Origin of the sequence: Pseudoxanthomonas daejeonensis (assembly GCF_010093205.1) — a bacterium.
Taxonomy (GTDB): Bacteria; Pseudomonadota; Gammaproteobacteria; order Xanthomonadales; family Xanthomonadaceae; genus Pseudoxanthomonas; species Pseudoxanthomonas daejeonensis.
In genome coordinates this window covers 1-56824 of the sequence record NZ_PDWN01000007.1, presented here as the reverse complement: position 1 = coordinate 56824, position 56824 = coordinate 1, and the positions used below count along the sequence as shown (strand labels likewise).

Below are 56824 nucleotides of genomic sequence, written 5' to 3'. Positions count from 1 at the left end.
GGAGCAGTTCGCGGCCCGCCAGCTCGCCCTTGAGATAGTCGCGCAGGCCATCCTCGTAGTACCAGCGGTCACGCTCGCCGGTCGCCTCGTCGAGCAGGGTGACGCTCAGCCCGGGACACAGCACGGCCTTGGCGCGCAACAGGTGGCGCAGTGCGCGCAGGTTGAACTTGGGCGTATCGAAATACTTCGGGTCGGGCCAGAAGCGCACCCGCGTGCCGGTGTTCTTCTTGCCGACCGTGCCGACCACTTCCAGCGGCGTGGCGCGGTCGCCATTGCGGAAGGTGATGCGGTGCTCGCTGCCTTCGCGCTTGATGTGCACTTCCACCAGCGTGGACAGCGCGTTGACCACGCTCACGCCGACGCCGTGCAGGCCGCCGCTGAAGGTGTAGTTCTTGTTGTTGAACTTGCCGCCCGCGTGCAGGCGGGTAAGGATCAGTTCCACGCCCGGGATCTTCTCTTCGGGGTGGATGTCCACGGGCATGCCGCGGCCGTCGTCGGCCACCTCGCAGCTGCCATCCTTGAACAGGACGACCTCGATCTCGCGGGCATGGCCGGCCAGGGCTTCGTCGACCGCGTTGTCGATGACTTCCTGGGCCAGGTGGTTCGGCCGCGCGGTGTCGGTGTACATGCCCGGTCGACGCTTGACCGGGTCCAGGCCGGAGAGGACTTCGATGTCGGCGGCGTTGTAGCGGCTGCTCATGGAACCTTGCGCTGGAAGCGTTGCGATGCAGCGTCGAAGTGTGCGGCCTGGCCCCGGTTTTTGCACCCTGTTGCCTGTTCAGGGGGGCGCAGGCGGCGACGGCGTATAAGGAACCCGGGACGGAAAACAGGCAGTGGAACGCGGGGATCCCGCGTCGCCGCATCCAGTTTCCCGGACCGCAACAACGGGCGGGACCCCTTGTCCGACATCCCGCCCACGCAAAGGAGGAACGCATGAACCGACGTCTGTTCTGGGGTGCCGTGGTCGCCACCGTCGCCGTGGCCGCCGCCGCCCCGCTGCTGGCGCAGAACCGCCAGGCCGGCCAGGGGCAGGGCCAGCAGAACGCCGCGCTGGCCGAGCACAAGGCGCAGGAGCAGCGCGAGCGCGACCAGGCCGCCGAGCGCGCCAAGCGCCGCGAGGCCGCGCGCGCCGGCCAGGACGACCGGGACAAGTCCCGGCCGCAGAAGGAAGAGGAAGAAGAGCAGAAGCGCGATCCGCGCTGAGCCTTGCGGGACGGGGCCTGCCGGTGGATCCGGCAGGCCTGGACCCGGATCTCGGGAGCAGCGGAACGCTGCGTGCAGGGGCGCCCGGCTTGGGTGATGGCGGTCGAGCCGGTAGACTATGGCTTTCCGGAGCCCCGCTCATGACTCCCCTCATTTTCGTTACCGGCGGCGTCGTGTCCTCGCTTGGCAAGGGCATCGCCGCGGCTTCGCTTGCGTCCATCCTCGAGACCCGTGGCCTCAAGGTCACGATGATGAAGCTGGACCCCTACATAAACGTAGATCCCGGGACGATGAGCCCGTTCCAGCACGGCGAGGTGTACGTCACCGATGACGGCGCCGAGACCGACCTGGACCTCGGGCACTACGAGCGCTTCGTCCGCACCCGCCTGAGCCGCAAGAACTCGGTCACCACCGGCCGGATCTACGAGGCCGTGATCCGCAAGGAGCGCCGCGGCGACTATCTCGGCGCGACCGTGCAGGTGATCCCGCACATCACCGACGAAATCAGGCGCTGCATCGACGAGGCCACCGAAGGCTCGGACGTCGCCCTGGTCGAGATCGGCGGCACCGTGGGCGACATCGAGTCGCTGCCGTTCCTGGAGGCGATCCGCCAGATCCGCGCCGAGCGTGGCCCGGACAAAGCGCTGTTCATGCACCTGACCCTGGTGCCGTACATCGCCGCGGCAGGCGAGCTCAAGACCAAGCCGACCCAGCATTCGGTCAAGGAGCTGCGCTCGATCGGCATCCAGCCCGACGTACTCCTGTGCCGTTCCGAGCAGCCGCTGCCCGAAGGCGAGCGCCGCAAGATCGCGCTGTTCACCAACGTGCCCGAGCGCGCGGTGATCTCGGTCGAAGACGTGGACGTTCTGTACAAGCTGCCGATCGAACTGCACGCGCAGGGCCTGGACGCACTGGTTGCCGACCGCTTGCGCCTGCCGGTGACGCGCCCGGCCGACCTGTCCGAGTGGGAAGCGGCCGTCGATGCGACCGTGAATCCGGTCGACGAAGTCACGATTGCGGTCGTCGGCAAGTACGTGGACCACAAGGACGCGTACAAGTCGGTAAGTGAAGCGCTCAAGCACGGCGGCCTGCGCCAGCGCACGAAGGTCAACCTGAAGTGGCTGGAATCGCAGGACGTCGAGGAAGACGCGCAGGCGCTGCTCGGCGACGTCGACGGCATCCTGGTGCCCGGCGGCTTCGGCGACCGCGGCTTCGAGGGCAAGGTCCTGGCCGCGCAGTTCGCGCGCGAGCACGGCGTGCCGTATTTCGGCATCTGCTACGGCATGCAGGCGGCGGTGGTGGACTACGCGCGCCACGTGGGCGGGCTGGAAGGTGCCAACAGCACCGAGAACGACAAGCAGTGCCTGCATCCGGTGATCGGCCTGGTCACCGAATGGCGTACCGCCACCGGTGAGCTCGAGCGCCGCAGCGAGGGTTCGGACCTGGGCGGCACCATGCGCCTGGGCCTGCAGGAGCAGCGGCTCAAGCCGGGCACGCTGGCCCGCGAGCTGTACGGCAAGGACGTGGTCGCCGAGCGCCATCGCCACCGCTACGAGTTCAACAACCGCTATCGCACCCAGCTCGAGGACGCCGGCCTGGTGATTTCGGCCAAGTCGATGGACGACCTGCTGGTGGAAATGATCGAGCTTCCGCGCACGGCGCATCCGTGGTTCCTGGCCTGCCAGGCGCACCCGGAATTCCTGTCCACGCCGCGCGACGGGCATCCGCTGTTCGTCGGCTTCATCCGCGCCGCGCGCGAGAAAAAGGCCGGTGGCAAGCTGCTCAAGGAAGCGCGGGCGTAACGGCGTAAAGCGTCATGGCCTGATGATTGCCGAGGGGCGCCGTTGCGGCGCCCCTGGCATCCATGTCCCCCGGCGCCGGTGAAGCCGGCGCCTCCTCCTTTACTTCCTGCCAGGGGCACCGCAACGGCGCCCTGACCGGATGGCAGGCAGTTCTCGAAGGAGGAGGCCGGACGAGTCCGGCTCTACGCAACCGGAGTTGCCGGTGCATCCTTCCATCCGCGCGCCCGAATCGGCGGGTGTCTGCGTGGATGTGCGGCTGTTGCTGTTCCATGCGCGCGGGTCACCTCCGGACGTCGTGGTGAGGGGGTTCCCACCCGGAAGTAAAGGAGGAGGCACCGGCTTCACCGGTGCCGGGGGACATGCAGGGTGGGAACCCCCTCGCCGCGACGCCACCGCCAACCAGTCCGATGCTTTCCCTGGCAACGGACCGCCAGCTGCCTGCGACGGCCAAGTCACGGAAAACACGGGCAAACCGGCGCATGACCGGCGCCGCTCCGTTAAACTCCGGACCGACTCCACACACCTGACGCATGCCCAGCCCATGACCAGCATCGCCAAGATCCACGCCCGCGAAATCCTCGACAGCCGCGGCAACCCGACCCTCGAGGCCGAAGTCACCCTGGCCGACGGCTCCTTCGGCCGCGCCGCGGTGCCGTCCGGTGCCTCGACCGGCACCAAGGAAGCGGTGGAACTGCGCGACGGGGACAAGACCCGCTACCTGGGCAAGGGCGTGAAGAACGCCGTCGCCAACGTCAACGGCGCGATCGCCACCGCGCTGGCCGGCTTCGATGCGACCGACCAGCAGGGCCTGGACCGCCGCCTGATCGACCTGGACGGCACCGAGAACAAGGGCCGCCTGGGCGCCAACGCGCTGCTCGGCGTCTCGCTGGCCAATGCGCACGCAGTGGCCGCGTCGAAGAAGCAGCCGCTGTGGAAGTACCTGTCGACGATCACCGAGTCCGACGTGGCCCTGCCGGTGCCGATGATGAACATCATCAACGGCGGTGCGCATGCCGACAACAACGTCGATTTCCAGGAATTCATGGTGCTGCCGGTCGGCGCGTCGTCCTTCTCCGAAGCGCTGCGCACCGGCACCGAGATCTTCCATTCGCTCAAGTCGGTGCTCAAGGGCCATGGCCTGAGTACGGCGGTCGGCGACGAGGGCGGCTTCGCCCCGGACTTCCGCAGCAATGTCGAGGCGCTGGACACCATCCTCGAGGCGATCGGCAAGGCCGGCTACACCGCGGGAGAGGACGTGCTGCTGGGCCTGGACGTGGCTTCCAGCGAGTTCTACGACAACGGCAAGTACCACCTGGTCGGCGAGAACAAGCGCCTGACCAGCGAGCAGTTCGTCGACTTCCTCGCCGACTGGGCCGCGCAGTACCCGATCATCACCATCGAGGACGGCCTGGCCGAGGACGACTGGGCCGGCTGGAAGCTGATCACCGAGCGCATCGGCAAGAAGGTTCAGCTGGTGGGCGACGACCTGTTCGTGACCAACCCGAAGATCCTGCAGCAGGGCATCGATTCGGGCACCGCCAACGCGATCCTGATCAAGGTCAACCAGATCGGTACGCTGACCGAAACCCTGGACGCCATCGCGCTCGCGCACCGGGCCAACTACGCATCGATCGTCTCGCATCGCTCGGGCGAGACCGAGGACACGACGATCTCCGACATCGCCGTCGCCACCACCGCGACCCAGATCAAGACCGGCTCGCTGTGCCGCAGCGACCGCGTCGCCAAGTACAACCAGCTGCTGCGGATCGAGGAAGCACTGGGCGGCTCGGCCCGCTACGCCGGCCGCGACGCGTTCGTCTCGCTCAAGCGCTGACCGGAAGCGTTCGATGCGCACGTTGCGCTGGGTGCTGCTGGGGCTGGTGCTGCTGCTGGGATGGCTGCAGTACCGGCTCTGGTTCGGCATCGGCAGCGCCGGTGAGGTGTCCGCGCTCGAGGCGCAGGTCGCGCACCAGGACCGCGAGAACGGGGGGCTGAAGGAGCGCAACGCGGCGCTGGCCGCCGAGGTGCGCGACCTCAAGGAAGGCGTCGCCGCGGTCGAAGAGCGCGCCCGCAGCGAGCTGGGCATGGTCAAGCCGGGCGAAGTGTTCTATCGCGTGGTCGAGGATCCGGCGCAGCGCGCCGCGGCCGCGCAGGAAGAGGACGATCCGGCCGAAGCCGCCACGCCGGCGGAGATGGACTGATGGCGTCGATCTGGGCCGTGGTCCCGGCGGCCGGGCGGGGCAGCCGCTTCGGCGGCGAGCTGCCCAAGCAGTATCTCCACGTCCAGGGCAGGCTCCTGCTGGAGCACACCCTGGATGCGCTGTTGGCGCACCCGGCCGTGTCCGGCGTGGTGCTGGCGCTGGCCGATGGCGATGCGCTCTGGCCCGGCTGGACGGAATACGCGGGCCGGCCGTTGCTCGCCTGCACCGGGGGCGAAAGCCGCGCGGCTTCCGTGCTGGCGGCGCTGCAGGCGCTACCGGACTCGGTGCGCGCGGACGACTTCGTGCTGGTCCACGATGCGGCGCGGCCCAACCTCTCGCTGGCCGACCTGGACCAGCTGCTGGAACGGGGTCGTGCCGATCCGGTCGGCGCGATCCTGGCGGCGCCGGTTCGCGACACGCTCAAGCGTGCTGGTGACGATGGCGGCATCGACGCGACCGAGTCACGCGACCGCCTGTGGCGTGCGCTGACCCCGCAACTGTTCCGCCGCCTGCAGCTGACCCGTGCGCTGCAGGCCGCGTCGGAGGCCGGTATCGAGATCACCGACGAAGCCATGGCGCTGGAACGCCAGGGCCTGCGCCCGCTGCTGGTGGAGGGGCGCGAGGACAACTTCAAGGTCACCACCCCGGCGGACCTGGCACGCTTCGAATTCGAGCTGTCGCGGCGCTGAGTACGGGTCCCTGGAGGGCGCCCCTGCCTGAAGGAAATTCCTGCATCGCGTAGCTGGCCTCCCGCGAAAGGAGGCATGCGGAGGGCCTTCCTTCTCCACAGAGGTCGCCGCGGCGGCATTGCCGCACGCTCCGCAGAACCGGGGGGTATTCGTGCCCATCTCCGCTGCAGGGTGAGAGAATCGTTTCCGGCCCGTTTGCCGGGCGCCAGCAGCGAAGCAGGATCCACATGACCGAATCTTCCGCCACCGTTCCCTTCCGCATCGGCCAGGGCTTCGACGTGCATGCCTTCGGCGAGGGTGACCACGTCATGCTCGGCGGCGTGCGCGTGCCGCATGACCGCGGCATGGTCGCGCACAGCGACGGCGACGTCGCCCTGCATGCGCTGTGCGACGCGATCCTCGGCGCGCTCGCGCTGGGCGACATCGGCGTGCACTTCCCGCCATCGGACGAGCGCTGGCGCGGCGCGGACAGCTTGGGGCTGCTGCGCCACTGCGTTGCCCTGGCGGCGGAGCGCGGCTGGCGGCTGGGCAATGCCGACGTCACCGTGGTCTGCGAACGGCCGAAGGTCGGTCCGCATGCGTTGTCGATGCGGGAACGCATTGCCGAGGCGTGCGGCGTGGCGCTGGACGCGATCAGCGTCAAGGCCACCACCAGCGAGAAGCTGGGCTTCACCGGGCGAGGCGAGGGCATCGCCGCGCAGGCGGTGGCTTTGCTGGTGAAGGCGTGAGCGGTCCGGAGGCCCCCGCCGTCGCATTCGGCGCGCCGGTCCTGTCGGCGCGGATCCGGGTGCAGCCGGAGGACTTCAGGGTCGACGAGATCGATGCCTTCGAGGCCAGCGGCGAGGGCGAGCACCTGCTGCTGACCGTGGAGAAGCGCGGCATGAACACCGGGTTCGTCGCCGGCGCGGTCGCGCGCTGGGCGGGTGTTCCCGAGGTGGCCGTGGGTTTCGCCGGACTCAAGGACCGGCACGCGGTCACCGTCCAGCGTTTCAGCGTGCAGTTGCCCGGTCGCGATGCCCCGGATCTGGCCACGCTGGAGCAGGACGGTCTGCGCGTGCTGGCGCAGGCGCGGCACCGGCGCAAGCTGTCGCGTGGCGCGCTGGACGGAAACCGCTTCGCCATCGTGCTGCGCGGCGTTGTCGGCGAACGTGGGGACATCGAGGCGCGCCTGGCGCAAATCGCCGCGCGCGGCGTCCCCAATGCCTTCGGCGAGCAACGCTTCGGCCATGGCGGCGGCAACGTCGGCAAGGCGATCGCGATGTTCGCGCAGGGCCCGCGCGGCAAGCGGATGGGGCGCGAGCAGCGGTCCATGCTGCTGTCGGCGGCACGTTCGGCGCTGTTCAACCGGGTACTGGCGATGCGTGTGGCCGACGGCAGCTGGGACCACGGCATCGATGGCGAGGTGTGGGTGCTGGCGGGCAGTCGCAGCGTGTTCGGCCCGGAACCCTGGAGCGATGCACTCGCGCAGCGGCTGGCTGCGTTCGACATCCACCCCAGCGGTCCGCTCTGGGGGCGCGGTTCGCTGCGCAGCGAGGGTGCCTGTCATGCGCTGGAACAGGCGGCGCTCGACGACGACACCTCACTGTCCCTGCGGGACGGCCTGGAGCGTGCAGGCCTGGAGCAGGAGCGCCGCGCCTTGCGCGTGCAGGCGGGGGCTCTGTCCTGGGAGTGGCTGGATGCGACCAGCCTGCGCGTGTCGTTCTCGCTGCCACCCGGCAGCTACGCTACCGCCGTCCTCGACCAGCTTGGCCTGGTCGAGGACGCCGCCGGCTTCGCCGGCGCGGGTCGCTAGCAACACCTGCGCGCCTCGCGGACCGGCGCGGGTTTGGCCTGATGAAAAGCACTGCGGCCCCAGGTGGGGCCGCAGGCGTTGCTTTGCAGCGTGGGGTCCGGCGCCTGCGCGAGGCAGGCGCCAGCGACTCAGAAGCCGCCGCCGAAGGTGAACTGCAGGCGCTCGATCTCGTCGCCGTCCTTCTTCTTGAACGGGTAGGCGTAGCTGATCGAGATCGGGCCGACCGGCGCGCGCCACAGCAGGGCCACGCCCGCCGACGCACGCAGCTCGTTGGCGTCGAAGTTGTCCCAGCCGTCGTACACGTTGCCGAAGTCGACGAAGGCGGACACGCGTGCGGCCTTGCTGTCGAACAGGCGCGGGAACACCATTTCGATCTGGCCGACGGTCTTCAGCGAGCCGCCCAGCGGCTGGCCGCGGTAGCCACCGATCGGTTCGGAACGCGGACCCAGCGTGTTGTCGCGGAAACCGCGGACAGAACGCGTACCACCGGCGTAGAAGTTCTCGAAGAACGGCAGGCCGGTAGCGGTGACGGTCTTGTCGTAGTCCGGCGAGCTCGGCAGGCAGGGTTCGCTCGGTGGCGGGCCGGGGACGTAGGTGTCGATTACGCCATCGCCATTGCTGTCCACGTAGGAGCCCGGGGTGAAGCAGAGGGCTCGCACTTGGTCGTTCCCGTAGCTGTCGCCGTAGCCGAGGTCCAGGCCGGTGCGCAGCACGAACGCCGGATGCAGCATCCAGTACTTGGAGAACTCGTAGTTGAGCTTGTAGTACTCGACCGTCGAGCCCGGCAGCGTGGTTTCCAGGCCCACGCGCTGGTACATGCCCGCGGTGGGCATGAAGTAGTCGTTGCGCGTGTCGCGCGCCCAGCCCAGCTCGCTGCGCCAGGCGTGGAAGGTGTTCTGCCCGATCGCATTGACGTAGTCGACGATCGACTGCGGCGTGCTGCCCGGGTAGGTCTGGATCTGGTTGCTGTCGATGCCGAACAGCAGCGAGACCGAGCTGTTCTCGGTGATCGGCAGGCCCAGGACCGCCTGCGCCGCGGCGTTGGTGCTGTTGTACTGCGCGGTGTTGAAGTCCGAGTAGTCGAGCTCGCGCCACCACAGGTTGTAGCCCAGCGACACGCCTTCGTCGGTGAAGAACGGGTTGAGGTAGGAGAACGCGTAGCGCTGCATGTAGTCGCTGCGCTGCGCCTCCACCGACACGCGGTTGCCGCCGCCGAGGAAGTTGTTCTGCGACAGCTGGATCGAGGCGGTCATGCCGGCCAGCTGCGAGTAGCCCAGGCCGAACACGAAGCTGCCCGAGGTGGTTTCCTTGACGTTGAACACCACGTCGACCTGGTCGTTGGTGCCGGGCACGGCCGGGGTCTCGACCTCGACCGTCTCGAAGTAGCCCAGGCGCTGCAGGCGGATCTTCGAGCGGTCGATCGCCGCCTGCGAGAACCAGGCGTTCTCGAACTGGCGCATCTCGCGGCGCAGCACTTCGTCGGAGGTGCGCGTATTGCCCTTGAAGCTGACCCGGCGCACGTTGACGCGCGGGCCGGGGATGACCTGCAGGTTGATCGCGACGGTGCGGTCTTCGCGGTTGGTCGTCGGGATCGGGTTCACCTGGGCGAAGGCGTAGCCGATGTTGGCCAGGGTGTTGGTGATCGAATTGGCGGTCAGTTCCAGCAACACGCGCGAGAAGGTGTTGCCGGCCTTGGGGATGACCAGGCGCTCGATCTGGTCCTGCGGCAGGATCGTGTCGCCGGTGACCTTGATCTCCGAAATCGTGTAGACCTCGCCCTCGGTGACGCTCGCGGTCAGGTACATGTCGCGCTTGTCGGGGCTGATCGAGACCTGGGTCGAGTCGATGTTGAAATCGATGTAGCCGCGGTCCAGGTACCAGGAGTTGAGCTTTTCCATGTCGCCGGACAGCTTCTCGCGCGAGTACTGGTCGTCGCGCCGGTACCAGGACAGCCAGCTGCTCTCGCGCGATTCCCAGGCCGAGAGGATTTCCTCGTTCTGGTAGGTCTCGGTGCCGATCAGGTTGACGTGGCGGATCTTGGCCGCCTTGCCTTCCTTGACGTCGATGGTCACGTCGACGCGGTTGCGGTCGAGCTGGCTGACCGTCGGCGTGATCTGGACGTTGTACTTGCCGCGGTTGTTGTACTGGCGGGTCAGTTCCTGGAGGACGCGGTCCAGGCTCATGCGGTCGAAGGTCTCGCCCTCGGCCAGGCCGATGTCCTGCAGGCCCTTGAGCAGGTCCTCGGTCTTGATGTCCTTGTTGCCGGTCAGCGTGAGCTTGTTGATCGCCGGACGCTCGGTCACGGTGATCACCAGGATGTCGCCCTGGCGGTCCACGCGCACGTCCTCGAAGAAGCCGGTCTTGTACAGCGCGCGGATGGTATCGCCTGCGCCGGACTGATCCAGGGTCTCGCCACGCTCTACCGGCAGGTAGGTGAACACCGTGCCGGCCGCAATACGCTGCAGGCCGTCGATGCGGATGTCGCTGACGGTGAACGGTTCGACCGACTGCGCCATCGCCGGCAGGCCGTACGTGGTGGCCAGGGTCGAAACGAGGGCAAGGGCGAGCAGGCGGCGCACGGGGAATCGCGTCATGTCACATCCGGTGGGGAAACGTAGGGCTGGAACCACGGTGGAGGGGCGAGAGCCGGTATGGAGGTCGGTCATCGCGGCACCAGACCCAGAATGTCGTTGTAGAAGGCCAGGCCCATCAGGCCGGCCAGCAGGGCCAGGCCGACGTACTGCCCGGCAGCCATCGCGCGTTCGCTCAACGGGCTGCCTTTGACCAACTCGATAAGGTAATACAGCAGGTGACCGCCGTCCAAGATCGGGATCGGCAGCAGGTTGATGATCGCCAGGCTCAGCGACAGCAGGGCGAGGAAGAACAGGAACCAGTCGGCGCCGCGCTTGGCCGAGGCATTGGCCGCCCGGGCGATGGTGACCGGACCGGACAGGTTCTTCACCGAGGCCTCGCCGGTCAGCATCCGTCGCATCATGCCCAGCGAATCGCTGGCCAGGCGGCCGGTCTCGCGCAGGGCGGCGGGGATCGCGGCCAGCGGGCCGTAACGCTGCACGGCGTCGTAGGCGGGCACCTGCGGGGCGGCCAGGGCGATGCCCAGCTCCCAGTGCCCGGCGCGCTGCGGATCGGTGCTTGGGCGCGGGGTGAGCTCCAGGGCCAGGCGTTCCCCGTTGCGGTCGACTTCGACCATGCCCGTGCCGCCGCGTTCGCCCAATTCCTGCACCAGGGGCGAGATCTCGCCGGCCGAATCCACCCGGGCACCGTCGATGGCCAGGACCAGGTCGCCCGGCTGCAGGATGCCGGCGGCGGCGGAGTCGTCGCGGACCGTATCGATCCGCGCCGGTGCCAGCATGAATCGCCAGGTGAAGCCGGACTGCTCGGGTATGCGGCGTTCGTCGAGGTTGTCGGGGAGGTCGGACAGGCGCAGGGTGCGGACGGCCTCCTCGCCCCCGGCATCCTCGACCCGTACCTCGATGTCGCGACGGTCCAGGGCCGGCGTGGCCAGCGCCATGGCCGCCTCGGTCCAGGTGGCGACCTCGCGGCCCGCGACCTCGACCAGGCGATCCCCGGGCTGGAAGCCGGCCTGCGCGGCGACGCCGGTTGCATGGCCGACGATCGGCGCGTAATCCTGGCGCCCGACCATGAACATGGCCCAAAGCAGGGCCACGCACAGCAGCAGGTTGGCCGCGGGACCGGCGGCCACGATCGCGATGCGGCGCCAGACACCCTGCCGGTTGAAGGCATGCGCCTGGCGGTGCAGGGGTACGTCGCCCTCGCGCTCGTCGAGCATCTTCACGTAGCCGCCCAGCGGGATCGCGGCGATCGCGAACTCGGTGCCGGCGCGGTTGTAGCGCGACCACAGCGGTTTGCCGAAGCCGACCGAGAAGCGCAGCACGTCCACCCCGCAGCGGCGCGCGACCCAGTAGTGGCCGAATTCATGGAAGGTCACCAGCAGCCCAAGGCTGACCACCAGCCACCAGATGGAGCCGAAGAAGTCACCCATGGACGGGGCTCTGTCGCGAAACGCCGGGGCGTGCGGTGGCGCTCATGCGATGGAAGTCCGGGAGTCGATCCGTTGGCGGGTGAACCTGCGCGCGTCTGCGTCTGCGTCCAGCAGCGCCTGCAGCGAGCCGGCTGGTGCCGCGGGCAACGCGGCGAGGGCGTCCTCGACCAGCGCGGGGATGCCTAGGAAACCGATCCGGCCCTGAAGAAACGCTGAAACGGCTTCTTCGTTGGCGGCATTGAGCACCGCCGGGGCGGTGCCACCGGCGGACATCGCGTCGCTGGCCAGGCGCAGGCAGGGGAACGCGACCGGGTCCGGTGCCTCGAAATCGAGCCGGCCCTGGGCCAGGAGGTCCAGGCCCGATACGCCCGAGTCGATCCGCTCCGGCCAGCCCAGGCCCACCGCCAGCGCGGTGCGCATGTCCGGCATGCCCAGCTGGGCCAGGGTCGAGCCGTCGATGTACTCCACCAGCGCGTGGACCAGGCTCTGCGGGTGCACGAGCACGCCGATGCGGTCGGCCGGCAGGCCGAACAGATGGTGTGCCTCGATGACTTCCAGGCCCTTGTTCATCAGCGTGGCCGAATCGACGGAGATCTTCGGGCCCATCGACCACTTCGGATGCGCGATCGCCTGCGCCGGCGTCACCTGCGCCAGCCGGTCGCGGTCCCAGCCGCGGAACGGACCGCCCGAAGCGGTAAGCACGATCCGGCGCACGCCGCCGGCCTCGCACGAGCGCAGGCACTGGAACACCGCGCTGTGCTCGCTGTCGATCGGCACGATCTCCGCGCCGGAGCGCCTCGCGGCGGCGATCACCAGTTCGCCCGCGAGCACCAGCGATTCCTTGTTGGCCAGCAGCAGGCGCTTGCCGGCGCGCGCGGCGGCAAGCGTCGAGCCGAGACCTGCGGCACCGACGATCGCCGCGACCACCGTGTCGCAGGCCGGGCCGGCCACCAGCGCTTCGAGTGCTTCGGCGCCGGCATGGGCCCGGGTGTCCAGTCCGGCTTCGCGCAGGCCGTCGCGCAGGCGCGCGTAGGCAGCCGGTTCGGCGATCACCGCATGGTCGGGCTGGTGGGCCGCGCACAGCGCCAGCAGCGCCTCCACGTTACCGCCGGCGGCGAGCACGCTCGCCCGCATCCGCGCCGGATGGCGCGCGATCACGTCCAGCGCCGAGGTGCCGATCGAGCCGGTGGCGCCAAGCACGGCGACCTGGCGCATGTCCGCAGCGGATTGCATGGGCGAGTTTCCGGTCGTCCTCAGAAGCCCAGGATGTCCTTGCCGATCGCGAATACCGGCAACGCCGCCAGCACGCCGTCGATGCGGTCGAGGATGCCGCCGTGGCCCGGGATCAGGGCGCCTGAATCCTTCACCCCGGCCTGGCGCTTGAGCAGGCTTTCGACGAGATCGCCGACGATCGAGGCCACCACCGCGACCACGGCCACCAGGGCCAGCACGGGCAACTGCGAGGGCGTGGCGCCGGCGAAGGCACCGAAGGCCAGGGCTACGCCCACGCCCGCGACCAGGCCGCCGATGGCGCCCTCGACCGTCTTGTTCGGGCTGATCGTCGGGGCCAGCTTGCGGCGGCCGAATCGGCGGCCGGCGAAGTAGGCGCCGGAGTCCGCGGCCCAGACCAGGGCCAGCGCGGCCAGCAGCCAGCGGTGCCCGTTGGCCCCGGGTTCGGGCGAGGCCGACAGTGCGGAAAAACTGTCCGAGTGGATCAGGCACAGCGCGCACCAGGCCGGCACCACCGCCAGCGTGCCGGCGGCCAGCTTGAGTGCGCGCGTCCAGGGGCGGTGGTCGGCAGTGAAGCCCGGCCGCCACAGCCACAACAACGCCAGCACCCAGCCCAGCGTGCCGGCGAGGGTGACGATCTGGAACAGCACCGGGGAAAAGCCACCGTCGCCGCGCGAAGCCCAGACCAGCAGCACCATCAGCAGCAGGTTCAGCATCACCAGCACGGTGCGCGGCAGGCTGTCGTCGACCCCGGCCAGCTTCAGCCATTCCCACAGGCCGCCGAGCACGACCAGCGCGGCCAGCGCGGCCAGCCACTGGGTCGGCAACAGCAGGATGGCGGCGATCGCGGCCGGCGCCATGATCAGCGCGGCTATCACCCGGGTGCGGGTCATGGGGCGGCCTCTGCGCCGAGCTGGGCGCTGGTCAGTCCGAAGCGGCGTTCGCGCCCGGCGTATTCGTCCAGGGCCTGCTGCAGCACGTCGGCATCGACGTCCGGCCACAGGGTCTCGGTGAACCAAAGTTCGGTATAGGCGAGCTGCCAGAGCAGGAAGTTGCTCACGCGCTGGTCGCCGCCGGTGCGGATGAACAGGTCCGGCGCGGGCAGGTCGGCCAGGGCCATGCGCGCGGCGACCGCGGCCTCGTCGATGTCCTCCGGACGCAGCCGGCCCGCGGCCACCTCCGCGGCGAGGGCGCGCGCGGCGGCGGCGATGTCCTGGCGGCCGCCGTAGCTGGCGGCGATGGACAGGTGCAGGCGCTGGTGGCCCGCCGTCTGCTGCTCGGCGGCGACCATGCGATCGCGGATCGCGTCCGTGAACAGGGCGCGCTCGCCGATGAAGCGCACGCGCACGCCGCGGCGGTCGAGTTCATCGACTTCGCGTTCGAGTGCGTTGAGGAACAGCTTCATCAGTGCGCCGACTTCCTCGACCGGCCGGCCCCAGTTTTCGCTGGAGAAGGCGAACAGGGTCAGCGCGCCGATCCCGCGCTGCAGGCAGAAGTCGATGACCCGGTTGACCGCGCGCGCGCCGGCCCGATGGCCGATGGCACGCGGCCGGCGCCGGCGCTGGGCCCAGCGTCCATTGCCGTCCATGATGATCGCCAGGTGGCGGGGGACGGGTGCTTCCATGCTGGCGGGATCTGCAGTCATGCCCGATACGGATCGGTCAGACCGCTCAGACCGCCATCAGTTCCTGTTCCTTCGCCTTGACCACCTCGTCGACGTCCTTGATCGCCTTGTCGGTGATCTTCTGGATGTCCTCCTCGGCGCGGCGGACCTCGTCCTCGGTGACCTGCTTTTCCTTGAGCAGGTCCTTGACCTGCTGGTTGGCATCGCGGCGCACGTTGCGGATCGCGACCTTGGCATCCTCGCCTTCGCCATGCACGACCTTGGTCAGGTCGCGGCGTCGCTCCTCGGTCAGGGCCGGGAGGTTGAGGCGGATGGTGGTGCCGGCGGTGTTCGGGGTCAGGCCCAGGTCCGAGGCGAGGATCGCCTTCTCCACGGCGCCGACCATGCCCTTGTCCCACGGGGTGATCACCAGCGAGCGCGCATCGGAGACCGAAACGTTGGCGACCTGGGACAACGGCACGTCGCTGCCGTAGGCGTTGACCCGGATCGTGTCGACCAGGCCGGTGGACGCGCGGCCGGTGCGGACCTTGACCAGGGTGTGGCGCAGAGCATCGATGCTCTTCACCATGCGGGCCTGCGCGTCTTGCTTGATCTCGTTGAGCATCGCCGTATTCCGTCGAAAAAGCCGAATCGGCCGATTATACGGGCATCGCCGATCCGCGGCGCAGCCGGCGGGACGGGGCGGTAGGACTCAGCGGCGGGCGCGGACCAGGGGGCCGATGCTGTCGCCGCGCAGGATCCGCATCAGGTTGCCGGGCACGGAGATGTCGTAGACGCGCAGCGGGATGCCGTGGTCGCGGCACAGCGCGAAGGCGGCGGTATCCATCACCTGCAGGTCGCGGGCGATCACTTCGTCGTGGTCCAGCTCCTCGAAGCGGACCGCGTCGGCGTGCTTCTTCGGGTCGCGGTCGTAGACGCCGTCGACCTTGGTGGCCTTGAGCAGCAGGTCGGCGTTGATCTCGATCGCGCGCAGGGCGGCGGCCGAATCGGTGGTGAAGAACGGGTTGCCGGTGCCGGCGGCGAAGATGCCGATGCGGCCCTTCTCCAGGTGGCGCACCGCGCGGCGGCGGATGTAGTCCTCGCACACGTCGTTGATCTTGAGCGCGCTCATCACGCGGACCTTGCCGCCGAGCTTCTCCAGCGCGTCCTGCATGGCCAGCGCGTTGATCACCGTGGCGAGCATGCCCATCTGGTCGCCGGTGACCCGGTCCATGCCGGCGGCGGCCAGGCCGGCGCCGCGGAAGATGTTGCCGCCGCCGATCACCAGGCCGATCTCGGCACCGGCCTCGCGCACTTCCATGATCTCGCGGGCGATGCGGCCGATCACCACCGGATCGATGCCGTAGTCCTCGGCACCCATCAGCGCTTCCCCCGAAAGTTTCAGCAGGACGCGGCGGTAGGCGAGATCTGACATGGCGGCACCTGGGGGGGGAATGGCAAACGCGCGAATTCTAGCGGAAAGCCCCGGTGCGCGGCTCGCGCGTGGCGCGCGCGGACGCAGCGCCGTTCATTGCCCGTGCTGGCTGACCCGGTTGCGCCCTTCGCGCTTGGCGCCGTACAGGGCGTCGTCGGCGGCCTGCAGCAGGCTGCGGGCGTCGGCGAACTGGCGGCTCGTGCCGTGGGTGGCCAGGCCCGCGGAGAAGGTGACGTAGAGCGGTTTGCCGTCGACCTCGGCCATCGGCATGCGCGAGGTCTCCTCGAGGATCCTGCGCAGCACGCGCCCGGCCGCCGCTTCGTTGGAGTGGCTCAGCACCACCAGGAACTCCTCGCCGCCGTAGCGCGCGACCAGGTCGGTGCTGCGCAGCATGCGCTGCAGGGCCTGTGCGAACTGGTGCAGCACGCGGTCGCCGACCAGGTGGCCGTGGCGGTCGTTGATGTTCTTGAAGTCGTCCAGGTCGATGAATGCGATCGACAGGGGATGCTGCAGGGCGACCGCCGTGGCGAACTCGCGTTCCAGCACGTCTTCCATCTGCAGCCGGTTGTAGACCCCGGTCAACGGATCGCGGCGCGCCTGTTCTGTGAGCCGGCGCACCTGGTCCTCGGAAGCCTGGGCCTCGCTGCGCGCGCGGGCTGCGTCCTGGATCTCGCGCAGGTTGCGCACGATCAGCAGTTCCTTGGCGTCGTCGATGATCGCCGCCAGGTGCGCGGGATGGGCGATCTGCACCTCGAACAGGGTCGCGACCTCGGGCAGGGCCGTCTCGATCTGCACCAGCAGGCCGTCCAGCCGGGTGCTGTCGGTCACGCACGCTTCCACCCGCGCGCGCGCATGTTCGCCCAGTTGTTCGACCTGGCCGTTGGCCAGCCACAGGTCGGCGATCGTTCCGGACGCCACGACGCAGGCCTGGAAGGCATCGTCGCTGTCGGCTTCGCTGTCGGCTTCGCTGTCGGCTTCGCTGTCGGCGATCGCGTCGACCAGGTAGGACGGCAGTCGCCAGTGGCGGGCCAGCCATGCACCGACTTGGGCATGGTCGGCACCGAATGCCGTGCGCTCGCGCTGCAGCAGGTCGGCGTTGTCGACGGCCTGCGCGCGCAGGGTCGAGTACTCCTCGGGCATGGCCTGGAGCAGCGCCAGCGCGCCGATGTCCTGGAGCAGGCCGGCCAGCAGCAGGTCCTCCAGGCGCCTCACGCCGGCATGATGGCCAAGCAGTCGGGCCACCAGGGCCGCCAGCGCGCTGCGACGCCAGATGCGATCCTGCTCGGCCGCCGTGCCGTTGGTTCCGCGCAAGCCCTGCGCGAGCGAGAAACCCAGTGCCAGACTCAGCGTCGCGTTGACGCCGAGCAGGGTGAGTGCCTGGCCCAGGTTGTCCACCCGGCGCCGGCCCGCGTAGAGCGGCGAGTTGGCCACGCGCAGCATGCGCGCGCTCAACGCGGCGTCCATGCCGATCAGGCGCGCGGTCGCCGCCAGGTCGGCCCCCGGATCCTGCGCCAGTTCGATGATCCGCAGCGCCACGGCAGGCGGCGACGGAAGGTTGCGGCAGTGCAGGAGTTGGGTTTCGAGTTCCGGACGCATCACTACGCGGTCATGGCGGTTTGCCCGACGAGTATGCGGCCAAAACCGTGTCGCAGTCAGCACTTTCGCTGCATGAAGTGATCACGATGGGCGACGTGCGCGCTGGAAACGAAGAAGGCCGCGGAAATCCGCGGCCTTCGATGCAGCCCGTTACCGGTGGTGCAGGATCAGACCTGCATCGCCTTGGCGACTTCGGCGGCGTAGTCCTCGACCACCTTCTCGATGCCTTCGCCGACAACCAGGCGCTGGAAGCCGATCACGTCGGCACCGGCGGCCTTGACCACCTGCTCGACGGTCTTGTCGCTGTCCAGCACGTACGGCTGGCCGTACAGGGTCACCTCGTTGACGATCTTGTTGATCTTGCCGGAGATGATCTTCTCGAGGATCTCGGCCGGCTTGGCCTTGTCCTTCTCGGACATCTTGGCCAGCTCGATCTCCTTTTCCTTGGCGACGAACTCGGCCGGCACGTCGGCGGCCTTGTTGTGCGGCGGGTTCATGGCGGCCACGTGCATGGCGATGCCACGGGCCAGCTCGGCGTCGCCGCCGCTGATCTCGACCAGCACGCCGATCTTGCCGCCGTGGACGTAGGCGGCCACGTTGTGCGCGCTGTCGATGGCGACCACGCGGCGGACCTGCATGTTCTCGCCCAGCTTGGAGATGGCGGCGGCACGGGCTTCCTCGACGGTCTCGCCGGAAGGCAGCTTGGCCGACTTCAGCGACTCGATGTCGGTGGCGCCGGCGGCCAGTGCGGCAGCGGCGACGGCATCGGTGAAGGCGATGAAGTTGACGTCCTTGGCGACGAAGTCGGTCTCGGAGTTGATTTCGGCCAGCACGGCCTTGCCACCGTTCTGGGCGACCGCGATGCGGCCTTCGGCGGTGACGCGATCAGCCTTCTTGTCGGCCTTGGCCAGGCCGGACTTGCGCAGCCACTCGCCGGCGGCGTCGATGTTGCCGCCGTTCTCGGCGAGTGCCTTCTTGCACTCCATCATGCCGGCGCCGGTGCGCTCGCGCAGTTCCTTGACCAGGGAAGCAGTGATTTCCACGGGATTACCTCTTTATGGGATGAATGTGGCTCCGCGGGGCGGAGCAGGGCGGACGGTCGATCGCGCCTGCGGCGCACGCGGTCGTCCGGCCCGGACCGCGGACGGCGCGCGTGGCGCTACCGTCCGGCGGGTTGGCGGCCGCACGAGGCGGCCGCCGGATGGATCACTCGGCAGCGGCAGGAGCAGCGGCTTCGCCGCCCTCAGCCTTGTCCTTGCGCGGCGGGCCCTTGCGGGCCGGGGCGCGACGGCCCGGCTTGTCGCCATCGGACTCGGCGAAGTCGTTCTCGCTGACGGTGGCGGCGTGCGGCGCAGCGGCCTTGCCTTCCAGCACGGCATCGGCGGCGGCACGGGCGTACAGCTGCACGGCGCGGATGGCGTCGTCGTTGCCCGGGATCGGGTAGTCGACCAGGGCCGGGTCGTAGTTGGTGTCGACGACCGCGATCACCGGGATGCCGAGCTTCTTGGCTTCCTTGATGGCGATGTCTTCATGGCCGATGTCGATGACGAACAGCGCGTCCGGCAGGCGGTTCATGTCCTTGATGCCGCCCAGCGAGGCTTCCAGCTTGTCGCGCTCGCGGCGCAGGCCCAGCACTTCGTGCTTGACCAGCTTTTCGAAGGTGCCGTCGGTCTCGGCCGATTCCAGTTCCTTCAGGCGGGCGACCGACTGCTTCACGGTGCGGAAGTTGGTCAGGGTGCCGCCCAGCCAGCGCTGGGTCATGTACGGCTGGCCGCAACGCTCGGCTTCTTCCTTCATGGACTCGCGCGCGCTGCGCTTGGTGCCCAGGAACAGGATGGTGCCGCGCTTCTGGGCGATGGCCGAGATGAAGTTCATCGCGTCGGAGAAGAGCGGAACGGTCTTCTCGAGGTTGATGATGTGGATCTTGCCGCGGGCGCCGAAGATGTACGGAGCCATCTTCGGGTTCCAGTAACGGGTCTGGTGGCCGAAATGGACGCCGGCTTCCAGCATCTGGCGCATGGTGACCTGGGGCATTGCATTTAACTCCTGGCAGTGGAATCGCGTCGCACGTGCGGCTGTTCTTGGTAGACCGCGCATGGATCGGCGGGCCCTTGCGAAGGGCTCGCAGCGACGATTCCGGGGTTGGGCCTCCCTGGCGCTTCCGTGTCCGAACCGGCTTCCGTGGAAGCAGGCACCCCGGCACGGGGCATGGCGTCAGGTGTGGATTCGCCGGGGCCGGACAGGGCCGGCGCCTTCCCGCCCGGCGTGGGCGGCCCCCGGATGGAATCAGGAGGGCGCAGGAAAGCCGCGGAAGTATAGCCGCAGGGATGCGGCCCGGGCAAATCGCCTCAGCGCCCGCTGATCAGGACCTGTTCCGGGACCAGGACCACCGGTTCCCCGTTCACGTCGGCCTCGAAGCGGCCGTAGGGTGGCTGGCCGGCCTCCTCGGGCAGCGGCCAGAGCTTGTAGCGCCCGGCCAGCACGTATCCGGCGAGGTTCGGGGCCAGCACGTGGCGGCGCCCGCCGGTACCGACGAAGGCCAGCCCCGCGATGCGGGCGTGGCGTCCACCACTGTTGTCCAGCCGCAGCAGGCGGCGTCCGGACGCATCTTCCTCGATCCTGGCGCTGAGCCTGGAGGCGGCCGCCGGCGCCGAGGGCTGCACGAAGACCGGGATCGAGTAACGGAGCAGCGAAGCTTCGCTCCCGGCGCCTGCCGCGGAGGCAGCGACGGTGGAGGGCAATTCGTCCACGACCAGGCGGTAGGCGGTCTCGGTCGCGGGAGAGCCGCTCCCGAGCCGGACCAGCCGGACCCGCTGGCGACCCAGCGGCGGGACTTCCATCAGCGGCGGACTCACCGCCAGATCGCGGGTCGGGGCCAGCACCTCGCCGCCCCCGTCCTGGGTCCAGGAGAACAGCCGCACCTGTGCCTGCAGCGGCTGCCGGCCCGTGTTGCTCAGCCACAGGCTGGTCGAGTCCTCCGACGGATGCATGACCAGCGACACCGGTTCCAGGCGCAGGTCGCCCGTGTGGGCGGGAATGGCGGCGCCAAGCCAGGCGGCGAGCGCCAGCGCCAGCGACGTGGCCTTGGCGCGTGGCATCAGAAGACGATCGTGGTGACCCGCGATCCGTCCACGGGACCGCTATGCGGAACGGGGAGGTGCGAGAAATGGTCGCCGTCGGCGATCCGGTATGGGGCGGCTGCCGGGGCGCCCGGTGCGGCCATCGTCCAGGGCACGCCGATCGAACAGTCGACGCTGGGGCTGGTGGTGCCGTCGCGGACGTCGCATCGGTCGACGACGGTCATCGAGATCCGCAGGGTGCTCTGCCTGCTGGATGCCTGCACGGCCCCTGCCGAAAGGGCCAGAGCTGCCAGGGCCAGGATTGCTTTGCGGGTACGCATCGGCGGCTCCTTGCCAGTCGGGGAGACCGGCCTTCAGCCACGCTTTCGGCGGGTGACGCGGAAAGTTGAGCCCACCGTGGACCCGGGGGTGTTGCGTCGGCGTGATCTGTGCAATGGATCACGCAAATGGCGCGAAGCGCCGGCCGGCCCTGCAAGCCGGCGGGCAATCGCCGCCGGGGGCGCCTGCCCCGGATCAATAAGTCAGCGTAATGGTGATCGTGTCTGAGTAAGTGCCCGCGGAGTTGATCGCCTGCGCGGGGACCTGGCCATAGACGGTCAGCGTTTGCGTGGCGTTGTTCCCGGTACCGGCTACGTCGGTCGAGGTGGTGTTGCCCCACGGGATGCTTCGCGCCGAATCCTGGAACAGGTGATAGGTGACGTAATTGCTGGCGGGTCCGATCATGCGCCGGGTCGTTCCCGTCGGATTGTTCCCGTAGCTCAGTGCAACCTGCCAGGCCGTGTTGTTCGGGCAACGCAGGCTGATGGTCGACGTCTGGTTGCGCGCCGTGGCCAAGTTGACCACCGAGTTGAAATCCATGTCGGTGGCCGCGCTGATGTAGCAGGTGTTGGCGAAACTCGCGTAGACCTCGAAGTAATCGCTGGCTTGCGGTCCGGACGCGCACAGCGATGTCGCGGGCGCGGTCGTGCCGCCCTGCGACGGGGCCCGCAGCACGAAGTTGTTCTGGGCGATGTACGAGTCGGCCGACATTGTCTGGCCGGCCGGGATTCGCGCGTAGAAGGGAATCGAGCCGGTGGTCTGGCCCGTGGAGCTGGTGGTTCGCACCACGCTCTGGACGGCATGGCCGCTGGTTTCCGAGCCGATGAGTTGGGTCATCGCCGGGTCAGAATAGAGGTCGTAGTTCATGTATTCGACCGGCCACCACTGCCGGATCAGCCGGCGTGGCGCGACGCCGGTGGGCAACGACGGATTCACGTACAGGCAGATCCGGAAGGTACGTTGGGCCGGGCTATCGTTCTGGCAGATGTAGTTGAGCGTGCCCGACGAGGTGCCGCCACCGCTGCCCACGGTTCCGAACGACACATTGCTCAGGGAACTGAACCAGCAAGAGTTGGCCGCCATCGCCTTGCCTGGCATCAGCCACACGCAGGCCAACATCGCGACGACTGGGAGGGTGCGAAGCCAGCGGCGGGCACGGTCCGGGGTCGGGAAGAGGTTGTTCATCGGCATACCACTCCATCCAGTTCGACGAATCCCGACGGCTTGGGCAGCTCGGGCAGGACGACGTCGCAATAGGCGCCATTCTGGCGGATCTTCAGGCCGGCACCGGGCGGCAGCTCCTGCAGGTAGATCAGGCCGTCGTAGCCGACCACCGTCAAGGCAGGCGAGGTGTCAGGGTCGGCGTCCTGCAGCCAGACCGGGCTGCCGGCGGCGATGGGCGGGCCGTCCGGGGCGGTCACGGTCGCCTGGATCGACAGCACGCTGCGCATCGGGAACCTGGCGAGCATGCCGCTTCGGCTTTCCGGGACCGCATACATTTCCGTCCGGTCCATGCGCACGTCGGTCGGCGTCTTCAGCGGATCGATCGAAAGCCGGTTGTTCTGCCACGAGTTGAGTCGATTCACCAGCAGCAGGCCGTCCTCGTTGGTGTAACCGATCAGGCGGTTTTCCTGGAGGATCGGGACGTTGGCGATGCCGTCCGTGGTCACCAGCGCGAACGCGTCTTCGACCCGGCGCATGGCGAACAGGTGCTTCTCCATGAACAGCACGCTGCCGGTTGCGCCAGCGAAGCCGCTGGTGGTGTCGGGCGCGCCGCCATCTCCACGCATGTAGAGCAGGCCCGCATTCCAGCCACCAAAGCGACCGAGTCCGGAAATCTGCCCCTGGGCGCCGGGTCGCTCACCCAGCGTGGTCTGCGCGCGCCAGCCCAGGCCACCCAGGTCGCTGTCGACGGGGCGGTTGGCCTCGAGGGTGAGATTGTCCGAATCGCGGCTGTGACGGAGCGAGGCGGACACCGACACCCGGCGATCCAGGGGCATCGACCAGTACAGGAAGGCGCTGTCCGAGTCGCGGTTCTCGAGGTCGCGATTGACGCTCAGGCTGAGGTAGCCGTTGTGGGGCAATTGCCTCGACCAGTGAAGACTGGCGTAGCGCGCGGGAGTCTGCCCGGCCATCTCCTGGCGCACGTAGCTGGCGCCAATCTGGGCGACGCCCCAGTTCACGCCCATGAAGACGCTGTCCATCCGGCGGGGCAGGATCGCATCTTCCAGGGTGGCCACGTCGGCGAACTCGTCACTGCGACGGAGCGTGGACATGCCCACGTTGAAAATGGACGAGTTCCACTGGTAGCCCGCGCCATACTGGTGGCCCGACTGGCCGTCGTACTGGCTGCCGGCCACGTTCAGGTCGAGCACGCCACCGCGGTCGCCGAGCAACCACGCCCCCCCGGCGCCGGCCATCTGCAGATCGGCAGTGCCTTCGGCATGGAATTCAAGCGTGGCGCTGTCGCTCAGGCCATGGCGGACCGTGGCGCTGCCCATCGGGTCGTCGGCATAGGAGAACGAACGCAGGCCATAGTCGCGTCGCACCTTGCCAGCCTCGACCGACCAGTCGGTCAGGCCTTGCTGCAGCAGGTATGGCGTGTTGTACAGGGCGAAACTGACGACCCGGCTCTGGCCGTTGATGTCGGTGATGACCATCTGTGCCTGCCCGGCGCCGGTGATGGTCGGGATGCTGTCGATCTGGAACTGGCCAGGCCGCACTTCCTGGCTGGACTGGCGCACGCCGTTGATGAACAGGTCGACCGTCGATGGGAGCACCGCTTCGCCGGCGAACGAGGCCAGCGGCGTGGTCACCCGATACGGCTGCAGGGCGAAATTGGTCGATGCGCGCACGCCGCCGATGCGCGTGGTGCGGGTCCAGCCCAGCCCCCCGCTGTAGGTATCGCCCACGACCACCGAGACCATGCTGTCCTGCAGGTCGAGCTGCCAGGACGTGTCCAGGCGCGTGGTGTCGTGGATGTCGCGCTCGCCTGGGAGGGAGTCCACCCGGCTGACCAGGCTGGTGCTCCAGACGCCCGGGCCGACGCCGAACAGGCGCAGCTCGTTCCAGCTGCTGATCGAGCGGTAGTCGCTGTCGCCCTGGGCATAGACGTCGTAGTTGAACAGCAGGCCAGGGGCGCGGGTCAGCGGATCGATCTTCGGCGCCGTCCGGTCGGCGATGCCGAAGTGCTCCCGGTCGCCCGACAGGGCTTCCAGCGGAGCGGACAGGGCGAGAATCTGGTTGCTCGCGTCGTAGCGCGCCTGCAAACCCGGGATATCGTCGAGCGCCACCACGTCGCCCGCCGTCTCGCTGCCCGGCCATTGCAGGCCCAGTTCGCGCAACGTCGAAGCGCTTGCATGCAGGCGCCCGTCGATCATGACGAAACGGGCCAGTCGCCCCGTTGCGAACTCGTTGAGCGAGACTTCGAGATAGAGCTCCTGCGAACCAGCCGCTGCTTCCGCGTCCGGTCCGCCGGTTTCGATCAGGTCCAGCGCACCCGGCGCGAAGAATGGGGCGGGCGAGGGATTGGGGGCAGGGGCGGCCAGCAGCGCACAGGGCGCGCAGGCCGCGGCGACGCTAGCTGCCAGGATTTTCCAGCGGCAATGTCTGGTCGTTCGGATCGTCATTGAACCTGACCTTCAGGCTGCCTCCATTGGCGCGCTGCTGCGGCGACAGCGGAATCGTCCACTGCATCCGTTGCCCGGCCAGCACATAACCGAACAGGCCCGGTGCGAGCTCGGTGCGATGTCCGCCGGTATCCACCCAGACCAGGTTGCTCAACCTCACCCGCTGCCGTTCGGGGTTGGTGATGCTGAGCAGGCTGGCATCCCCGCGTGCTTCCAGACGGGCAGACAGCGTGGTGGGTGTGCCGGTGGACGGTGGGGTACTGGCGGTCCGTCGCGAGGGACTCAGCGGTTCGGTTCCCTCGGCCAGGACAAACACCGGCACCGAATAACGCAACAGGAACTGGAGGCCCGAGCGCTGCGGTTCCGAACCATCGGCAGGCAACTCGTCGATGGTCAGCCGGTAGGCGGCTTCGGTCTGCAGCGGTTCGCTCCGTGGACGGATGATCCGCACCAGCTGCTGCTGCCCGGCCGCGACCTCCAGGATCGCCGGACTGGCCACGAGGTCCCGGCTGGGTTCGGTCTGGTCCGTGCCCCCGGCCTGGCTCCAGGCCGATACCCTGACCTGGGCCTTGAGCGGCTCGGTTCCCGTGTTGCTGAGCCACACCGCCTGCGACTGCTCGCCGGGTGCGAACTCGAGCATGATCGGGTTGACCTGCAGGTTGGCGGCCAGCGCGGCCGGTCCGGCAAGCGCCAACGCTGCAAGCAGCAGCCACCCCCGGATGCGGGAACCACGCCCCTTGGGGGGGCGCGGCCTGTCCTGATCAAGCGTCATCGGGGCCATAACCCGACCTCATCGAGTCGATCAGTAGTTGATCGTCGCGGTGATGGTATCGGCATACGTGCCGGCCGGCACATTGGTGTCGGCGCTCAGCACGCGGCCGTAGACCGAGACGTTCTGCGCGTTGCCGTTGCCGGTGCCGGCAACCGTGTCGGTACCGGCCGTGTTGCCCCAGTTCTGGGTGCGGCCGGTATTGCGGTACAGGGTGTACGGAACCGAGACGCCGACGCCCGTGCCGTTGTGCATGCGACGCGTGGTCACGGTGGCGCCGCCGTAGCTGCCAGCATTCAGGGCGATGGTGTAGGGGGTGCCGCTGGTGCAGGTGACCACCAGGGTACCGGTGGCATCGACGTCGCCGGCGGAGGAGCGGGCCTTGGAGAGGAAGTCGACATCGGAGGCTCCGGCGGTGCTGAAGGTGCACGACTCGGTGATGACGATCTTCGCCTGGAAGTTGCCGGTGGCGGTGGCGGCATTGGCAGTGCCCGCGAAACCGGCGGCGACCAGGGCGGTGGCGATCAGGGTGCTCTTGAACAGCTTCATCGAAAACTCCAGGGGTGGTTGAAATCGGGATGTGATGCTTGCCGGAGGGGTGGAGCAGGAACCGTGCCAACTCTCCGGCGCTGTGTTTCTCCAGTCCCTGGAGCGGGATGTGACGCCTATACCGGTTCCTGAATAGGCATTATTGTGACACAGGCCGCGCAATGACTTGGGCGTATTCAGCAAAAAGTGACCCGCCGCGTCAGTGTTCTGGCGTTAACGGTTCAGGAAAAAGCGGGGGAGGGGTTGCGCGGCCGACTGGCGGTGCCGGTGGGAGTCAAATTTCCGCGCGGGCCTGAATGCGGCGGTCGCGCGCGTTCAGGAATCCGCCGGATCGGCGATAATCCCCGCATGAGCCTGCACCTGAAGACCCCCGACGAAATCGAGCAGATGCGCATCGCCGGCCGCCTGGCCGCCGAGGTGCTGGAGATGATTGCCCCGCATGTAAAGCCGGGCGTGACCACCGAAGAGCTGGACCAGCTGTGCCATGACCATATCGTCAAGGTGCAGGGCGCGATCCCGGCAAACGTCGGTTACCGGGGCTACCCCAAGACGGTCTGCACCTCGGTCAACAACGTGATCTGCCACGGCATCCCGAGCCCGGGCAAGGTCCTGAAGGACGGCGACATCGTCAATATCGACGTCACCGTCATCAAGGACGGCTGGCACGGCGACACCAGCCGCATGTATTACGTCGGCACGCCGTCGGTGATGGCCAGGCGCCTGGTGGAAGTCACCTTCGAGGCGATGTGGCGCGGTATCCGCGCAGTGAAGCCCGGCGCCACGCTGGGCGACGTGGGCCATGCGATCCAGAGCTATGCCGAGGCCGAGCGTTTCACCGTCGTGCGCGAGTACTGCGGCCATGGCATCGGCAAGGTCTACCACGACGAGCCGCAGGTGCTGCATTACGGCCGGCCCGGCGACGGCCTGGTGCTCAAGCCGGGCATGACCTTCACCATCGAGCCGATGATCAACGAGGGCACCCGCTATACCAAGGTGCTGCCGGATGGCTGGACCGTGGTGACCAAGGACCGCAAGCTCTCGGCGCAGTGGGAGCACATGATCGCGGTGACCGAGGACGGCGTGGACGTGCTGACGCTGGCCGCCGGCCAGCAACCCCCGGCGTGAGTACCGGCATGGGCGTCGGACCGCTGGTCGCCGAAGCCCATGGCGGAAAGGAGCCGGCGGACGATGCCGGCTGGGCCGCGCATGCGCGGGAACTGCTGGCGCACGGCGATGCGCGCCTGCTCAAGCGCTACGGCCGCGAGGTCGACATCGGTCGCTTGCTTGCCCTGCGCGCGCGCCTGGTCGATGACCTGCTGCGACGCGCCTGGCACCACTGCATTCCCGACGACGCGGCCCTGTCGCTGATCGCGGTGGGTGGCTACGGCCGCGGCGAGCTGTTCCCGCGTTCCGACATCGACCTGCTGGTCCTGGCCGAGCCGGAGGCGCAACAGGCGCAGCAGGCCGGCCTTTCGCGCTTCTTCGCGCTGCTGTGGGATTTCGGCTTGCCGGTCGGCCATGCGGTGCGCTCGGCGGCCGAATGCACTGCAGCGGCGGCCGACCAGACGGTGATGACCGCGCTGCTCGAGGCGCGCCCGGTGGCCGCCGAACCGGAGGCAATGGCGGCGCTGGCCGCAGCGATCGCGCCGGAGAAAATCTGGCCACCGCGCGACTTCTTCATGGCCAAGCGCGAGGAGCTGCTGCTGCGCCATCGTCGCCATGGCGATACCTCCGACAACCTGGAACCGAACATCAAGGACGGCCCCGGCGGCCTGCGCGACCTGCACACGCTGGGCTGGATGGCGCAGCGCGCGTTCGGCGTGAGCGACCTGGAGGCCGTGGTCGGCCTGGGCCACCTCGGCCCGGACGAAGCGGCGGCGCTGGCGCGCGAGCGGCGTTCGCTGGGGCGGCTGCGCTTTGGCCTGCACCTGGTGGCCGGCCGGCCCGAGGAGCGCCTGCGTTTCGACTACCAGAAGGCGCTTGCCCAGCGGCTGGGCTACGACGACGACGAGCACAGCCTCGGCGTCGAGAAGATGATGCAGGGCTTCTACCGCAGCGCAGCGATCGTGCGCCGGATCAGCGACCGCCTGCTGCAGCGTTTCGAGGAAACCTTCGACGGCGAAGCCACGCCCGAGGTCCTCAATCCCGATTTCGTCCTGCGGCGCGGTTACCTGGCCGCCGCCGCGAACTATTGGCCGGAGGCCGACCTGCGCGAGGTGCTTGCGCTGTTCGCGACCTGGGCAGCCCACCCGGAGGTGCGGGGCCTGCACTCGCAGACCGCACGCGCGCTGGCGGAGTCGCTGCCTCGCCTGCCGGCCTACACGGTGGCCGGACCGGCCGCGCGCGCGCGCTTCATGGCGCTGCTGCGCGGACCACGCCCGGTCGAGACCCTGACCCGGATGGCGCGGCTGGGCGTCCTCGGCCAGTACGTGCCGGCATTCGCGCAGGTATCCGGGCGAATGCAGTTCGACCTGTTCCACGTCTATACCGTCGACCAGCACACCCTGATGGTCCTGCGCAACATCGCCGGTTTCGCCAGCGGTGCAGGCGACGAGCGCTTTTCGATCGCGCACGAGGTCTGGCCGCGCCTGCGCAAGCCGGAGCTGCTGCTGCTGGCAGGCTTGTTCCATGACATCGCCAAGGGCCGCGGCGGCGACCACTCCGAACTGGGCGCGGTGGACGCGCGCGAGTTCTGCTCGGCCCACGGGCTGAGCGATGCCGATACCGGCCTGGTCGTGTGGCTGGTGGAGCAGCACCTGCGCATGTCGGTCACCGCGCAGAAGCAGGACATCTCCGACCCTGACGTGGTCCGCGCCTTCGCCACGCTCGTGGGCGATCGCGAACGCGTGGACTACCTGTACCTGCTCACCTGCGCGGACATCGCCGGCACCAGTCCCAAGTTGTGGAACGCGTGGAAGGACCGGTTGCTCGCCGACCTGTACCTGTCCACGCGGCGGGTGCTCCGCGAGGGGCTGGAGACGCCGGTCGATGCGGAGGCGCGCGTCGCCGAGGCCCGCGAGGCCACCCGCGAAACGATGCGGGTGCAAGGCCACGACGATGCCACCATCGATCGGCAGTTCGCGGAGATGCCCGACGAGAGCTTCCTGCGCTTCCGGCCCGAGCAGCTGGCCTGGCAGGCGGGGGCGCTGGTCCAGGTGCGGATGGGCGACACCCGGGTGGCGGTTCGCCGTATCGGCGGGCAGGGCGGTGAACAGGGGGGGGCGCTCGAAGTGTTCGTGCACTCGCCCGATCGCGACGGCCTGTTCGCCGCGATCGTTGCCACGCTCGACCGCCACGGTTACGGCGTGCACCAGGCGCGCATCCTGATGGGCCCGCATGGCACGGTCTTCGATACCTTCGAAATCCTGCCGGCCGACAGTTTCGCCAGCGGCGATCCGCTCCAGCTGGAACAGGCACTGCAGCAGGCGCTTTCCGGCGCGCTGGAGAACGTGCGCGCGCCGCGCCGCGCGGCGCCGCGGCAGCTGCGCCATTTCAGGTTCCCGCCGCAGGTGGAGTTCAGTGCGGCCGCCGATGGCCGCCGCAGCCTGCTCCGCCTGGTCTGCCCCGATCGCCCCGGACTGCTGGCCGACCTGGCCCAGGCCCTGCGCGCCTGCCGCCTGCGCGTGCATGACGCGCGCATCGCCACCTTTGGCGAGCGCGCCGAAGATATTTTCCAGATCACAGACGAACACGACCAGCCGCTGGACGCCGCCGCGCAGGAATTGCTGCGCGACGAACTGCGTGCGCGACTGGAACCCGAAAGCCTGACTCCCGGAGCCCCAAGCTGATGGCCACCAGCCCGAAGAAGACCGCCACACGCAAGACCGCGCGCAAGCGCCCCGCGGTGCCCGCCGGCCCCGGGCTGGAAGAGCTGAAGTTTTCGATCGACAGCGCGTTCGCGCGCCGCGCCGCGCTGACCCTGGACGAGATCGACGGATCCACCCGCCCGCTGGTCGAGCGCGTGATCGGCGGCCTGGAGTCCGGCGAATTCCGCGTCGCCGCGCCGGACGGGAAGGGCGGCTGGCAGGTCAACGAATGGCTGAAGAAGGCGGTTCTGCTGTACTTCCGGGTCAACGACATGACCGTGATGGAGGGCGCGCCCGCGCCGTTCTGGGACAAGGTCGCGACCCGCTTCGAAGGCTACGGCGAGGCCGAGTTCCGCAAGCTCGGCGTGCGCGTGGTGCCCGGCACGGTGGCGCGCCGCGGTGCCCATTTCGGCAAGGACGTGGTGCTGATGCCGAGTTTCATCAACATCGGCGCGCATGTCGGCGAAGGCACGATGGTCGATACCTGGGCCACGGTCGGGTCGTGCGCGCAGGTCGGCAAGCACTGCCATATTTCAGGCGGCGCCGGCATCGGTGGCGTGCTCGAGCCGCTGCAGGCCAGCCCGACCATCGTCGAGGACCACTGCTTCATCGGCGCGCGCTCGGAAGTGGTCGAGGGCGTCGTCGTCGGCCACCACAGCGTGATCGGCATGGGCGTGTTCATCGGCCAGTCCACCCGCATCTACAACCGCGCCACCGGCGAGGTGTCCTACGGCTACGTGCCGCCGGGCAGCGTGGTGGTGTCCGGCTCCCTGCCGGCCGCCGACGGCAGTCACTCGCTGTACTGCGCGGTGATCGTCAAGCAGGTCGATGCCAAGACCCGGGCCAAGACCAGCATCAACGAGCTGCTGCGTGGGTGAGATGACGACCCTGTACGGCTTGAAGAACTGCGATACCTGCAAGAAGGCGACGAAGTGGCTGGAGCGCTTCGGCGTGCCGTATGCCTTCGTCGACTACCGCGACAGCAAGCCTTCGCCGGAAGTGCTGGTGGAGTGGGCCGGCAAGGCTGGTGGCTTCGATGCGCTGGTCAACAAGTCCTCGACCACGTGGCGCCAGCTGCCCGACAACCGCAAGGCGCCGGGCAGCGAGGCCGAGTGGAAGCTGCTGCTGCGCGAGCATCCGCAGCTGGTGCGCAGGCCGGTGGTGGTGAAGGACGACGGCGCCTTCAGCCAGGGATTCTCCGACAACGGATTCAAGAAGCTGTTCGGCGTCGGCTGACGGTCCGTCACGCGGGATCCGGTCGCGGTGATCCCATCGCAGGCGGCAGCGGCGCCGGAGCCGGCCCCGGGATCGGTTCGCGGGCGGCTGGCGTATCCTCCGCTGCGGCAATCGACAACGAGCAGACACATGAGCGAAGTGCTGGACCTGGCGCGTGACCTGATCGCGCGTCCCTCGGTGACGCCGGACGATGCCGGTTGCCAGGACCTTGTGGCCACGCGCCTGCAGCGCGCCGGCTTCGCCTGCGAGTCGTTGCGCTTCGGCCAGGTCGACAACCTGTGGGCCACGCACGGCAGCGGCGCACCCGTGCTGGTCCTGCTCGGCCATACCGACGTGGTGCCACCGGGGCCGCGCGAGGCCTGGAGCAGCGACCCATTCGTGCCCGTGGTGCGCGGGGGGGCGCTCCATGGCCGCGGTGCCGCGGACATGAAGGGCAGCGTCGCCGCGTTCGTGGTCGCCGCCGAACAGTTCGTGGCCGCGCATCCGGGTCATGCCGGTACCCTGGCGGTCCTGCTGACTTCGGACGAAGAAGGCGATGCCATCGAGGGCGTGCGCCGCGTCGCCGCGGTGTTCCGCGAGCGCGGCCAGCGCATCGACTGGTGCATCACCGGGGAACCGTCTTCGACCGAGAGACTGGGAGACCTGCTGCGCGTGGGCCGGCGAGGCAGCCTGTCCGGCACCCTGCGGGTACACGGCGTGCAGGGCCATGTCGCCTATCCGCACAAGGCGCGCAATCCCATCCACCAGGCCGCCCCCGCGCTGGCCGAGCTCGCAGCGCGGGAGTGGGACGACGGCTATGAGAGTTTCCCGCCGACGTCGTTCCAGGTCAGCAACATCCAGGCCGGCACCGGGGCCAGCAACGTCATTCCCGGTGAGCTGCAGGTGCTGTTCAACCTGCGCTACAACCCGCACTGGGATGCGCCGGCGCTGGAAGCGGAGATTGCCGCGCTCCTGGATCGCCACGGCCTGCAGTACGACCTGCGCTGGCACCGCAGCGGCGAACCTTTCTACACGCCCGAGGGTCGCCTGCGCTCGGTCGCGCGCGAGGTGCTGGGTGAATTCGCGGGCGCACCGCCGCAGGAAAGCACGGGTGGCGGCACGTCCGATGCGCGTTTCATCGCGCCGCTGGGCGCGCAGTGCATCGAAGTCGGACCGGTCAACGCCAGCATCCACCAGGTCGACGAGCATGTATCGGTCGCCGATCTCGAAGCGCTGCCGGATCTCTACCGGCGCCTGGTGGAGCGCCTGCTCCTGTAGCGGCCGTCGCGGTCGGTATCCGGCCGCCGCCGCCCCGCGCCTTGCCTAGTGCGGTCCGTGCTGCTCGTTCGGACGCGCCTTGCGGTCGTAAAGCAAGGCGCTCACAGCGATCGTCAGGCCCAGCGCTACCGCGATCAGAAACAGCACCACGGCCAGCGCCGGATAGCCGAACAGGCGAGCCGGCGTTTCGATCCGCATCAGCATCGCCGAGGACATCAGCAGCGCCGCGGTGACCACCGAGGCAGCGATGCGGTTGGCGATCTTCTGCATGTTCTCCATCAGCCGCGAGTTCTCCAGGCCATCCAGCCGCACCTGCAGGCGGTTCTCCGCCAGCAGCGACAGCGTGTCGGAAATCTTGCGCGGAGCGTCGCGCAGCAGGCCCTGCACCTCGAGCAGTTCGCTGGCGAGGTTCGCGCTGGAGAAGGAGCCGCGCAGCTGCGCGCGCATGATCGATTCCAGGTGCGATTCGACCAGGCGACGGACATCCATCTCCGGGTCCAGCGCATTGGCGACCCGCTCGAGGTTGAGCAGGGTCTTGCCGAGCAGGCTGATCTCGGCAGGCACGCGCAGGCCGTGTTCGGCAGCGGTGCCGACCAGCTCCAGCAGCAGCCGGCCCTCGGAGGTGCGCCGCCCGCCGGTGGCGTAGCGCGCGACCAGCTGGCCGGTGTCGCGGTTGAAGGCGGCATCGTCGAACTGCTCCAGGCGCGTACCGATCGCTACCAGTTCGCGCGCCACGTCTTCGCCGCGCGCGTCCACCGCGGCGAACAGCAACTTGAGCAGGCGTTCGCGCATGCGCGGCGGGACCTGGGCGACCATGCCCAGGTCGATGAGCGCCAGCCGTCCGTCGTCGCACAGCATCACGTTGCCCGGGTGCGGATCGGCATGGATGTCGCCGTGCACGAACACCTGGTCCAGGTAGGCGCGCATCAGCTCGGCGGCCGGCGTGGCCAGGTCCAGTTCGGTACGGCGCAGCCCCGAGACCGCGGTGACCTTGCTGCCGTGGACCAGTTCCATGGTCAGCACGCGCGCGGTGCTCAGTCCCCACACCGGCGCAGGTACGTACAGCTGCGGGTAGGCCGACAGCCGCTCGCGGAAGCGATCCAGGTTTTCGGCCTCGCGGCGGTAGTCCAGCTCCAGCAGGAGGATCTTGCGGAACTCGGCGATCCAGCCGGCGAAGTGCAGGCGGCGCCCGGTCTCGGTGAGCGCATCGGCGGTACCGGCCAGTCCCGACAGGACCTCCAGGTCCAGGCGGATCGCCGCGTCCATGCCCGGCCGCTGCACTTTCACCGCGACCTCGCGACCGTCGCGCAGCACCGCGCGATGGACCTGCGCGAGCGAAGCGGCTGCCAGCGGAACCGGATCGAACGAAGCGAACAGCCGGCTGAGTTTCGCGCCAAGCTCTTCCTCGATGATCTTCTCGACCACTGCGGTATCGATCGGTGCGACTTCATCCTGGATGCGGTCCAGCGCGTCGATGTAGGCCGGTGGCACCAGGTCGGGGCGTGTGGAAAGCGATTGCCCCAGCTTGATGAAAGCCGGACCGAGGGATTCCAGGTCCGCGGCGAACGCCTGGGCTTCGGCGATGCCGGACGCATCGGCGATCGACGGCTCGGCGGGTGGGGCGTGGGTCCAGTCCAGGCCGGTCAGCACGCGACGGTGGCGGGCAAGGCGGGCGACCACCTGCGCGGTGCGGGTGAGGCGTTGGGTAGTGTCGGGCAAGGCGGATCTCCGGTGACGGCGGAGCGCGGGCAAGACGATGGCGCGCGGTCGGCGGAGTATTCGCCGCACGGCGTGAGCGCATTGTCAGTTGCCCCTGCAACGGTTGCGGCCCGTCCGCGGTGCGGGTTAGTGTCGGCCCATGTCTTCCGCCCTGCGCGCAAACCCGGCCAATTCGAACCGCAACAATGCGGCGAATAACCGTGCGCGAACGATGCGGGGGCGCGACCAGGCATAAGGCACCACAGCCCGGTCACCACGAAACCCGCATCGGCCGATGCGGGTTTTTTTATGCCCGGCTTGCGTCCGCCATGGCCGCATCAGAGGTCCGATTCCGTAACACCACCCAGACCCAGGAGCTTTCCCCATGTGTTCGATCTTCGGCATCTTCGGCCTGCAACCGGGCGACGACCTGCAGGGACTGCGCCGACAGTCGCTGGATCTGTCGCAGCGCCAGCGCCATCGCGGACCGGACTGGAGTGGCGTGTACGTGGACGCCGGCGCGATCCTGGTGCACGAGCGCCTGGCCATCGTCGATCCCGCCGGCGGTTCCCAGCCGCTGTTGTCGGAGGATGGACAGCTTGCGTTGGCGGTCAACGGCGAGATCTACAACCACGTGCCGCTGAAGGGCCAGTTGAAGGAGCCGTATGCGTTCCAGACCGCCTCCGACTGCGAGGTGATCAATGCGCTGTACCGCGAGGACGAACCGGCGTCGTTCCTCAACCGGCTCAATGGCATCTTCGCCTTCGCGCTGTGGGACAAAAGCAAGGGCCGCGCGATCATCGCCCGCGACCCGATCGGCGTGGTGCCGCTGTACTGGGGCCACGACAGGGAAGGCCGGCTGCGCGTGGCTTCGGAGATGAAGTCGCTGGTGGACGAATGCGCCGACGTGGCGCAGTTCCCGCCGGGCCACTGGTATGACTCCGCGACCGGCGAGTTGACCCGCTACTACCACGCGCCCTGGCGGCACTACGCCGACGTCGAGGGCGTGGAGGTTTCGTCGCAGGAACTGCGCGAGGCCTTCGAGGCGGCGGTGCACCGCCAGCTGATGACCGACGTGCCCTATGGCGTGCTGCTTTCCGGCGGGCTGGATTCGTCGCTGGTCGCGGCGGTGGCCGCGCGCTACGCACGGCATCGCATCGAGGATGGCGACAGGACGGAAGCCTGGTGGCCGCGCCTGCACTCGTTCGCCATCGGCCTGAAGGGCTCCCCGGACCTGGCCGCGGCCGAGGTCGCGGCCGAAGCGCTGGGAACCGTGCACCACGGCTACGAGTACACCTTCGAAGAGGGCCTGGATGCGTTGCCCGAGGTGATCCGCCATATCGAGACCTACGACGTCACCACCATCCGCGCGTCGACGCCGATGTTCCTGCTGGCGCGCCGGATCAAGGCGATGGGTGTGAAGATGGTGCTTTCGGGCGAGGGCAGCGACGAGATCTTCGGCGGCTACCTGTACTTCCACAAGGCGCCGAACGCGCGCGAGTTCCACGAGGAGCTGATCCGCAAGCTCGACGCGCTCAACAACTTCGATTGCCTGCGTGCGAACAAGTCGATGATGGCCTGGGGCGTGGAGCCGCGCGTGCCGTTCCTGGATCGCGAGTTCCTCGACGTGGCCATGCGCATGGATGCCAGGTACAAGATGGTCGACAGGTCCCGCAACGACGCCCAGCGCATGGAGAAGGGCGTGCTGCGCCAGGCCTTCGACGGCTACCTGCCCGAGCAGATCCTGTGGCGGCAGAAGGAGCAGTTCAGCGACGGCGTGGGCTACGGCTGGATCGACGGGTTGAAGGCGCATGCCGAAGCGCAGGTGTCGGATCGCGAACTGGCCGCGGCCGACAAGCGCTTCCCGCTAAACCCGCCGCAGACCAAGGAAGCCTACTTCTACCGCAGCGTGTTCGAACGCTTCTATCCCAGCCCCGCGGCGGCCGAGACCGTGCCGGGGGGCAAGTCGATCGCGTGTTCTTCGCCGGCGGCGATCGCCTGGGACGCGAGCTTCGCCAAGATGGCCGATCCCTCCGGGCGCGCGGTGGCCGGCGTGCACGAGCAGGCGCACGCCTCGTAGGCGCGGGCATGGCCGCGAAGCCGAAGGTGCCGGAATCCCGGAGGCGCTGGCCGTGCAACTGGCGTCGGCTTCGCGGGCTGGAGTCCGCTCCTGCAGAAGCATGGCTTGCAAAGCCGCCGGCGCAGTGGGGCATGGCGCGAGGCCGACCCCCCGGTCAGGCGGGGTCGCGGGTGGTTGCGGCGCTGCTGATCGCCGGCCGGGGCCGCGTCCTGCAAGGCGCGGGTTGGCTCAGCCGCAACTGACCCGGGTGATGGTGTTGTTGCGGTCGATGTCGACGTTGACCCGGTCCGGGCGGAAGTCGCGGGTCACGGCGGTGTCCGGACCGATCGGGCGGATCAGCCCGGCGCCGCTTTCGTGCCACACGCGGCGCATCACGTCCTGTTCGGCCTGTTTGCCTACGGCCCAGGCCACCGGGTCGGCATTGCAGTTGCCTGCCACGCTGCCGAAGTGGCCCGGGGCACCCGGATCGGGCTGGACGGAGCTGCACGCCGGGAGCAGCAGTGCGGCGAAAGCGGCGGACAGGACGACAGGGAGCATTCGCATCGCGGCAGTTCTCCGTTGGGCTGGGGTGATTGTGCGCCATGTACGGCACCGCTGCCGCGCGCCTGCGCGGGTCAATCCGGCGTGGAGGCAGGTGCGAGGGTGAGGGTGTGCCGGGGGGTGCCCGGCAGGAATGGCGTGGCCCGTCCGTGCACCCAGTCATCGTGGCCGGCGCCCCAGAACGGGGACAGCGGGTGGCCACTTTGCCCGCCGGGCATGTGCACGATGCCGTCGGCTTCGTGCCCGGGTGAGACCACCATTCGCTCGGAGGCGCCGAAGGCAGGGCCCTGCACCCGCGGCATCGAGCCGTCGCCCGGCAGCGGATCGGCAGGCATGCACAGGCGGGGTTTGATGAAGGCGGGCAGGGCGTTGGCCAGGGGGTGGCAGATGCGGGCGGTATTGCGCTCACCCCAGGTCCGCTCGGCCAGCGGGCCCCTCTCGGCGAGTTCGTCGCGCACTTCGCGCGCGGCATCTTCCAGCAAAGCATCCCAGCTGGCGTAGCGACGCGGGAGCAGGTGCTGCGGCCGCTGCTGCAGCAGTGGCCATGCGATGCCTTCGAGCTGGGGCAGGTCCGAGACGGTGAAGTCGTCGCCGAGCGCGACCTGCGCCGGCGCCGTCAGCCCGTCGGCGATGCGCGTGTGTACTGCCAGCCGCCAGGCGCGGACCAGGCGGTAACCGACCGATTCGACCGTCGCGCGACCCTCCCAGGTCTTGCCCGCGCTCGCCAGGTCCTGCAGAGCCGGCGCGGCGTGAGCCGACTTCGCTTCGTCCTGCAGCAACTGCCACCAGCGCTGCAGGAACACGGCGCGGTCGTCGAGCTGGATCGCCAGCAGGCCCGCTTCGTCGAAGCGATCGCCCGACATCAGGCTGTCGCGGATCTGCTGCGCGCGCGCACCCAGTGCGTAGCCTCCGTCGCCGGCCTGCGCCAGGGCGTCGCCATCGAGCACGCGGGCATTGGCGGTCCAGAGCCGATGCGGGGCGGGGTCGGCCAGGATCGGTGACATGCCGGTGGCGATCGGCCAGGGCGCGCAGGGACCAGGAGCGGGCGCGGCCGCTTCGCCGGAAGGGCGTGCCGGATCCGGTGGCGAGTCGGGTGAGGGCATCGCAGGAGACACCAGGCTTCCCGTGCAGCCGCTGGCGCGCACCGGCAGCGGGCCGATGATGCGCCACGCGATCCGGCCCTGGCGGTCGCCGACGACCAGGTTCTGCGCGGGCATCGCGGCCGTGCCGGCGACTGCCAGCGCCGCTTCGAGATCGCCGGCGCGAGCCATCTCCGCCAACCCGACGTCGAGCGCGCCCGGCTGGTGCGCGACCCAGCGCAGGGCCAGTGCCGGTGTCGGGCCCTGTGCGTCGTGCAGCACCGGGCCCTGCGTGGTCTCTCGCACGGTGAGGTTCACCGGGTCGCCACCGGCGACGAGGATCGTTTCGGCGTGCTCCTGCATCGCGTCGCATGCCGCCGGTTCGCTGGCGTCGCCACCGGCGCAGGGTCGGACCGGATACCAGTCGGCGGTGTCGGCGTAGCTGTTGGTGAAGCCCCAGGCGACATGGCCATTGCTGCCCACCACCACGGCGGGCAGCCCGGGCAGGCTGAAGCCGGAGACATCCACCCGTCCACCGGGCGCGCGACCATCCGGATAGCGCAGGCGCACGCGGAACCAGATGTTCGGCGCGCGCAGCCCCAGGTGCATGTCGTCGGCGACGATGGCGCGGCCATCGGCGGTCAATGCGCCAGCCACGGCCCAGTTGTTGCTGCCGGGCGTGCCTTTGTCGGCCAGCTTGCGCGGCCGTGCCGAGTCGGGCGCTGGCAGCGTGCGCAGGTCGACCTGGCTGGCATCGGGCAGCAGTGCATTCCCGCGAGCCGCGCCGAACAGGGGCGCATCCCACTCCGTGCCGTCGTGCGCGAGCATGGCGTACAGCGCCGGCGGCAGGTGCTGGCGGAGCTTCCACATCCCCAGTTCGCGCGCGTTCTGCGAATCCTGCAGGTCGAAATACATCGCATAGCCGGTGAGCGCCGAGTCCGCCACTTCCCAGCGACGCGGCGCCTGGCGCAGCAGCAGGTAGGGCCAGGGCCGCACGCGCAGCGCCTCGACGCCTGCATTGGCGCCGTCGGCGTAGGCCTGCAGTTGCGGCATCCGTTCGCCGGCCACCGCGTCCATGTACGCGGTCACGCGCGCCCGGATGCGATGCATGCGCCGTTCCCGGTCCACATCGACCGCGACCGGCCCGAACAGTTGGGCCAGTTCGCCTGCGGAACTGCGCCGCATCAGGTCCATCTCGAAGTAGCGTTCCTGTGCATGCACGAAACCCAGCGCCCGCATCGCATCCGTTTCGCTGCCCGCGTCGATCGTGACCACCCCCAGTGCGTCGCGCTGGATGGACACCGGTGCAGCCAGGCCGGCCGCATCGAGCGCAAGGTCGCCATCGAGGGCGGGCAGGCTGCCACGCAGCAGCCACCAGGCCACCATCACCGTCGCTGCGGCCAGCAGCAGCGCCAGCACCGCGAGGCGTCGGATCCAACGGAGCATGCGTTTCCCCTTGCGCAGTCGCGATCCGGAGGACCGCTGGCGTGGATTATTCCACGCCGTGGCTGCCGCGACCGGCGGCGCCCGGCCCGGCCCAGTTGCGACTGATTCCGATTGGAACACCGGCATGCCGATTGCGGCACACTGCGCGCCGAGCGTCCCCGGAGTCACGACCATGAAAGGCCATCCCGAAGTCATCGACTGCCTGAAAGAGCTGCTGCGCGGCGAGCTGGCTGCGCGCGACCAGTATTTCCTGCATTCGCGCCGCTACGAGGACCAGGGCCTGAAGGCGCTGTACGAGCGGATCGGCCACGAGATGCAGGAGGAGACCGAGCACGCCGACGCCATCCTGCGCCGGATCCTGTTCCTGGAGGGCGAGCCGGACATGCGTCCGCACGCCTTCACGCCTGGCGCGACCGTCGTGGAAATGCTGGAAGCCGACCTGAAGGTCGAATACCAGGTGCGCGCCAACCTCGCCGCGGCGATGAAGCTGTGCGAGCAGCGCCAGGACTACGTCAGCCGCGACATGCTGCTGGCCCAGCTCAAGGACACCGAGGAAGATCATGCCTGGTGGCTCGAGCAGCAGCTGGGCCTGATCAAGCGGATCGGCCTGGAGAACTACCAGCTGTCGAAGATCAACGGCGGCACCGTCGCGAGTTGAGGGCCTTGGTGCCGCGATCCAGCGACTAGCCGCGCTGGAGGCGGTATACGGCGGTCGCCAGCGCGGTCAAGCCGTCGTCGCTGAAGCGGGGTTCGTGGGCGAGGATGTCCTTTCGCTCAAGCAGTTCGACCGCCCAATCCTGCGCGAACAGTTCGCGCACTTCGGCTTCCCCGACCGAGAAGGGAGGCCCATCCATCTGCGCCTGCGGGTACTCGAGCGTGATCAGCAGCCCACGACATCCGCGCGGCAGCTTTCCATATACCTCTGCCACGTAGCGCCGGCGCATCACAGGCGGCAGTGCGATCAGCGCCGCACGATCGTAGACCGCGTCCATTGCGCCGAGCGTCGCCGCCGAAAGGGCGAACACATCGCCACGGACCAGGTCGATGGCGCCGGCGCGATGGTGCACGCCATCCAGGTCCTCCGACACGTCCGGTGCCAGGCCGGCCTCGGCGAAGAACGCGTCGACGGCAAGCGCGGACAGCTCACCGCCGAGCACCTGCATGCCCCGCGCCGCCAGCCAGTGCATGTCCAGGGTTTTGCCGGCCAATGGCACGAACACGCGCCCGCCGGCTGGCACACCCAGTGCCAGCCAGTACTTTTCCAGCAGCGGCATCACCTCGGCGCGGTGGAAGCCGGTTCGTCCTTCCTGCCAGCGCTGCAGCCAGAAATCCGCTTCCATCCACTACTCCCGTAGGGCGGGGCCAGTCCCGCGCTGTCTGGTGCCCCCCTCGAATCGAGGGATGGCAAGGCATCATTCGACCACAGGGTTTTCGACCCTGTGCCACATCGCTTGCGCGGGTTTGCGACGCGCCTTGCAGCAACGATCGAGCGAGACCGTCGACCTTCTACCGCGCTGCTGCCAGGCAGGTTTGCGACGGCGTTCGACGCGCCGCCGCGCGCTGCGTCAGCGAGCAACTACTCGACAGCGAGTCCATCGACCTTCTGCCACCCGCGCGGCAGCAAGCCACCCCGCGTGGCCCTCGCGCCGAGATAGGCCTCGAGTTCCTTGAACGACAGCGACATCGTGCGCTGTCCGCTGCGGACCTGCAGCGTCTGTCCCGGTGAAACCGCGGCTACCGCGACGACGCGCTCGGTGGCGAGCTTGGCCTTGGGGATGTCGATCAGCTTGTTGCCCTTGCCCTTGTCCAGTTCCGGCAGGTCGCCCGCCGGGATCGCGAGCAGGTGGCCGACATTGGTGACGGCCACGATGCGGTCGGCTTCCGGATTGGCCATCGCCGCCGGCTGCAGTACGCGCGCATTCGGGGTCAGGTTGAGCATCGCCTTGCCGGCCTTGTTGCGGCCGGTGAGGTTCTCGAAGCGGGTGACGAAGCCGTAGCCGTGCGAAGACGCCAGCACGAAGCGGCTGTCGTTGTCGCCGCTGGCCAGGGCCTGGAACGAGGCGCCCGATGCCGGCGAGAAGCGCCCGGTGAGCGGTTCGCCGTTGCCGCGCGCCGAGGGCAGGCTGTGCGCGGCGGAGGAGTAGCTGCGGCCCTGCGAATCCAGGAACGCGACCTGCTGCGTGCTGCGGCTCTTCACCGCGGCGAGCAGCCCGTCGCCATCCCGGTAGGACAGCCCGGCGGCATCCACGTCATGGCCCTTGGCCTGGCGGATCCAGCCCTTCTCCGACAGCACCACCGTCACCGGCTCGCTGGGGACCAGCTCGTTCTCGTCGATGGCCTGCGCCGCGCCGCGCTGGACCAGCGGCGAACGACGTTCGTCGCCGAACTTCTTCGCGTCCGCCAGCAGCTCGTCCTTGACCAGCTTCTTCAGCTTCGAAGGGCTGCCGAGGATGGCGACGATCCTTTCCAGTTCCTTCGCCAGCTCGTCCTGTTCGCCACGGATCTTCATTTCCTCCAGGCGCGCCAGCTGCTTCAGCCTGGTCTCGAGGATGTACTCGGCCTGGTCGTCGGACAGGCCGAACCGGGCGATCAGCGCCGCCTTCGGCTCGTCCTCGGTGCGGATGATCCGGATCACCTCGTCCAGGTTGAGGAACGCGACCAGCAGGCCTTCCAGCAGGTGCAGCCGGCGCTCGAGCTTTTCCTGGCGATACTTGAGGCGCTTGGTGACGGTGCTGCTGCGGAACGTCAGCCATTCCTGCAGCAGCATCTTCAGGTTCTTGACCTGCGGCTTGCCGTCCAGGCCGATGATGTTGAGGTTGACGCGGTAGCTCTTCTCCAGGTCGGTGGTGGCGAACAGGTGGCCCATCAGCTGCTCGGCATCCACGCGGTTGGAGCGCGGAATCAGCACCACCCGCACCGGGTTGGCGTGGTCGGATTCGTCGCGGATGTCTTCCAGCCAGGGCAGCTTCTTGGCGCGCATCTGCGCGGCGATCTGTTCGATCACCTTCGACGGCGAGACCTGGTAGGGCAGGGCGGTGACGACGAAGTTGCCGGTGCCTTCCTTGATCCAGGTGCCGCGGGCGCGGACGCTGCCGTTGCCGGTCTCGTACATCGTGCGCAGTTCGTTCGCGCCGGTGATGATCTCCGCGGTGGTCGGGTAGTCCGGGCCGCGCACGTGCCCGCACAGGTCCGCGACCGTGGCGTCCGGATCGTCGAGCAGGCGCACGCAGGCACTGACCACCTCATTGAGGTTGTGCGGCGGCACGTCCGTGGCCATACCTACCGCAATGCCGGTGGTGCCGTTGAGCAGCAGGTGCGGCAGCCGTGCCGGCATCCAGCTCGGCTCCTCGAGCGTGCCGTCGAAGTTCGGCACCCAGTCGACCGTGCCCTGGCCCAGTTCGCCCAGCAGCACCTCGGCAATTGGCGTGAGCTTGGACTCGGTGTAGCGCATGGCCGCGAACGACTTGGGATCGTCGGTCGAGCCGAAGTTGCCCTGGCCTTCGATCAGCGGATAGCGGTAGGAGAACGGCTGGGCCATCAGCACCAGCGCCTCGTAGCAGGCCGAATCGCCATGGGGGTGGTACTTGCCGATCACGTCGCCGACGGTGCGCGCGGACTTCTTCGGCTTGGCGCCGGCATTGAGCCCGAGCTCGCTCATCGCGTAGATGATGCGGCGCTGCACCGGCTTGAGCCCGTCGCCGACGAAGGGCAGGGCGCGGTCCAGCACCACGTACATCGAATAGTCCAGGTAGGCGCGCTCGGCGTACTCGCGCAGCGGGATCTGTTCGAAGCCGTGGAAGGTGGGGCGGATGGTCGGGTCGGTCATGCGCGGCACATCGGGGGACAGGCCGCGATTCTACCCCGCGGCGTCGATGAGCCTGGCGCCGTGGAAGGCGTCTGCCCGGTGGGCATCGCCGCATCCGGGCAACGAAAGGGTTTTCTATTTTTCCCATGGCGCCCAGGAGAGGACTCGAACAGGGGAGGTAAGCACTTGATCTATAACAGGCGTCCGGAGCGTTGCGTGGAACGTTCTCCCTTGTTGTATCCCCTGTGCTGATCTCGGTCGCGCAGCCAGCACGGTTGGTCGGCGCTGGCTTGCAGCCCGTTGTGGCACTCGCATTGTCCAATGTCAGTGTGCGCGCCGCGGCACATGCCTTCGCGACAGGGTGCCTTGTTCCAGCACTCGTTCGTAGCTGATCAACGGCCCACGACCCGAGGCGCCGAGCGCGGGGTACTTGACCGATCTTATAATTCCTATATTCTGGAAATATGGAAACAAAGATCGCCTTGAAAGCCCTGTCCGCCCTTGGCCACGAATCTCGGTTGGCCGCGTTCCGCATCCTGGTCCAGGCCGGACCGGACGGCCTGCCCGTCGGCGAACTGCGCGAACGGCTCGACATTCCCGCGGCGACGCTTACCGCCCACCTGAACATCCTGCGTGCCGCGGCCTTGGTCAATGACCAACGCGAAGGGCGCGTTATCCGCGTCCGCGCCAACTACCTGCAGATGAATGGCTTGCTCGACTACCTGACCGAAAACTGCTGCGGCGGTGTGACCGCTTGCGGCCCTGCGCAGACCTGCGCGCCCAGCAAGAAGGCCTCCCGATGAACCGCTTTCACGTTCACCTCAACGTCGCCGACCTCGCATCAAGCATCCGTTTCTACACCGAACTGTTCGCCACTGAGCCCACTGTGTTGAAGCCGGACTATGCCAAGTGGATGCTCGATGATCCGCGGGTCAACTTTGCAATTTCCAATACCGGCCGTGTTCCTGGCGTCGATCATCTCGGCCTACAGGTGGACGACGACGCTGGCCTGCGCGAGCTGGGTCGGCGCTTGACCGCAGCCGGCGGCACAGTGGTGCCCGAGGAGTCGGCCACATGCTGCTACGCCCATTCGGACAAGCTGTGGACCGAGGATCCGCAGGGCACCCGCTGGGAGACCTTCCACACGCTGGGCGACGCCACGACCTATTACGCGGGCGAGCCGACCTGTGCCACCAATGGCGCATCGTGCCTGCCGGAGACGGCCGAGACGGCCCAGAGCGCAAGCGCTGGCGGGACTTTCTGTGCGCCGGCTTCTGGCTGTTGCTGAGGTCGCCATGGAGCCGAATCGCATCCGCGTCCTGTTCCTATGTACTGGCAATTCCGCGCGTAGCGTTCTGGCCGAAGCCACGCTGCGCGCATGGGCGGGTCATCGCTTCGAGGTCTTCAGCGCAGGCAGCCGGCCTGCCGGGCGGGTTAACCCATTCGCACTCCAGCAGCTCGCATCCGACGGCATTGCAGCCGCAGGGCTGCGTAGCAAGTCGTGGGACGAGTTCGCCACCGATGGCGCCGCACCTATCGATCTGGTGGTCACTGTCTGCGATTCGGCGGCCACGGAAACCTGTCCGGTAGTTTTTGGCGACTTCCTGCGGACGCACTGGGGCCTGCCCGACCCTGCTGCGATAGAGGGCACCGAGCAGGACAAGCGCGAGGCCTTCGCCCAGGCGCACCGGGTCGTCAAAGCACGCCTGCTCGCTCTGCTGGCGTTGCCGGCGCAGGTGTGGAATGACCGCGCTGCGCTCAAGGAATCGCTCGACCGGATCGGTTTCGTACAACCGGAAGACGAGACCGTTGGCCATGGCTGACCCAGCGCGGCGCATGCCGTTCTTTGAGCGCTACCTGACCGCTTGGGTCGGCCTGTGCATCCTTGCCGGTACCGCCCTCGGTCACTGGTTCCCGGATGCGTTCGCGCGATTGGGTTCGGTGGAGGTCGCGAAGATCAACCTGCCGGTCGCAGTACTGGTCTGGTTGATGATCGTGCCGATGCTGATGAAGGTCGACTTCGGCGCGATGCGCCAAGTCAGCCGCCACTGGCGCGGCATCGGCGTGACGCTGTTCATCAATTGGGCGGTGAAGCCGTTTTCAATGGCGCTGCTGGGATGGATCTTCCTGCGCCACGTCTTCATCGACTGGCTGCCCGCTGACCAGGTTGATTCGTACATGGCAGGGCTGATCCTGCTCGCCGCGGCGCCGTGCACGGCAATGGTCTTCGTATGGAGCCACCTGTGCCGCGGAAATGCAAACTTCACCCTGAGCCAGGTCGCGCTCAACGACGCGATCATGGTCGTGGCGTTCGCCCCCCTCGTAGCGCTTCTGCTTGGCCTTTCTTCAATCGTGGTGCCGTGGGACACGCTTGCGCTGTCGGTGGGTCTCTACATCCTGGTGCCAGTTGCGGTAGCCGCGCTGTTGCGGCGTTGGCTACTGGCGCACGGCGGCCCGAAGCGTCTGGGCGCGGTGTTGGCAATGCTTGCACCGGTCTCGCTTCTGGCATTGCTGGCCATGCTGGTGTTGTTGTTCGGATTCCAGGGGAAACAGATCGTTGAGCAGCCATTGGTCATCGCCATTCTTGCGGTGCCGATCCTGATCCAGGTCTACTTCAATTCCGGACTTGCCTACCTGCTAAACCGCCGCTTCGGTGTCGCCCACGAAATCGCCGGGCCGTCAGCGCTTATTGGCGCCAGCAACTTCTTCGAGCTCGCGGTGGCGACAGCGGTTGGCCTGTTCGGAGTTCAGTCCGGTGCAGCGCTCGCGACCGTCGTCGGCGTGCTGATCGAAGTCCCTGTGATGCTTTCCGTGGTCATGATCGTGAATCGAACGAGATCTTGGTACGACATCGGCGCACGGCAGGGGGCGTGAACATTAAGCGGACCCGTTGCGGGGGAGCTTCAACTTGGCGGCGGCCGGGTGGATTTCCTTGGCGGGCGCCCGCTGTCGCCGGAAGGCGTAACGATGGCATGCAGGCCTTGTCCATCCCGCAACGGGTAGTCGTCGGCCTTGGAGTTGCGAATGCGCGTCTGTGTCAGCGCGTGGCATTGCGGTCGTAGGGAGATTTTGTGCCCTGGGCGGCCAGGCTGGACTCGGGCGTTCTCCCTAACCGTGTCCCCGGCCCGCTTGGGATGCAACGGGACGAAGGGGAGTGCAGGCAACAAAAAACCCCGCTTTCGCGGGGCTTTTTGAGTCGTCCAGGTCCTCCGTGGGATCGCCTGAAACGTCGTGTTGGTGCCCAGGAGAGGACTCGAACCTCCACGGTTTTACCCGCTAGTACCTGAAACTAGTGCGTCTACCAATTCCGCCACCTGGGCAGGTGAGGCCGCGCATTTTGGGGGGTGCCTGAAATCTTGTCAACGCCTGCCGGCTCCACGCGGTGCTGATCCGGCCGGGGTGTACCATCGGGACATGAAAAAACAAGGCAATCGTGGCGGGAAAGCCACGGGCGGCGAAGGCCGCAAGGGCGCCGGGACGACCGGGGACAAGTCAACTTCGGGCGCGGCGCGGCCGGGCCAGGCGCGCTCCGGCAAGCAGGCCGGCAAGGGGCCAGGCAAGAAACTGCCGCCCTGGATGCCCGAACCTCCGCCCTCGGCCCCGAGGCATGGCTCCGGTGGCGCCCGCTCCGCGCAGTCGCCGCGTCCGCAAGGCGCGCCGCGCACGGGATTCAACGATCCGCACGCCGCGCGCGAAGCCGATCGTTACGCCAATCCCATCGCCAGCCGCGAATCGATCCTCGCCACGCTGGAGGCGGCCGGCGGGCCGCAGACGGCCGAGGAACTGGCCCAGGCCCTGGGCCTGGCCGAGCCGGATCGTTTCGATGCGCTCGGCAAGCGCCTGGGCGCGATGGTCCGCGACGGCCAGCTGGTGCAGAACCGGCGCGGCGGCTTCGCCCCGGTCGAACACACCAACCTGATCTCCGGCACGGTGATCGCCAATCCCAACGGCTTCGGCTTCCTGCGCCCGGATGCGGGTGGCGGCGACGACCTGTTCCTGGCGCCCTATGAAATGCGCAAGGCCATGCACGGGGACCGCGTGCTGGCCAATGTCACCGGCATCGACCGCCAAGGACGGCGCGAGGGCAGCATCGCCCGCGTGCTCGAGCGCGGCGTGAGCCGGCTGATCGGCCGCTTCGGCACCGAGGCGGGAATCAGCTTCATCGTCCCCGACGACAAGCGCATCCAGCGCAACGTGCAGGTGCCGCCCGACGGCACCGGTGGCGCGCGCGACGGGCAGCTGGTGGTGTGCGAACTGGTGCAGGCACCGGATGCGCGCCGCCCGCCGATCGGCAGGATCGTCGCGGTGCTCGGCGACAGCCTGACCCCGTCGCTGGTGGTCGAGGCGGCGATCCACGGCCACAACCTGCCGCACGAATTCCCGCCCGAAGTACTGGACGAGGCGACCGCGGTGCCACTGACGGTGGAGCCGTCGATGATCGGCGACCGCGTGGACCTGCGCGCCACGCCGCTGGTCACCATCGACGGCGAGGACGCCAAGGATTTCGATGACGCCGTCTATTGCGAGGTCAACAAGGCCGGCTTCCGCCTGGTCGTGGCCATCGCCGACGTGTCGCACTACGTGCGGCCCGGCACGCCGCTGGACGACGAGGCGCAGAAGCGCGCCACCTCGGTCTATTTCCCCGGCTTCGTCGTGCCGATGCTGCCGGAGACCCTGTCCAACGGGATCTGCTCGCTGAATCCGAAAGTCGACCGCATGTGCTTCGTCTGCGACATGCAGATCGACCACGACGGCCAGGTCACCCGCTCGAAGTTCTACGAGGCGGTGATGAACTCGCACGCACGGCTCACCTACACGCAGGTGTGGAAGGCGGTGGGCGAGGACGACGCGGAGACGCGCGCGGAGATCACGGCGGTCCTGCCGCATGTCGAGCGCCTGCACCAGCTCTACCAGGTGCTGGCGAAGGCACGCGAGAAGCGCGGCGCGATCGAGTTCGAGTCCTCCGAGGTGCGCTTCGTCCTGGACAACCGCGGCGAGGTCACCCAGGCCGGGATGCTGGTGCGCAACGACGCGCACAAGCTGATCGAGGAATGCATGATCGCGGCCAATGTCGAGGCGGCGCGGCACCTGCTCCAGGCGCACGTCCCGGCCCCGTACCGCGTCCACGAGAAGCCACCGGAGGGCAAGTACGCCGACCTGCTGGAGTTCCTCAAGGAGTTCAAGCTGAGCCTGCCGCCGTGGGGCAAGGTCCAGCCCGGCGACTACACCCGCCTGCTGAAGAAGGTGCGCGAGCGACCCGACGCCACGCTGCTGGAATCGGTGCTGCTGCGCAGCCAGAGCATGGCGGTCTATTCGCCCGACAACGCCGGCCACTTCGGCCTGGCGCTGGAGGCCTACGCGCATTTCACCTCGCCGATCCGCCGCTATCCGGACCTGCTCGTGCACCGCGCGATCAAGCACGTGCTGTCCAGGCAGAAGCCCGACGCCTTCAGGTATTCGCCGCGCGACATGGCCGCGCTGGCATTGCAGTGCTCCGAGCGCGAGCGTCGTGCCGACGAGGCCGAGCGCGAGGTCGACGAGCGCTACCGCGCCGCATGGATGGAGCAGCATGTCGGCGGCCAGTTCGACGGCGTGATCAGCGGCGTGACCAGCTTCGGTCTGTTCATCGAACTGGACCAGTCCAAGGTCAACGGCCTGGTCCACGTGACCCAGCTGCCGCACGACTACTACCACTTCGACGCGGTGCGCAAGACGCTGTCGGGTGAGCGTCGCGGCATGCAGTTCCGGCTCGGCGACCGGGTCCGGATCATCGTGCTCAAGGCCAGCCTGGAGGAGCGCAAGATCGACTTCCGCCTGGTCGAGGACAAGGAGCGCGACGGCGGCCCGCCGCCCCCGCCTCCGCGTGGCCAGCCGGCCAAGCGGACCAAGCAGAAGTACTGACGCGCGATGGCGACCGACGTGCCCGCATCGCCGGAAGCGGCCGTGCATGCCGGTGGCTGCCAGTGTGGCGCGGTGCGCTTCCGGGTGACCGGGGTGCTGGGCGACGCCTCGATCTGCCATTGCCGGATGTGCCAGAAGGCGTTCGGCGCGTACTACGCGCCGCTGGTCTCGACCCGGGGCGCGCTGCTGGAATGGACCCGCGGCGGGCCCCGCCATTACCAGTCGTCCAACCTGGTGCGGCGGGGTTTCTGCGGCGCGTGCGGCACGCCGCTGACGTACGAGGCACCGGACGGAGTGGCCCTGGCTGCCGGGGCGTTCGACGATCCGGCAGGCCTTCCGCCCTGGATCCAGTACGGCATCGAGGGTCGCCTGCCGTTCGTGGATGGCCTGGCCGAACTGCCGGCCCGGCGCACCGAAGAGGACGAGGCGTCGGCCGCATTCCTCTCCCGCATCGTTCCATACCAGCACCCGGACCACGACACCGTCGCCTGGCCGCCGGGCGGTGCGGACGGGCTCCCCGATTCCCCGCGTAGCCCCGGCGCCCCTGGGTAGAGCGGGGCTTCCCGTTGCTTTTTCCACCAAGCCGCTTCGCCGGGCGTGCCTGGCGGGGCCGCCGCCGCTCTGCGGGCGGACGCCGGCCGATGCGATAATGCGGGCCTTCCCCCGGCGGCACAGCGCATGAGCAGCAAGCAGAACCAGTGGATCGTCGGCGTCAACGCCGTGGCCTCGGCCGTCGAGAATGACGCCGAACACGTGCGCGAGGTGCTGGTCGAATCCGGTGCGCGCAATCCGCGCCTGGTCGAGATCGAGGAGCAGGCGCGGCGCCGCGGCATCGAGGTGCGCAAGGTCGCTACCCAGGCGCTGGACGGCATCGCCGGCCAGCTGCGCCACCAGGGCGTGGCGGCGCGCTACGCGGCCGTGCGCACGTGGGACGAGCATGAGCTGGCGGGGCTGGTCGAGGCGGCCGAAGGCAAGGCTTTGCTGCTGGTGCTCGACGGCGTACAGGATCCCCACAACCTTGGCGCCTGCCTGCGCAGCGCGGCCGCGGCCGGCGCCACTGCGGTGGTGATCCCGAAGGACAAGTCGGCGCCGGTGAACGCCACCGTGCGCAAGACTTCGGCCGGCGCCGCCGACCGCTTGCCGGTGGTGTCGGTGACCAACCTCTCGCGCACGCTGCGCGACCTGCAGAAGCTGGGCGTATGGATCTACGGCCTGGCCGGCGAAGCGGAACCGTCGCTGTATTCGCTGGACCTGAAGGGCAATGTCGCACTGGTGCTGGGCGGCGAGGCCGAAGGCCTGCGCCGGCTGACCCGCGAGCATTGCGACGGGCTGGTGCGCATCCCGATGCCGGGCGAGATCGAGAGCCTGAACGTGTCGGTGGCCGCGGGCGTGTGCCTGTTCGAGGTGGTGCGCCAGCGCGCCTGACGGCGACGTTCCCCGGATGGACCGGGGCGGATCCGGGACGACCAGTCAGCCCGGGAGCGGGGAAGGCCAGGCGTTGGCGATGCGGCAGAACAGCCGCGCGGTCTGCTCGGCGTCGTACACGGCCGAATGCGCGTCTTCCGCATTCCAGTCGAAGCCGGCCGCCTGCATCGCGCGGGCAAGCACGGTCTGGCCGTACGCGAGGCCGCCCAGGGTCACCGTGTCGAACACGCTGAACGGGTGGAACGGGTTGCGCTTGTGGCCGCTGCGCGCGACCGCCGCGTTGACGAAGTTCAGGTCGAAGTGCGCGTTGTGCCCGACCAGGATCGCGCGCTGGCAGCCGTGCCTGCGCACCGCCGCGCGGACCTGGTTGAACACGTACCCCAGCGCGTCGCGCTCCGGCTTGGCCAGCCGGAACGGGTGGTCCAGGTCGATACCGGTGATTTCCAGCGACTTCGGATCGATCTCGGTGCCCGGCGCCGGAATGAAGTGCGCGCTGGCGGTCTGGCCGGGGACGAACAGGCCCTGCTCGTCCAGTTCGATCGGGACGGCGGCCATTTCCAGCAGCGCATGGCGATTCCAGTCGAATCCGCCGGTCTCAACGTCCACCACCACCGGCAGGAAGCCGCGGAAGCGGCGTGCCATGGCGCCCGGGGGCGCGGCAGGTGCTTCGGCGTCGTCGGGGGTTTGCAGGTCGCTGTTGCTCATGGGCGAAGGTTAGCAGAGCGTGGTGGCGCGGGTCGCTGCGACGGAGTGTGCGCCCGCGATCGTGTCGCAGGCGCTGGCTTCAGCCGGCGATACGAGGCCGTCGCGATCGCGATGGCGTCGCCTGTGCCATGCGCGTCGGTGTCGTGGTCGTGCCCGCTCCTACGGAACAGCGCTGCCCAGTAGCGTGCCTTCGCCGCGCATGCGTTCGAGCATCTCCTCGCCCTGGGCCATGAAGGCCTCGTCGGCGGATACCCCGGCTTCGGCCGCCAGCGCCTGCAGTGAGGCGCGGCCACTGCCCGCACCGTCGGCCAGCAGTTCGAGGAGCCGGTAGACCAGTGGCGATATCGCGGCGAAACGCACCCGCCCCTCGTGGTCGCGCCGGACCAGCAACAGCGTCGAATCGGCCGGCGCGACGGCGGGGCGATGCTCCGGGCCGATCGTGTGCACCGGCCAGCGGTATGCCAGCGCACGCACGAATGGCGAGACCACGGGCTTTCCGTCCAGCAGGTCGCCGGTGGGATCGTGCGCCGGCACTGCGCTGTCATCGATCTGGACGGCCAACTCGATCCATTCGTAATGCGCCAGTTCGACCAGCCACGGCGGATCGCCCTGTCCGGCGCGCGACTCCAGGAAACGGATGAACTCGCGCGCCAGTTCGGGGAACAGCGGCGTGTGGCTGCGATGGTCGGCGTAGAAGCGGCGCACCAGGGCGGTCCAGGCTTCTTCCCCCAGCGTGCGCCGGATTACCGGGAAATTGCCGCCGAGCAGGCCGGCGATGTTGTTGAAGAACAGTTCGCGATAGATCGCCATCCGTCGCGGATCGATCCCCGGCGGTGCCGGATGGGCCTGCGGATCGCGCAGGTGCGCGGCGAAGGCTGCCTGCTGCCGGTGCAGGTCAGGCACGGAGCATGTCCGCGCCATGCCCGGGCGATGCCGCCTGCTGGAGCTGGCGGATGCGCGCGACCTCGCCGAGCAGTTCGGGCAACGGCGGCAGGTTGAAATCGCGTTCGAGCAGGGTCGGGCGGATGCCGTGCAACCGGTAGGCCTCGGCCAGCAGCGCCCATACGTCACCCTTCACCGGCGCGCCGTGGGTATCGACCTTGAGGTCTTCGGCCTCGTCGTAATGGCCGGCCACGTGGTACGAGGCGATGCGCCGGCCCGGCATGCGGGCCAGGAATGCGTGCGGATCGTAGCCGTGGTTGATCGCGTTGACGTAGACGTTGTTGACGTCCAGCAGCAGGTCGCAGTCGGCCTCCTCGAGCACCGCGCCGACAAAACTGGCTTCGTCCATGTCCGGTTCGCCGGCCAGGGCCGGATGGGCGGCGTAGTAGGAGACGTTCTCCACGGCGATGCGCCGGCCCAGCACGTCCTGCACCCGGCCGATCCGCGCGGCGACGTGGCGCACCGCCTCGCCGGTGAACGGAATCGGCATCAGGTCGTAGAGGTGGCCGTCGTCGGTGCAGCAGCTCAGGTGCTCGCTGTACAGCACGACGCGGTGCCGGTCGAGGAAGCGCCGCGTCTTCGCCAGGAACACCTCGTCCAGCGGCAGCGTGCCGCCGAGCGAGAGCGACAGCCCGTGGCAGGTGAGTGGATGCCGCTCCGACAGTGCATCCAGCGCCTCGCCCAGCCGGCCGCCCACGCCGATCCAGTTGTCCGGCGCGCATTCGAGGAAATCGAAGGCGCCTGCAGGCGCGGCGCGCAGCTCGTCGAGCAGCGCGCGCCTCAATCCCAGTCCGGCGCTGGCGTCAGGCAGCTTCATCGTCGATCGGCGGAACGCCCAGGCCAGGCAGAGGATCCGATCGTCCGGCAGCCCGCACATGGTTGTGCGGGCCGTTGCCAGGCAGTCGCATCATCGCGGGGTCTGGCTCTAGCGAGGAGTCGGTCGGGCTCACGGCCCGCGCCGCCGGTTCGCGCTCAGGCCATGCCCCCGCACTTGCCCTCGCCGCACTTGCCTTCACCGCACTTGCCTTCGCCCGCCTTCTTCTCGCCGGCCTTGTCGCCGCACTTGCCCTCGCTGCCCTTGGCGGCGTGGTGGGCCTTGCGTTCGGCCTCGTCGAGGAAGCCGTCCTGGTTGGCGTCGATCTTCGCGAACTGGTCGGCCTTCTCCGGATGGGCGGCGACGAACTCGGCCTGCGAGACGCGCCCGTCCTTGTCGGCGTCGACCTTCTCGAGGCCGCACTTGCCTTCGCCGCACTTGCCCTCGTGCGCCTTGGCGGCTTCGCCGGCGAGCATGTAGCCCTGCGCCAGGGGCTCCATGGCGAAGGCCGAGCCGGCCAGGGTCAAGCCTGCCAGGGCGGTGCCGAGCGCGATGGCGGCGGGTGTCTGCTTGGACATGTTCGATCTCCGGGATGCTGGATGGAAACGTCGGCGCAGGATGCGGTGCGCCGGCCGCCGGGGGGGACGCCAGTCTACCCCCGGTGCGTTATCCCGGTGTTGGCATCCGGTGCGCGCTTCAGACCGCGCCGGTGGTGCTGGTGTCGTCGCGCTTGTCACGCGGCGGCAGAGGCTGCTCGCCATGGATCAGGAACCACACGTTCTCGGCGATGTTGGTCGCGTGGTCGCCGATCCTTTCCAGGTTCTTGGCCATGAACAGCAGGTGCGTGCACGGCGTGATGTTGCGCGGGTCTTCCATCATGTAGGTCAGCAGCTCGCGGAACAGCGCGGTGTACCGGCGATCCAGCTGCGCGTCGTTCTCGCGGACCTGCAGGGCCAGGGCGCCGTCGTTCTCGCGGTAGGCCTGCAGGGCCTGCCGGACCTGGTCGGCGGCGAGCGCGCCGAGCGACCGCAGGCCGGAGGTGTGCGGCATCGGCGGTGCGGCGTTGAGCGCGATCGAACGCTTGGCGACGTTGGCCGCATAGTCACCGATGCGCTCGATGTCGGCCGGGATGCGCAGTCCGGCGAGGATCTCGCGCAGGTCGCGCGCCATCGGTCCGCGCAGGGCCAGCAGCATCACGTCGTGGCTGATCCGGCGTTCGGCCGCATCGATCGATTCGTCGTTGGCCACGATCCTGCGCGCGGCGCTGTCGTCGCGGCGGTCGACCACGTCCAGCGCCGCTTCCAGCTGCGCCACGGCGGTAAGGCCCATGCGCACGATTTCCTCGACGAGGTGGTGCTGCTCCTCGTCGTAGCTCTTGACGATGTGTTCGTGGGGCATGCTGGTGTTCATCAGCCGAACCTCCCGGTGATGTAGTCCTCGGTCTGCTGCTTCGAGGGGCTGGAGAAGATGACCTGGGTCCGGTCGTGCTCGATCAGGTCGCCCAGGTACATGAAGGCGGTGTAGTCGGAGACGCGCGCGGCCTGCTGCATGTTGTGGGTGACGATGACGATGGTGTAGTCGCGCTTGAGTTCCTCCACCAGCTGCTCGATGCGGCTGGTGGAGATCGGGTCCAGCGCCGAGGTCGGCTCGTCCAGCAGCAGCACGTCCGGGCGCAGGGCCACGGCGCGGGCAATGCACAGGCGCTGCTGCTGGCCACCGGACAGGCCCAGCGCGCTCTGGTTGAGCTTGTCCTTGACCTCGTCCCACAGCGCGCCCTGGCGCAGCGCCTGCTCGACGCGCACGGCCAAGTCGGCCTTGGACAACTTCTCGTGGTGGCGGATGCCGTAGGCGACGTTCTCGAAGATCGTCATCGGGAACGGCACCGGCTTCTGGAACACCATGCCGACCTTGCTGCGCAGCCGGTTCATCGGGTACTTGGGCGAGAGGATGTTCTCTCCGTCCAGCAGCACCTCGCCGCGCGCCTCCAGCTTGGGATACAGCGCGTAGATGCGGTTGAAGATGCGCAGCAGGGTGGACTTGCCGCAGCCGGAGGGGCCGATCAGCGCGGTCACGCGCTTCTCGGGAATCTCCAGCTGGATGTCCTTCAGCGCATGGAACTTGTCGTAGTAGAAGTCCAGGCCCTTGGCGGCCAGCTTGACCGGTGCCGGGGCGAGGCCGGCGTCGGCATGCGCGGCCACTGAGATGCGCTGCATCGGCGCGGCGGATTGGAGTTCGTTCATGGCCGGGTTCCGGGAATGGTCAGTCATGGGAGATCTTGTTGCGCAGGAGCAGGGCGCGCGCGCCGAGGCTCACCAGCAGCACGAACACGGTCAGCACCAGCGCGCCGGCCCAGGCCAGCACCTGCCAGGATTCGTACGGGCTGGCGGCGAACTGGTTCATCACCACCGGGACCGAAGCCATCGGCTGGAAGATGTTCATGCTCCAGTACTGGTTGCCGAACGCGGTGAACAGCAGTGGCGCGGTTTCGCCGGAAATGCGGGCGAGGGCGAGCAGGATGCCGGTGACGATGCCGGCCGAGGCACTGCGATACAGCACCTGCACGGTGACCTTCCATTGCGGGATGCCCAGCGACAGCGCCGCTTCGCGCATCTGTACCGGCACCAGCCGCAGCATCTCGTCGGTGGTGCGCACCACCACGGGCAGCACGATGAAGGCCAGCGCCAGGGCGCCGGCGAAGGCGGAGAAGCTGCCGCCGGTCTGCATCACGTAGAGGGTGTAGACGAACAGGCCCAGCACGATCGAGGGCGCCGACAGCAGGATGTCGTTGACGAAGCGCACCACCGTGCCGGCCTTGCGCGCGTTGCCGTACTCGGCCAGCCAGGTGCCCGCCGCGATCCCCAGCGGCGTGCCGATCGCGATCGCCAGCGCGCACATCACCGCGCTGCCGAAGAAGGCGTTGGCCAGGCCGCCTTCCTCCATCGGTGGCGGCGTCATCCGGGTGAACAGGTCCCAGTTGATGCCGGCGATGCCCTTCGCGGTCAGCGTCCACAGGATCCAGCCCAGGAAGAACAGGCCGAACAGGGCGGTCACGCAGGACAGCAGCAGGGTGAGCAGGTTGACGATGCGGCGCCTGGCGTACAGGCGGCTGGAGGCGCGATTGGTGGCGGCGACGGCGGACATCAGTTGCCCTCCTTGCGCGCCAGCTGCATCAGCATGAACCGGGCGATCGCCAGCACGATGAAGGTCACGATGAACAGGACGAAGCCCAGCAGCAGCAGCGCCGAGCGGTAGGTCTCGGTCGCCTCGCCGAAGTCGTTGGCGATCAGCGCGGCGATGGTGGTGCCCGGCTCCAGCAGGGAGGGCGACAGCCGCACCGAGTTGCCGATCACGAAGGCCACCGCCATCGTCTCGCCCAGCGCCCGGCCCAGGCCGAGGAAGATGCCGCCGATCACGGCCGAGCGGGTGTAGGGCAGGACGATGTCCCAGCTCACTTCCCAGCGGGTCGAACCCAGTGCGTAGGCCGATTCCTTCAGCCGGGTGGGCACGGTCAGGAACACCTCGCGCATCACCGAGGAGATGAACGGGATCACCATGATCGCCAGCACGAAGCCGGCGGTGAGCATGCCGATGCCCAGCGGCGGTCCCTGGAACAGCGGGCCGACCAGCGGCAGCGTGCCGAGGTTGTCGTTGAGCCAGGGCGTGACGTACTCGGTCATCACCGGGACCAGCACGAACAGGCCCCACATGCCGTAGATGATCGAGGGAATGCCGGCCAGGAGCTCGATCGCGGTGCCGACCGGTCCGCGCAGCCAGCGCGGCGCGACTTCGGTCAGGAAGAAGGCGATGCCGAAGCTGACCGGCACGGCGATCAGCATCGCGATCAGCGCCGTCACCAGCGTGCCGTAGATCGGCGCGAGCGCGCCGAACTTGTTCTCCACCGGGTTCCATTCGGCCGAGTAGAAGAAGCTCAGGCCCTGCATCTGCAGGGCATGGCGTCCGCCCCACAGCATCGACAGCGCGGCGCCGGCCAGGGCGACGAGCACGAACACCACGCAGGCGACCAGCGCGTAGCGGAACAGGCGGTCGGCGCGGGCATCGCGCATGTCGCGTCCGCCGGGTGCAGCCAGGGGGGCATCGAAGGTCGTCGTGTTCATCGCTGGTCGCTGGAGGTACCGCGGGGGAGGGCGGCGGAGCTGTGTCTTATAAACATCT

General features: G+C 68.6%; 50 protein-coding genes, 1 tRNA gene and 1 pseudogene (1 of these 52 cut by a window edge). 21 read left to right on the top strand and 31 right to left on the bottom strand.

The annotated features are described in order from the left end of the window. Window positions 1-700, bottom strand: partial view of a DNA topoisomerase IV subunit B gene (parE, locus tag CSC65_RS08445; RefSeq protein ID WP_162410127.1) — the beginning only. Its footprint begins 1190 nt before the window's first position; only the first 700 of its 1890 coding nucleotides appear in the window; its start codon is at window positions 698-700; its stop codon lies off the left edge, out of view. 233 nt (window positions 701-933) lie between these two features. Between parE and CSC65_RS08440 the strand changes: the two genes are divergently transcribed. The 7 genes from CSC65_RS08440 to truD all read left to right on the top strand — a co-directional run bounded on the left by CSC65_RS08440 (window position 934) and on the right by truD (window position 7687). Then, entirely contained in the window at window positions 934-1203 is a 270-nt protein-coding gene (locus CSC65_RS08440; protein ID WP_162410126.1) for a hypothetical protein, read from the top strand. Window positions 1204-1343: 140 nt separating this feature from the next. After that, on the top strand, window positions 1344-3005 hold the full coding sequence (gene pyrG / locus CSC65_RS08435; RefSeq protein ID WP_162410125.1) for a CTP synthase: 1662 nt from the start codon (window positions 1344-1346) through the stop codon (window positions 3003-3005). A gap of 541 nt (window positions 3006-3546) precedes the next feature. Beyond that, entirely contained in the window at window positions 3547-4839 is a 1293-nt protein-coding gene (gene eno, locus CSC65_RS08430) for a phosphopyruvate hydratase (protein WP_162410124.1), read from the top strand. Between the two features lie 13 nt (window positions 4840-4852). Then, the gene (ftsB, locus tag CSC65_RS08425) at window positions 4853-5206 is read left to right on the top strand and encodes a cell division protein FtsB (RefSeq protein ID WP_162410123.1); all 354 of its coding nucleotides are present in this window, start codon (window positions 4853-4855) and stop codon (window positions 5204-5206) included. Next, the gene (ispD, locus tag CSC65_RS08420) at window positions 5203-5895 is read left to right on the top strand and encodes a 2-C-methyl-D-erythritol 4-phosphate cytidylyltransferase (protein WP_202922859.1); all 693 of its coding nucleotides are present in this window, start codon (window positions 5203-5205) and stop codon (window positions 5893-5895) included. The genes ftsB and ispD overlap by 4 nt, the downstream gene beginning before the upstream one ends. A gap of 227 nt (window positions 5896-6122) precedes the next feature. Next, window positions 6123-6623, top strand: a complete 501-nt coding sequence (ispF, locus tag CSC65_RS08415) for a 2-C-methyl-D-erythritol 2,4-cyclodiphosphate synthase (protein ID WP_162410121.1) — start codon at window positions 6123-6125, stop codon at window positions 6621-6623. After that, a complete protein-coding gene (gene truD, locus CSC65_RS08410) occupies window positions 6620-7687 on the top strand; it encodes a tRNA pseudouridine(13) synthase TruD (protein WP_162410120.1) in 1068 nt (355 codons plus the stop codon). Before ispF ends, truD begins: the two co-directional genes overlap by 4 nt. Before the next feature lie 128 nt (window positions 7688-7815). Here truD and bamA read toward each other — a convergent pair whose 3' ends face one another. From bamA to CSC65_RS08330, 16 genes are all read right to left on the bottom strand, one after another. Continuing rightward, window positions 7816-10281 (bottom strand): outer membrane protein assembly factor BamA, encoded by a 2466-nt coding sequence (gene bamA / locus CSC65_RS08405; RefSeq protein WP_162410119.1) that lies wholly within the window; start codon window positions 10279-10281, stop codon window positions 7816-7818. Window positions 10282-10349: 68 nt separating this feature from the next. Next, on the bottom strand, window positions 10350-11708 hold the full coding sequence (gene rseP / locus CSC65_RS08400; RefSeq protein WP_162410118.1) for an RIP metalloprotease RseP: 1359 nt from the start codon (window positions 11706-11708) through the stop codon (window positions 10350-10352). A 42-nt stretch (window positions 11709-11750) separates the two neighbouring features. Beyond that, on the bottom strand, window positions 11751-12941 hold the full coding sequence (locus CSC65_RS08395; protein WP_162410117.1) for a 1-deoxy-D-xylulose-5-phosphate reductoisomerase: 1191 nt from the start codon (window positions 12939-12941) through the stop codon (window positions 11751-11753). 20 nt (window positions 12942-12961) lie between these two features. After that, entirely contained in the window at window positions 12962-13831 is an 870-nt protein-coding gene (locus CSC65_RS08390) for a phosphatidate cytidylyltransferase (protein WP_162410116.1), read from the bottom strand. Beyond that, window positions 13828-14583, bottom strand: coding sequence for a polyprenyl diphosphate synthase (gene uppS / locus CSC65_RS08385; protein WP_202922852.1), 756 nt, complete (start codon window positions 14581-14583; stop codon window positions 13828-13830). Before uppS ends, CSC65_RS08390 begins: the two co-directional genes overlap by 4 nt. A gap of 25 nt (window positions 14584-14608) precedes the next feature. Continuing rightward, window positions 14609-15166: a ribosome recycling factor gene (gene frr, locus CSC65_RS08380; RefSeq protein ID WP_162410115.1), complete on the bottom strand. Its 558-nt coding sequence runs from the start codon at window positions 15164-15166 to the stop codon at window positions 14609-14611. Window positions 15167-15253: 87 nt separating this feature from the next. Then, window positions 15254-15976, bottom strand: a complete 723-nt coding sequence (gene pyrH / locus CSC65_RS08375; RefSeq protein ID WP_162410114.1) for a UMP kinase — start codon at window positions 15974-15976, stop codon at window positions 15254-15256. A 93-nt stretch (window positions 15977-16069) separates the two neighbouring features. Next, window positions 16070-17572, bottom strand: a complete 1503-nt coding sequence (locus CSC65_RS08370; protein ID WP_162410113.1) for a GGDEF domain-containing protein — start codon at window positions 17570-17572, stop codon at window positions 16070-16072. Window positions 17573-17739: 167 nt separating this feature from the next. Continuing rightward, window positions 17740-18615, bottom strand: a complete 876-nt coding sequence (gene tsf / locus CSC65_RS08365) for a translation elongation factor Ts (RefSeq protein WP_162410112.1) — start codon at window positions 18613-18615, stop codon at window positions 17740-17742. A gap of 163 nt (window positions 18616-18778) precedes the next feature. Continuing rightward, window positions 18779-19606, bottom strand: coding sequence for a 30S ribosomal protein S2 (gene rpsB, locus CSC65_RS08360; protein WP_162410111.1), 828 nt, complete (start codon window positions 19604-19606; stop codon window positions 18779-18781). 314 nt (window positions 19607-19920) lie between these two features. Continuing rightward, window positions 19921-20670, bottom strand: a complete 750-nt coding sequence (locus CSC65_RS08355; protein WP_162410110.1) for a fimbrial biogenesis chaperone — start codon at window positions 20668-20670, stop codon at window positions 19921-19923. Continuing rightward, on the bottom strand, window positions 20670-20972 hold the full coding sequence (locus CSC65_RS08350) for a hypothetical protein (RefSeq protein WP_162410109.1): 303 nt from the start codon (window positions 20970-20972) through the stop codon (window positions 20670-20672). The genes CSC65_RS08355 and CSC65_RS08350 overlap by 1 nt, the downstream gene beginning before the upstream one ends. A gap of 193 nt (window positions 20973-21165) precedes the next feature. Next, entirely contained in the window at window positions 21166-22155 is a 990-nt protein-coding gene (locus tag CSC65_RS08345; protein ID WP_162410108.1) for a Csu type fimbrial protein, read from the bottom strand. Continuing rightward, the gene (locus CSC65_RS08340) at window positions 22152-24599 is read right to left on the bottom strand and encodes a fimbria/pilus outer membrane usher protein (protein WP_162410107.1); all 2448 of its coding nucleotides are present in this window, start codon (window positions 24597-24599) and stop codon (window positions 22152-22154) included. Before CSC65_RS08340 ends, CSC65_RS08345 begins: the two co-directional genes overlap by 4 nt. Then, a complete protein-coding gene (locus CSC65_RS08335; protein WP_162410106.1) occupies window positions 24550-25371 on the bottom strand; it encodes a fimbrial biogenesis chaperone in 822 nt (273 codons plus the stop codon). Before CSC65_RS08335 ends, CSC65_RS08340 begins: the two co-directional genes overlap by 50 nt. 30 nt (window positions 25372-25401) lie before the next feature. After that, on the bottom strand, window positions 25402-25917 hold the full coding sequence (locus tag CSC65_RS08330; RefSeq protein WP_162410105.1) for a Csu type fimbrial protein: 516 nt from the start codon (window positions 25915-25917) through the stop codon (window positions 25402-25404). Between the two features lie 348 nt (window positions 25918-26265). Here CSC65_RS08330 and map point away from each other — a divergent pair, with 348 nt between their 5' ends. The 5 genes from map (at window position 26266) to dapE (ending at window position 32216) form a co-directional block, all read left to right on the top strand. Further along, the gene (gene map / locus CSC65_RS08325; RefSeq protein ID WP_162410104.1) at window positions 26266-27042 is read left to right on the top strand and encodes a type I methionyl aminopeptidase; all 777 of its coding nucleotides are present in this window, start codon (window positions 26266-26268) and stop codon (window positions 27040-27042) included. 8 nt (window positions 27043-27050) lie between these two features. Continuing rightward, window positions 27051-29705, top strand: a complete 2655-nt coding sequence (gene glnD / locus CSC65_RS08320; RefSeq protein WP_162410242.1) for a [protein-PII] uridylyltransferase — start codon at window positions 27051-27053, stop codon at window positions 29703-29705. Then, the gene (gene dapD / locus CSC65_RS08315; protein ID WP_162410103.1) at window positions 29705-30601 is read left to right on the top strand and encodes a 2,3,4,5-tetrahydropyridine-2,6-dicarboxylate N-succinyltransferase; all 897 of its coding nucleotides are present in this window, start codon (window positions 29705-29707) and stop codon (window positions 30599-30601) included. The genes glnD and dapD overlap by 1 nt, the downstream gene beginning before the upstream one ends. 1 nt (window position 30602) lies before the next feature. Next, window positions 30603-30959, top strand: coding sequence for a Spx/MgsR family RNA polymerase-binding regulatory protein (locus CSC65_RS08310; protein WP_162410241.1), 357 nt, complete (start codon window positions 30603-30605; stop codon window positions 30957-30959). Between the two features lie 129 nt (window positions 30960-31088). Continuing rightward, window positions 31089-32216, top strand: a complete 1128-nt coding sequence (gene dapE, locus CSC65_RS08305) for a succinyl-diaminopimelate desuccinylase (RefSeq protein ID WP_162410102.1) — start codon at window positions 31089-31091, stop codon at window positions 32214-32216. A gap of 45 nt (window positions 32217-32261) precedes the next feature. On the opposite strand, the gene CSC65_RS08300 is transcribed toward dapE, so the two are convergent. Further along, window positions 32262-33935 (bottom strand): ABC1 kinase family protein, encoded by a 1674-nt coding sequence (locus CSC65_RS08300; RefSeq protein WP_162410101.1) that lies wholly within the window; start codon window positions 33933-33935, stop codon window positions 32262-32264. Window positions 33936-34299: 364 nt separating this feature from the next. Between CSC65_RS08300 and asnB the strand changes: the two genes are divergently transcribed. Then, entirely contained in the window at window positions 34300-35994 is a 1695-nt protein-coding gene (asnB, locus tag CSC65_RS08295; protein WP_162410100.1) for an asparagine synthase B, read from the top strand. A gap of 228 nt (window positions 35995-36222) precedes the next feature. Here asnB and CSC65_RS08290 read toward each other — a convergent pair whose 3' ends face one another. Beyond that, window positions 36223-36531, bottom strand: coding sequence for an I78 family peptidase inhibitor (locus CSC65_RS08290; protein WP_162410099.1), 309 nt, complete (start codon window positions 36529-36531; stop codon window positions 36223-36225). A gap of 77 nt (window positions 36532-36608) precedes the next feature. Continuing rightward, window positions 36609-39059, bottom strand: a complete 2451-nt coding sequence (locus CSC65_RS08285) for a penicillin acylase family protein (protein ID WP_162410098.1) — start codon at window positions 39057-39059, stop codon at window positions 36609-36611. Window positions 39060-39231: 172 nt separating this feature from the next. Here CSC65_RS08285 and bfr point away from each other — a divergent pair, with 172 nt between their 5' ends. Next, complete coding sequence (gene bfr / locus CSC65_RS08280; RefSeq protein ID WP_162410097.1) at window positions 39232-39717, top strand: bacterioferritin; 486 nt, start codon at window positions 39232-39234, stop codon at window positions 39715-39717. Between the two features lie 25 nt (window positions 39718-39742). Here bfr and CSC65_RS08275 read toward each other — a convergent pair whose 3' ends face one another. Next, the gene (locus CSC65_RS08275) at window positions 39743-40399 is read right to left on the bottom strand and encodes a thiopurine S-methyltransferase (protein ID WP_162410096.1); all 657 of its coding nucleotides are present in this window, start codon (window positions 40397-40399) and stop codon (window positions 39743-39745) included. 236 nt (window positions 40400-40635) lie between these two features. Beyond that, complete coding sequence (gene parC, locus CSC65_RS08270; RefSeq protein ID WP_162410095.1) at window positions 40636-42885, bottom strand: DNA topoisomerase IV subunit A; 2250 nt, start codon at window positions 42883-42885, stop codon at window positions 40636-40638. 443 nt (window positions 42886-43328) lie between these two features. On the opposite strand from parC, the gene CSC65_RS08265 reads away from it, so the two are divergent. Genes CSC65_RS08265 through arsB form a run of 4 tightly spaced genes read left to right on the top strand, consistent with a single transcriptional unit; the run spans window position 43329 to window position 45738 of the window. Further along, window positions 43329-43667 carry an ArsR/SmtB family transcription factor gene (locus CSC65_RS08265; RefSeq protein WP_162410094.1) on the top strand — a complete coding sequence of 113 codons (339 nt, stop codon included), beginning with the start codon at window positions 43329-43331 and terminating at the stop codon, window positions 43665-43667. After that, a complete protein-coding gene (locus CSC65_RS08260) occupies window positions 43664-44152 on the top strand; it encodes an ArsI/CadI family heavy metal resistance metalloenzyme (protein WP_162410093.1) in 489 nt (162 codons plus the stop codon). The genes CSC65_RS08265 and CSC65_RS08260 overlap by 4 nt, the downstream gene beginning before the upstream one ends. A gap of 7 nt (window positions 44153-44159) precedes the next feature. Continuing rightward, a complete protein-coding gene (locus tag CSC65_RS08255; RefSeq protein ID WP_162410092.1) occupies window positions 44160-44687 on the top strand; it encodes an arsenate reductase ArsC in 528 nt (175 codons plus the stop codon). A gap of 13 nt (window positions 44688-44700) precedes the next feature. After that, complete coding sequence (arsB, locus tag CSC65_RS08250) at window positions 44701-45738, top strand: ACR3 family arsenite efflux transporter (RefSeq protein ID WP_162410240.1); 1038 nt, start codon at window positions 44701-44703, stop codon at window positions 45736-45738. Window positions 45739-46099: 361 nt separating this feature from the next. Here the strand turns inward: arsB and CSC65_RS08245 are convergent. Further along, window positions 46100-46184 (bottom strand) — tRNA-Leu (locus tag CSC65_RS08245). 328 nt (window positions 46185-46512) lie between these two features. Here CSC65_RS08245 and rnr point away from each other — a divergent pair. The 3 genes and pseudogenes from rnr to rlmB all read left to right on the top strand — a co-directional run. After that, window positions 46513-48765, top strand: a pseudogene (gene rnr / locus CSC65_RS08240) (ribonuclease R); the annotation flags it as partial. A 6-nt stretch (window positions 48766-48771) separates the two neighbouring features. Further along, window positions 48772-49317 carry a GFA family protein gene (locus tag CSC65_RS08235; protein ID WP_162410090.1) on the top strand — a complete coding sequence of 182 codons (546 nt, stop codon included), beginning with the start codon at window positions 48772-48774 and terminating at the stop codon, window positions 49315-49317. A gap of 126 nt (window positions 49318-49443) precedes the next feature. Then, window positions 49444-50190 carry a 23S rRNA (guanosine(2251)-2'-O)-methyltransferase RlmB gene (rlmB, locus tag CSC65_RS08230; RefSeq protein ID WP_162410089.1) on the top strand — a complete coding sequence of 249 codons (747 nt, stop codon included), beginning with the start codon at window positions 49444-49446 and terminating at the stop codon, window positions 50188-50190. A 45-nt stretch (window positions 50191-50235) separates the two neighbouring features. Here rlmB and rnt read toward each other — a convergent pair whose 3' ends face one another. From rnt to pstC, 8 genes are all read right to left on the bottom strand, one after another. Next, window positions 50236-50832 (bottom strand): ribonuclease T, encoded by a 597-nt coding sequence (rnt, locus tag CSC65_RS08225; protein ID WP_425501333.1) that lies wholly within the window; start codon window positions 50830-50832, stop codon window positions 50236-50238. Window positions 50833-51054: 222 nt separating this feature from the next. Next, a complete protein-coding gene (locus CSC65_RS08220; protein WP_238390324.1) occupies window positions 51055-51798 on the bottom strand; it encodes an HvfC family RiPP maturation protein in 744 nt (247 codons plus the stop codon). Then, complete coding sequence (locus tag CSC65_RS08215) at window positions 51791-52654, bottom strand: HvfB family MNIO-type RiPP peptide maturase (protein WP_162410086.1); 864 nt, start codon at window positions 52652-52654, stop codon at window positions 51791-51793. The genes CSC65_RS08220 and CSC65_RS08215 overlap by 8 nt, the downstream gene beginning before the upstream one ends. A 155-nt stretch (window positions 52655-52809) precedes the next feature. Then, window positions 52810-53229, bottom strand: a complete 420-nt coding sequence (locus CSC65_RS08210; RefSeq protein WP_162410085.1) for an HvfA family oxazolone/thioamide-modified RiPP metallophore — start codon at window positions 53227-53229, stop codon at window positions 52810-52812. 118 nt (window positions 53230-53347) lie between these two features. Continuing rightward, entirely contained in the window at window positions 53348-54061 is a 714-nt protein-coding gene (phoU, locus tag CSC65_RS08205) for a phosphate signaling complex protein PhoU (RefSeq protein ID WP_162410084.1), read from the bottom strand. Further along, window positions 54061-54891 (bottom strand): phosphate ABC transporter ATP-binding protein PstB, encoded by an 831-nt coding sequence (gene pstB, locus CSC65_RS08200; protein ID WP_162410083.1) that lies wholly within the window; start codon window positions 54889-54891, stop codon window positions 54061-54063. The genes phoU and pstB overlap by 1 nt, the downstream gene beginning before the upstream one ends. Before the next feature lie 19 nt (window positions 54892-54910). Beyond that, entirely contained in the window at window positions 54911-55792 is an 882-nt protein-coding gene (gene pstA / locus CSC65_RS08195) for a phosphate ABC transporter permease PstA (RefSeq protein ID WP_162410082.1), read from the bottom strand. Next, window positions 55792-56766: a phosphate ABC transporter permease subunit PstC gene (pstC, locus tag CSC65_RS08190; RefSeq protein ID WP_162410081.1), complete on the bottom strand. Its 975-nt coding sequence runs from the start codon at window positions 56764-56766 to the stop codon at window positions 55792-55794. Before pstC ends, pstA begins: the two co-directional genes overlap by 1 nt. Between the last annotated feature and the right edge of the window lie 58 nt (window positions 56767-56824).

Coding starts and splice junctions, on each gene's coding strand:
- CSC65_RS08440 (WP_162410126.1), top strand. CDS start 934: ATGAACCGACGTCTGTTCTGGGGTGCCGTGGTCGCCACCGTCGCCGTG.
- pyrG (WP_162410125.1), top strand. CDS start 1,344: ATGACTCCCCTCATTTTCGTTACCGGCGGCGTCGTGTCCTCGCTTGGC.
- eno (WP_162410124.1), top strand. CDS start 3,547: ATGACCAGCATCGCCAAGATCCACGCCCGCGAAATCCTCGACAGCCGC.
- ftsB (WP_162410123.1), top strand. CDS start 4,853: ATGCGCACGTTGCGCTGGGTGCTGCTGGGGCTGGTGCTGCTGCTGGGA.
- ispF (WP_162410121.1), top strand. CDS start 6,123: ATGACCGAATCTTCCGCCACCGTTCCCTTCCGCATCGGCCAGGGCTTC.
- bamA (WP_162410119.1), bottom strand. CDS start 10,281: ATGACGCGATTCCCCGTGCGCCGCCTGCTCGCCCTTGCCCTCGTTTCG.
- rseP (WP_162410118.1), bottom strand. CDS start 11,708: ATGGGTGACTTCTTCGGCTCCATCTGGTGGCTGGTGGTCAGCCTTGGG.
- CSC65_RS08395 (WP_162410117.1), bottom strand. CDS start 12,941: ATGCAATCCGCTGCGGACATGCGCCAGGTCGCCGTGCTTGGCGCCACC.
- CSC65_RS08390 (WP_162410116.1), bottom strand. CDS start 13,831: ATGACCCGCACCCGGGTGATAGCCGCGCTGATCATGGCGCCGGCCGCG.
- uppS (WP_202922852.1), bottom strand. CDS start 14,583: ATGACTGCAGATCCCGCCAGCATGGAAGCACCCGTCCCCCGCCACCTG.
- frr (WP_162410115.1), bottom strand. CDS start 15,166: ATGCTCAACGAGATCAAGCAAGACGCGCAGGCCCGCATGGTGAAGAGC.
- pyrH (WP_162410114.1), bottom strand. CDS start 15,976: ATGTCAGATCTCGCCTACCGCCGCGTCCTGCTGAAACTTTCGGGGGAA.
- CSC65_RS08370 (WP_162410113.1), bottom strand. CDS start 17,572: ATGCGTCCGGAACTCGAAACCCAACTCCTGCACTGCCGCAACCTTCCG.
- rpsB (WP_162410111.1), bottom strand. CDS start 19,606: ATGCCCCAGGTCACCATGCGCCAGATGCTGGAAGCCGGCGTCCATTTC.
- CSC65_RS08355 (WP_162410110.1), bottom strand. CDS start 20,670: ATGCCACGCGCCAAGGCCACGTCGCTGGCGCTGGCGCTCGCCGCCTGG.
- CSC65_RS08350 (WP_162410109.1), bottom strand. CDS start 20,972: ATGCGTACCCGCAAAGCAATCCTGGCCCTGGCAGCTCTGGCCCTTTCG.
- CSC65_RS08345 (WP_162410108.1), bottom strand. CDS start 22,155: ATGAACAACCTCTTCCCGACCCCGGACCGTGCCCGCCGCTGGCTTCGC.
- CSC65_RS08340 (WP_162410107.1), bottom strand. CDS start 24,599: ATGACGATCCGAACGACCAGACATTGCCGCTGGAAAATCCTGGCAGCT.
- CSC65_RS08335 (WP_162410106.1), bottom strand. CDS start 25,371: ATGACGCTTGATCAGGACAGGCCGCGCCCCCCCAAGGGGCGTGGTTCC.
- CSC65_RS08330 (WP_162410105.1), bottom strand. CDS start 25,917: ATGAAGCTGTTCAAGAGCACCCTGATCGCCACCGCCCTGGTCGCCGCC.
- map (WP_162410104.1), top strand. CDS start 26,266: ATGAGCCTGCACCTGAAGACCCCCGACGAAATCGAGCAGATGCGCATC.
- glnD (WP_162410242.1), top strand. CDS start 27,051: ATGGGCGTCGGACCGCTGGTCGCCGAAGCCCATGGCGGAAAGGAGCCG.
- dapD (WP_162410103.1), top strand. CDS start 29,705: ATGGCCACCAGCCCGAAGAAGACCGCCACACGCAAGACCGCGCGCAAG.
- CSC65_RS08310 (WP_162410241.1), top strand. CDS start 30,603: ATGACGACCCTGTACGGCTTGAAGAACTGCGATACCTGCAAGAAGGCG.
- dapE (WP_162410102.1), top strand. CDS start 31,089: ATGAGCGAAGTGCTGGACCTGGCGCGTGACCTGATCGCGCGTCCCTCG.
- asnB (WP_162410100.1), top strand. CDS start 34,300: ATGTGTTCGATCTTCGGCATCTTCGGCCTGCAACCGGGCGACGACCTG.
- CSC65_RS08290 (WP_162410099.1), bottom strand. CDS start 36,531: ATGCTCCCTGTCGTCCTGTCCGCCGCTTTCGCCGCACTGCTGCTCCCG.
- CSC65_RS08285 (WP_162410098.1), bottom strand. CDS start 39,059: ATGCTCCGTTGGATCCGACGCCTCGCGGTGCTGGCGCTGCTGCTGGCC.
- bfr (WP_162410097.1), top strand. CDS start 39,232: ATGAAAGGCCATCCCGAAGTCATCGACTGCCTGAAAGAGCTGCTGCGC.
- CSC65_RS08275 (WP_162410096.1), bottom strand. CDS start 40,399: ATGGAAGCGGATTTCTGGCTGCAGCGCTGGCAGGAAGGACGAACCGGC.
- parC (WP_162410095.1), bottom strand. CDS start 42,885: ATGACCGACCCGACCATCCGCCCCACCTTCCACGGCTTCGAACAGATC.
- CSC65_RS08265 (WP_162410094.1), top strand. CDS start 43,329: ATGGAAACAAAGATCGCCTTGAAAGCCCTGTCCGCCCTTGGCCACGAA.
- CSC65_RS08260 (WP_162410093.1), top strand. CDS start 43,664: ATGAACCGCTTTCACGTTCACCTCAACGTCGCCGACCTCGCATCAAGC.
- CSC65_RS08255 (WP_162410092.1), top strand. CDS start 44,160: ATGGAGCCGAATCGCATCCGCGTCCTGTTCCTATGTACTGGCAATTCC.
- arsB (WP_162410240.1), top strand. CDS start 44,701: ATGCCGTTCTTTGAGCGCTACCTGACCGCTTGGGTCGGCCTGTGCATC.
- CSC65_RS08235 (WP_162410090.1), top strand. CDS start 48,772: ATGGCGACCGACGTGCCCGCATCGCCGGAAGCGGCCGTGCATGCCGGT.
- rlmB (WP_162410089.1), top strand. CDS start 49,444: ATGAGCAGCAAGCAGAACCAGTGGATCGTCGGCGTCAACGCCGTGGCC.
- rnt (WP_425501333.1), bottom strand. CDS start 50,832: ATGGCACGCCGCTTCCGCGGCTTCCTGCCGGTGGTGGTGGACGTTGAG.
- CSC65_RS08215 (WP_162410086.1), bottom strand. CDS start 52,654: ATGAAGCTGCCTGACGCCAGCGCCGGACTGGGATTGAGGCGCGCGCTG.
- CSC65_RS08210 (WP_162410085.1), bottom strand. CDS start 53,229: ATGTCCAAGCAGACACCCGCCGCCATCGCGCTCGGCACCGCCCTGGCA.
- phoU (WP_162410084.1), bottom strand. CDS start 54,061: ATGAACACCAGCATGCCCCACGAACACATCGTCAAGAGCTACGACGAG.
- pstB (WP_162410083.1), bottom strand. CDS start 54,891: ATGAACGAACTCCAATCCGCCGCGCCGATGCAGCGCATCTCAGTGGCC.
- pstA (WP_162410082.1), bottom strand. CDS start 55,792: ATGTCCGCCGTCGCCGCCACCAATCGCGCCTCCAGCCGCCTGTACGCC.
- pstC (WP_162410081.1), bottom strand. CDS start 56,766: ATGAACACGACGACCTTCGATGCCCCCCTGGCTGCACCCGGCGGACGC.